Annotated in this window: 53 protein-coding genes (1 of these 53 running past the window's edge); 39 read left to right on the plus strand and 14 right to left on the minus strand. The window is 71.5% G+C overall.

The features are described 5' to 3' along the window. The first annotated feature begins 417 nt into the window (after positions 1-417). The 8 genes from FLL47_RS06665 to FLL47_RS06700 all read left to right on the plus strand — a co-directional run bounded on the left by FLL47_RS06665 (position 418) and on the right by FLL47_RS06700 (position 4,980). A complete protein-coding gene (locus FLL47_RS06665) occupies positions 418-795 on the plus strand; it encodes a hypothetical protein (protein ID WP_144119542.1) in 378 nt (125 codons plus the stop codon). Between the two features lie 8 nt (positions 796-803). Then, positions 804-1,781 carry an ADAM 12 protein gene (locus tag FLL47_RS06670; protein ID WP_144119543.1) on the plus strand — a complete coding sequence of 326 codons (978 nt, stop codon included), beginning with the start codon at positions 804-806 and terminating at the stop codon, positions 1,779-1,781. A gap of 53 nt (positions 1,782-1,834) precedes the next feature. Continuing rightward, positions 1,835-2,215: a roadblock/LC7 domain-containing protein gene (locus FLL47_RS06675; RefSeq protein WP_144119544.1), complete on the plus strand. Its 381-nt coding sequence runs from the start codon at positions 1,835-1,837 to the stop codon at positions 2,213-2,215. Between the two features lie 41 nt (positions 2,216-2,256). Next, positions 2,257-2,628: a hypothetical protein gene (locus tag FLL47_RS06680; protein WP_144119545.1), complete on the plus strand. Its 372-nt coding sequence runs from the start codon at positions 2,257-2,259 to the stop codon at positions 2,626-2,628. 314 nt (positions 2,629-2,942) lie between these two features. Then, positions 2,943-3,368 carry a DUF6232 family protein gene (locus FLL47_RS06685; protein ID WP_144119546.1) on the plus strand — a complete coding sequence of 142 codons (426 nt, stop codon included), beginning with the start codon at positions 2,943-2,945 and terminating at the stop codon, positions 3,366-3,368. Between the two features lie 128 nt (positions 3,369-3,496). After that, positions 3,497-4,393, plus strand: coding sequence for a helix-turn-helix domain-containing protein (locus FLL47_RS06690; protein WP_144119547.1), 897 nt, complete (start codon positions 3,497-3,499; stop codon positions 4,391-4,393). Positions 4,394-4,452: 59 nt separating this feature from the next. Next, positions 4,453-4,653 carry a DUF397 domain-containing protein gene (locus FLL47_RS06695; RefSeq protein ID WP_144119548.1) on the plus strand — a complete coding sequence of 67 codons (201 nt, stop codon included), beginning with the start codon at positions 4,453-4,455 and terminating at the stop codon, positions 4,651-4,653. Between the two features lie 132 nt (positions 4,654-4,785). Then, positions 4,786-4,980: a DUF397 domain-containing protein gene (locus FLL47_RS06700; RefSeq protein ID WP_186315590.1), complete on the plus strand. Its 195-nt coding sequence runs from the start codon at positions 4,786-4,788 to the stop codon at positions 4,978-4,980. A gap of 58 nt (positions 4,981-5,038) precedes the next feature. Here FLL47_RS06700 and FLL47_RS06705 read toward each other — a convergent pair whose 3' ends face one another. Next, entirely contained in the window at positions 5,039-5,968 is a 930-nt protein-coding gene (locus tag FLL47_RS06705; RefSeq protein ID WP_144119550.1) for a site-2 protease family protein, read from the minus strand. 71 nt (positions 5,969-6,039) lie between these two features. Here FLL47_RS06705 and FLL47_RS06710 point away from each other — a divergent pair, with 71 nt between their 5' ends. Continuing rightward, positions 6,040-6,720: a VOC family protein gene (locus FLL47_RS06710; protein ID WP_144119551.1), complete on the plus strand. Its 681-nt coding sequence runs from the start codon at positions 6,040-6,042 to the stop codon at positions 6,718-6,720. Between the two features lie 58 nt (positions 6,721-6,778). On the opposite strand, the gene FLL47_RS06715 is transcribed toward FLL47_RS06710, so the two are convergent. Further along, the gene (locus FLL47_RS06715) at positions 6,779-7,336 is read right to left on the minus strand and encodes a TetR/AcrR family transcriptional regulator (protein ID WP_144119552.1); all 558 of its coding nucleotides are present in this window, start codon (positions 7,334-7,336) and stop codon (positions 6,779-6,781) included. Positions 7,337-7,391: 55 nt separating this feature from the next. Here FLL47_RS06715 and FLL47_RS06720 point away from each other — a divergent pair, with 55 nt between their 5' ends. The 10 genes from FLL47_RS06720 to FLL47_RS06770 all read left to right on the plus strand — a co-directional run bounded on the left by FLL47_RS06720 (position 7,392) and on the right by FLL47_RS06770 (position 22,204). Beyond that, positions 7,392-8,453, plus strand: coding sequence for an FAD-dependent oxidoreductase (locus tag FLL47_RS06720; RefSeq protein WP_144119553.1), 1,062 nt, complete (start codon positions 7,392-7,394; stop codon positions 8,451-8,453). An 89-nt stretch (positions 8,454-8,542) separates the two neighbouring features. Continuing rightward, on the plus strand, positions 8,543-9,553 hold the full coding sequence (locus FLL47_RS06725; RefSeq protein ID WP_246157607.1) for a LacI family DNA-binding transcriptional regulator: 1,011 nt from the start codon (positions 8,543-8,545) through the stop codon (positions 9,551-9,553). Positions 9,554-10,355: 802 nt separating this feature from the next. Then, complete coding sequence (locus FLL47_RS06735) at positions 10,356-11,714, plus strand: ABC transporter substrate-binding protein (protein ID WP_144119554.1); 1,359 nt, start codon at positions 10,356-10,358, stop codon at positions 11,712-11,714. A gap of 140 nt (positions 11,715-11,854) precedes the next feature. Next, a complete protein-coding gene (locus FLL47_RS06740) occupies positions 11,855-12,817 on the plus strand; it encodes a carbohydrate ABC transporter permease (protein WP_144119555.1) in 963 nt (320 codons plus the stop codon). A gap of 12 nt (positions 12,818-12,829) precedes the next feature. Further along, the gene (locus FLL47_RS06745; RefSeq protein WP_144119556.1) at positions 12,830-13,717 is read left to right on the plus strand and encodes a carbohydrate ABC transporter permease; all 888 of its coding nucleotides are present in this window, start codon (positions 12,830-12,832) and stop codon (positions 13,715-13,717) included. A gap of 189 nt (positions 13,718-13,906) precedes the next feature. Beyond that, entirely contained in the window at positions 13,907-16,867 is a 2,961-nt protein-coding gene (locus FLL47_RS06750; protein WP_144119557.1) for a carbohydrate-binding protein, read from the plus strand. A gap of 35 nt (positions 16,868-16,902) precedes the next feature. Next, positions 16,903-18,522, plus strand: a complete 1,620-nt coding sequence (locus tag FLL47_RS06755; protein WP_144119558.1) for a glycoside hydrolase family 13 protein — start codon at positions 16,903-16,905, stop codon at positions 18,520-18,522. A gap of 228 nt (positions 18,523-18,750) precedes the next feature. Further along, positions 18,751-20,520: a glycosyl hydrolase family 28-related protein gene (locus FLL47_RS06760; RefSeq protein ID WP_186315591.1), complete on the plus strand. Its 1,770-nt coding sequence runs from the start codon at positions 18,751-18,753 to the stop codon at positions 20,518-20,520. A 197-nt stretch (positions 20,521-20,717) separates the two neighbouring features. Then, positions 20,718-21,713: a LacI family DNA-binding transcriptional regulator gene (locus FLL47_RS06765; RefSeq protein WP_144119560.1), complete on the plus strand. Its 996-nt coding sequence runs from the start codon at positions 20,718-20,720 to the stop codon at positions 21,711-21,713. Positions 21,714-21,850: 137 nt separating this feature from the next. Next, positions 21,851-22,204 (plus strand): ADP-ribosylation/crystallin J1, encoded by a 354-nt coding sequence (locus FLL47_RS06770; protein ID WP_144119561.1) that lies wholly within the window; start codon positions 21,851-21,853, stop codon positions 22,202-22,204. 27 nt (positions 22,205-22,231) lie between these two features. Here FLL47_RS06770 and FLL47_RS06775 read toward each other — a convergent pair whose 3' ends face one another. Next, on the minus strand, positions 22,232-23,845 hold the full coding sequence (locus tag FLL47_RS06775; protein ID WP_144119562.1) for an MFS transporter: 1,614 nt from the start codon (positions 23,843-23,845) through the stop codon (positions 22,232-22,234). A gap of 186 nt (positions 23,846-24,031) precedes the next feature. Here FLL47_RS06775 and FLL47_RS06780 point away from each other — a divergent pair, with 186 nt between their 5' ends. From FLL47_RS06780 to FLL47_RS06790, 3 genes are all read left to right on the plus strand, one after another. After that, entirely contained in the window at positions 24,032-24,793 is a 762-nt protein-coding gene (locus FLL47_RS06780; protein WP_246157609.1) for a nucleotidyltransferase domain-containing protein, read from the plus strand. A 99-nt stretch (positions 24,794-24,892) separates the two neighbouring features. Then, complete coding sequence (locus FLL47_RS06785; RefSeq protein WP_144119564.1) at positions 24,893-25,417, plus strand: GrpB family protein; 525 nt, start codon at positions 24,893-24,895, stop codon at positions 25,415-25,417. A gap of 64 nt (positions 25,418-25,481) precedes the next feature. Then, complete coding sequence (locus tag FLL47_RS06790) at positions 25,482-26,390, plus strand: ADP-ribosylglycohydrolase family protein (RefSeq protein ID WP_144119565.1); 909 nt, start codon at positions 25,482-25,484, stop codon at positions 26,388-26,390. 131 nt (positions 26,391-26,521) lie between these two features. Here FLL47_RS06790 and FLL47_RS06795 read toward each other — a convergent pair whose 3' ends face one another. From FLL47_RS06795 to FLL47_RS06805, 3 genes are all read right to left on the minus strand, one after another. Next, complete coding sequence (locus tag FLL47_RS06795; protein WP_144119566.1) at positions 26,522-27,454, minus strand: LLM class F420-dependent oxidoreductase; 933 nt, start codon at positions 27,452-27,454, stop codon at positions 26,522-26,524. 101 nt (positions 27,455-27,555) lie between these two features. Continuing rightward, positions 27,556-28,791, minus strand: a complete 1,236-nt coding sequence (locus FLL47_RS06800) for an MFS transporter (protein WP_246157611.1) — start codon at positions 28,789-28,791, stop codon at positions 27,556-27,558. Position 28,792: 1 nt separating this feature from the next. Further along, a complete protein-coding gene (locus tag FLL47_RS06805) occupies positions 28,793-29,155 on the minus strand; it encodes an MBL fold metallo-hydrolase (protein ID WP_144119567.1) in 363 nt (120 codons plus the stop codon). 124 nt (positions 29,156-29,279) lie between these two features. Here FLL47_RS06805 and FLL47_RS06810 point away from each other — a divergent pair, with 124 nt between their 5' ends. The 3 genes from FLL47_RS06810 (at position 29,280) to FLL47_RS06820 (ending at position 31,044) form a co-directional block, all read left to right on the plus strand. Further along, the gene (locus FLL47_RS06810) at positions 29,280-29,600 is read left to right on the plus strand and encodes a hypothetical protein (RefSeq protein WP_144119568.1); all 321 of its coding nucleotides are present in this window, start codon (positions 29,280-29,282) and stop codon (positions 29,598-29,600) included. A 200-nt stretch (positions 29,601-29,800) separates the two neighbouring features. Next, positions 29,801-30,541, plus strand: coding sequence for a hypothetical protein (locus tag FLL47_RS06815; protein ID WP_144119569.1), 741 nt, complete (start codon positions 29,801-29,803; stop codon positions 30,539-30,541). A gap of 17 nt (positions 30,542-30,558) precedes the next feature. After that, positions 30,559-31,044 carry a GNAT family N-acetyltransferase gene (locus FLL47_RS06820; protein WP_144119570.1) on the plus strand — a complete coding sequence of 162 codons (486 nt, stop codon included), beginning with the start codon at positions 30,559-30,561 and terminating at the stop codon, positions 31,042-31,044. 603 nt (positions 31,045-31,647) lie between these two features. On the opposite strand, the gene FLL47_RS06825 is transcribed toward FLL47_RS06820, so the two are convergent. Together FLL47_RS06825 and FLL47_RS06830 are read right to left on the minus strand one after the other, a co-directional pair. Next, positions 31,648-32,187 carry an orotate phosphoribosyltransferase gene (locus FLL47_RS06825; protein WP_144119571.1) on the minus strand — a complete coding sequence of 180 codons (540 nt, stop codon included), beginning with the start codon at positions 32,185-32,187 and terminating at the stop codon, positions 31,648-31,650. Between the two features lie 24 nt (positions 32,188-32,211). After that, entirely contained in the window at positions 32,212-32,907 is a 696-nt protein-coding gene (locus tag FLL47_RS06830) for an alpha/beta fold hydrolase (RefSeq protein ID WP_246157612.1), read from the minus strand. Positions 32,908-33,037: 130 nt separating this feature from the next. On the opposite strand from FLL47_RS06830, the gene FLL47_RS06835 reads away from it, so the two are divergent. Then, positions 33,038-33,784: a hypothetical protein gene (locus FLL47_RS06835; protein WP_144119573.1), complete on the plus strand. Its 747-nt coding sequence runs from the start codon at positions 33,038-33,040 to the stop codon at positions 33,782-33,784. Positions 33,785-34,081: 297 nt separating this feature from the next. Then, a complete protein-coding gene (locus tag FLL47_RS06840; RefSeq protein WP_144119574.1) occupies positions 34,082-34,540 on the plus strand; it encodes a T6SS immunity protein Tdi1 domain-containing protein in 459 nt (152 codons plus the stop codon). Between the two features lie 137 nt (positions 34,541-34,677). On the opposite strand, the gene FLL47_RS06845 is transcribed toward FLL47_RS06840, so the two are convergent. After that, complete coding sequence (locus FLL47_RS06845) at positions 34,678-35,172, minus strand: DUF309 domain-containing protein (RefSeq protein WP_144119575.1); 495 nt, start codon at positions 35,170-35,172, stop codon at positions 34,678-34,680. 147 nt (positions 35,173-35,319) lie between these two features. Between FLL47_RS06845 and FLL47_RS06850 the strand changes: the two genes are divergently transcribed. After that, complete coding sequence (locus tag FLL47_RS06850; RefSeq protein ID WP_144119576.1) at positions 35,320-35,634, plus strand: peptidylprolyl isomerase; 315 nt, start codon at positions 35,320-35,322, stop codon at positions 35,632-35,634. A gap of 83 nt (positions 35,635-35,717) precedes the next feature. Here FLL47_RS06850 and FLL47_RS06855 read toward each other — a convergent pair whose 3' ends face one another. Next, positions 35,718-36,971, minus strand: coding sequence for an aminotransferase class I/II-fold pyridoxal phosphate-dependent enzyme (locus tag FLL47_RS06855; RefSeq protein ID WP_222105987.1), 1,254 nt, complete (start codon positions 36,969-36,971; stop codon positions 35,718-35,720). Positions 36,972-37,068: 97 nt separating this feature from the next. Then, a complete protein-coding gene (locus FLL47_RS06860) occupies positions 37,069-40,116 on the minus strand; it encodes a putative bifunctional diguanylate cyclase/phosphodiesterase (protein ID WP_144119577.1) in 3,048 nt (1,015 codons plus the stop codon). A 258-nt stretch (positions 40,117-40,374) separates the two neighbouring features. Between FLL47_RS06860 and FLL47_RS06865 the strand changes: the two genes are divergently transcribed. Then, positions 40,375-41,124, plus strand: coding sequence for a hypothetical protein (locus FLL47_RS06865; RefSeq protein WP_144119578.1), 750 nt, complete (start codon positions 40,375-40,377; stop codon positions 41,122-41,124). A 224-nt stretch (positions 41,125-41,348) separates the two neighbouring features. On the opposite strand, the gene FLL47_RS06870 is transcribed toward FLL47_RS06865, so the two are convergent. Both FLL47_RS06870 and FLL47_RS06875 read right to left on the minus strand, forming a co-directional pair. After that, entirely contained in the window at positions 41,349-42,989 is a 1,641-nt protein-coding gene (locus tag FLL47_RS06870; RefSeq protein WP_246157614.1) for a sodium:solute symporter family protein, read from the minus strand. Positions 42,990-42,991: 2 nt separating this feature from the next. Next, positions 42,992-43,201, minus strand: a complete 210-nt coding sequence (locus tag FLL47_RS06875; protein WP_144119579.1) for a DUF3311 domain-containing protein — start codon at positions 43,199-43,201, stop codon at positions 42,992-42,994. A 230-nt stretch (positions 43,202-43,431) separates the two neighbouring features. On the opposite strand from FLL47_RS06875, the gene FLL47_RS06880 reads away from it, so the two are divergent. The 7 genes from FLL47_RS06880 (at position 43,432) to FLL47_RS06910 (ending at position 51,130) form a co-directional block, all read left to right on the plus strand. Beyond that, the gene (locus tag FLL47_RS06880; RefSeq protein ID WP_246157617.1) at positions 43,432-44,619 is read left to right on the plus strand and encodes an acyl-CoA dehydrogenase family protein; all 1,188 of its coding nucleotides are present in this window, start codon (positions 43,432-43,434) and stop codon (positions 44,617-44,619) included. Beyond that, the gene (locus FLL47_RS06885; protein WP_144119580.1) at positions 44,616-45,800 is read left to right on the plus strand and encodes an acyl-CoA dehydrogenase family protein; all 1,185 of its coding nucleotides are present in this window, start codon (positions 44,616-44,618) and stop codon (positions 45,798-45,800) included. The genes FLL47_RS06880 and FLL47_RS06885 overlap by 4 nt, the downstream gene beginning before the upstream one ends. A gap of 304 nt (positions 45,801-46,104) precedes the next feature. Then, the gene (locus FLL47_RS06890; RefSeq protein ID WP_144119581.1) at positions 46,105-46,941 is read left to right on the plus strand and encodes an ABC transporter ATP-binding protein; all 837 of its coding nucleotides are present in this window, start codon (positions 46,105-46,107) and stop codon (positions 46,939-46,941) included. Beyond that, positions 46,938-47,663 (plus strand): ABC transporter ATP-binding protein, encoded by a 726-nt coding sequence (locus tag FLL47_RS06895; RefSeq protein WP_144119582.1) that lies wholly within the window; start codon positions 46,938-46,940, stop codon positions 47,661-47,663. Before FLL47_RS06890 ends, FLL47_RS06895 begins: the two co-directional genes overlap by 4 nt. Positions 47,664-47,699: 36 nt before the next feature. After that, complete coding sequence (locus FLL47_RS06900) at positions 47,700-48,578, plus strand: branched-chain amino acid ABC transporter permease (RefSeq protein ID WP_144119583.1); 879 nt, start codon at positions 47,700-47,702, stop codon at positions 48,576-48,578. Positions 48,579-48,645: 67 nt separating this feature from the next. Further along, positions 48,646-49,764: a branched-chain amino acid ABC transporter permease gene (locus tag FLL47_RS06905; RefSeq protein ID WP_144119584.1), complete on the plus strand. Its 1,119-nt coding sequence runs from the start codon at positions 48,646-48,648 to the stop codon at positions 49,762-49,764. Between the two features lie 88 nt (positions 49,765-49,852). Next, on the plus strand, positions 49,853-51,130 hold the full coding sequence (locus FLL47_RS06910; RefSeq protein WP_144119585.1) for an ABC transporter substrate-binding protein: 1,278 nt from the start codon (positions 49,853-49,855) through the stop codon (positions 51,128-51,130). Positions 51,131-51,259: 129 nt separating this feature from the next. Here the strand turns inward: FLL47_RS06910 and FLL47_RS06915 are convergent, their stop codons facing one another. After that, positions 51,260-52,480 carry an acetyl-CoA C-acetyltransferase gene (locus FLL47_RS06915; RefSeq protein WP_144119586.1) on the minus strand — a complete coding sequence of 407 codons (1,221 nt, stop codon included), beginning with the start codon at positions 52,478-52,480 and terminating at the stop codon, positions 51,260-51,262. A gap of 181 nt (positions 52,481-52,661) precedes the next feature. Here FLL47_RS06915 and FLL47_RS06920 point away from each other — a divergent pair, with 181 nt between their 5' ends. The 3 genes from FLL47_RS06920 to FLL47_RS06930 all read left to right on the plus strand — a co-directional run. After that, positions 52,662-53,444 carry an SDR family oxidoreductase gene (locus FLL47_RS06920; protein WP_342780308.1) on the plus strand — a complete coding sequence of 261 codons (783 nt, stop codon included), beginning with the start codon at positions 52,662-52,664 and terminating at the stop codon, positions 53,442-53,444. 259 nt (positions 53,445-53,703) lie between these two features. After that, a complete protein-coding gene (locus tag FLL47_RS06925) occupies positions 53,704-54,324 on the plus strand; it encodes a TetR/AcrR family transcriptional regulator (RefSeq protein WP_144119587.1) in 621 nt (206 codons plus the stop codon). 71 nt (positions 54,325-54,395) lie between these two features. Beyond that, positions 54,396-56,971: the 5' portion of a helix-turn-helix transcriptional regulator gene (locus tag FLL47_RS06930; RefSeq protein ID WP_246157619.1), read on the plus strand. The gene runs 199 nt beyond the window's last position; the window shows 2,576 of its 2,775 coding nt (coding positions 1-2,576); the start codon lies at positions 54,396-54,398; its stop codon lies off the right edge, out of view.

The following is a 56,971-nucleotide window of genomic DNA, read 5'->3' on the forward strand; positions in this document are numbered from 1 at the left end:
CCCCGCCCACCCGCCCCCCCGGGGGGGGGGGGGGGGGGGCCCCCCCCCCCCCCCCCCCCCCCCCCGCCCGGTTTTCTGCGGCCCCAGCGATGGTCGCCATAGGACAGCCGACTGCGTAAAGCAAGCCCGTGATGACGGACAGCTTGTGCGATTCGTCGAGGTGGAACGTGCGTAACCTGCCGAGCGGTCGGGGGTCGGCGGAGCGGCCTTCGGCACGCCCGTTGCCCGACCGTCTATATACGACTTCAATGGCCTTTCGGGCAGAAGTTGCGAACGAATAGTTTTCACCTGAACCATCCTTTATCTCGGTCACCTGTTGTAGTCTTCACCGAGCTACCCGTTACCACCGCAGCGTTTCCGGGCGTCTCGGCGGTGACGCGAATCGTGGGTGGCGCCATGTTCTTCCGGGGAGCGGGTGTGCTTGACATCGACGACTGTCTTCACCGTTTGATGGCCCTACAAGGCGTCCACGGCGCCAGCCTCATCGACTTCCCCAGCGGCTCGGTAATCGGCGCGGCCGGGCGCGGACCGGGCAGCCGCGACGACACCCCCGCCGACGCCGTCGGCATGATCCACGCGACCATGCAGACCGCCGCTTTCGCCACGGTCGGCCAGCCCGCCCACGTCGAGGACATCGTGATCACGGCGGGCAACGGATACCACGTCATGCGCCTGCTCTCGACGGAGGTCGAGGCGCGCATGGTGCTCTACATCTGGCTCGACCGCGCGGTCGGCAACCTCGTCATGGCGCAGCGCCAGCTCAGCGTGATCGCCGCCCAGTTCAGTGCGAACTGATCCGGCGCATGTCGAAGAGCTCACGCCCGCCGCTGCTGCGGGAGTCCCTCGAACCGTGGTGCGCAGCCGGGGTCACCGGTGCCCTGCGCATCCTCGACCCGCCCGGCGGCGTGGTGTACGTCGTCGACGGGCGCATCGCCTACGCCGAGACCCCCGTCGCCTCCGGAGTGGAGCGCCTGCTCACCGCGTCCGGCCGGCTGCCCGCCGAGGCCTGGCGCGCCGCCGTCACCGCCGGGCGGGCCCAGCACCGCATCGGGCCCGAACTCGTCGACGCCGGGCTGGTCACCCAGGTCGAGCTGGAGGCGCTCGGCGTGATCGCCCTCTACGACGCGGCGTTCTTCCTGTTCGACCTCGTGGTGTCGGCGCACTTCGAGCACCGCGCCCGGCACCCCGTCGGCCACCTGCGCACCCTCGACCTGCGTACGGTGTGCCAGGAGGTGGACCGGCGCAAGCGGCTGCTCGCCGACGCCTGGCCGGACGCCGCCATCGACACCGCGGCCGTGCTGCCCCAGCGCCGGCTGCGCTCGCAGTGCGTCGCGCTCACCGCGCTGCAATGGGAGGTGGTGGCCAACGCCGACCGCCGCCGCAGCCCGATCGACCTCGCCCGGCTGCTCGGCCGCGACACGTTCACCGTCATGCTCGAGGTGCGCCGGATGGCGCGTACCGGCCTGGTCGAGCCCGGCCGCCCCGGCGGCTCCGCGGCCGCGGAGTCGGTCGCCACGGTGCGGGCAAGGGCCGCCGCCGGACTGACCACCGCACCCGCGGCGCCCGCCGCGGCGCAGCCGGGACGGCACGCGAAACCCGTGGCCGAACCCGCGCCCGACCCGCCGGCCGAACCGGACGGTGAGCCGCAGCCGCACATCCCGCTGCCGCGCCGCGCCATCCGGCACGAGCCCGTTCGGCGCACCGAACTCGCCGGCACGCCGGAGACCCGCGTGTCGGAGCAGATCCTCACCCGTCTCATCGCCGGGTTGGGGGCGCTGTGAAACGAGACCTTCTGAGATCGGTCCTACGCGGTAGGAAGAGAGGAGTCATCCCTTTGGCCCCAGACAGTCCGGTGCTCGCCGAGATACGCGAGCTGCGCGTTCGGCTGCCACACGTGGTCGGTGTGCTCGTGGCGAGCGTCGACGGGCTGCTCATCGCACAGGACGCCGAAGGCATCGAGCCGGAGGTCTTCGCCGCGATGTCGGCCGCTCAGCTCGGCCTGGGGCAGCAGATCATCGCCGCGGTGCGAAGGGGGGAGTTCCGGGAGACGGTAACGGCCGCGACCAACGGTTACGTGGCGACCTTCGCGGCCGGGGCGTCGGCCCTGCTCACCGTCATCGCCGGCCGGGAACTGAACGTCGCCCGCCTGCACCACGAGGCGCGACCCGTCGCGGCGCGCATCGGAGAACTCGTACAGCACGTCGAGATCCGCTGAACAACCGACCATCCCTTGTCGAACGAAAACGAGGTTCCACCATGGCTGACATGGAAAGCTCGCTCCAGGAAGCGATGCAGATCGAGGGCGCGGTGGGTGTCGCGCTCGTGGACTACACCAGCGGCATGGCCCTGGGCACGCTCGGCAGCGCCAAGGAGCTGGACCTGACCATCGCCGCCGCGGGCAACACCGACGTGGTCCGGGCCAAGCTGCGCACCCTGGAGATGCTCAAGCTCAAGGACTCGATCGAGGACATCCTGATCACGCTGGGTGTGCAGTACCACGTCATCAGGCCGCTGACCAGCCGCAACACCCAGGGGCTCTTCCTCTACCTGGTGCTCGTCCGGTCACGGGCCAACCTGGCGATGGCCCGGCACAAGCTCAAGACCATCGAGGAGGGTCTGCAGATGTGATGCCGCCGATCTCGTCGCCGGTGGCTGAAGGCGTTGTGTACCAGGCCATCGGCGGTGAGGCGGTCGCGATCGGACGTGATTCACTTTAATGTTCGTTCAAATCAGCGGTACCGCAGAGTGCGGTATGGCGATCAACGTCTGTCCAACCCATACTGAGCGGTAAGGAAACGACATGTTTCCTGGAACAGGAACAGCGCCCGGCTGGCACCGGGCGCCGCTCTTGGCCTCATCCCACGCGGGGAAGGAGGACCGTCACATGTCATCTTTACTCATGCAACTCTCTCCCTGCAAGGGCCGTTCAAGGGAGAGAAAGGATGCCCGTCTACTACCGAGGCCCGTGCGCACACATCGACCACCGGTACCTTGAGGTGTACAGCCCTGAGCCCCGCCGGTTCGCCCTGCGCGGACTGCACGGGGTGCACATCGTCTGCGTCCCGGCCGACCGGGCCGGCGGTGGCGGGGCCACCACCCGGCTCTACGCCACAGGCACCGCGGGCGTCGTCGCGGCGACCGCCTGGCCGGTGCTCGGGACCGGTGCGATGTCGGTCGCGGCGACCATCGCCGCGGCGTTCCTGGTCGGGGCCCGTGGCTGCTGGCGGACCAGGACTCACTCGTACGAGTTGCGCGGGTTCTACCGAGGGTCGTACCAGGTGCTGTTCGCGACCACTGACGAGCGGATGTTCGAGCAGGTCAGGCGTGGTCTGGTGCGGGCGATGGAGTACCACGCGGACACGAATTGACATCGCTTTTCGATGGTGGTGTCCAACCGGGATGCCGCGGTGTAACGTCTGTGCGTTGCATCACACAGCGGCATCCCAATCTGCTGTACGGCTAGATCACGGAACGGGTGACGATCGGGAGGGCCGCGATGGTCTCAGGTGATCTGCCTGCCGTGGCCCGCCGTCGACTCCGCCTCGCGCTCCGGGGATGGCGCGAGGCGGCCGAGCTGACGCAGGGGGATGTCGCCACTGCTCTCGACTGGTCGCTGTCCAAGGTGCAGCGCATTGAGAGCGGCGAAGTGACCCTCTCCGGCACGGACCTGCGCGCTCTGCTGGCGAAGCTCGAGGTGGGTGATCCAGCCACCGTCGCGGAACTCGTTCAAGACGCCAGGATTGCCCGTCGTCGCGTTGCCGGTTGGTGGGACACTCCCCGCTATCGCGCTCATCTCACCCCCGCACTGATGCAGTTGATGCAGTTCGAGAGTCAGGCCACGGCGATCCGGACCTTCTCGCCGGCCCTGGTTCCAGGTGTGCTGCAGACGCCACGGCATGCCGAGATGGTCCTGAACTTCTGGAACAGCGAGCTTCGCATGATCACAGATGATCAGCGTGCGGCACGGCTCGAGGTCCGTCTGCGTAGGCACGAACACATCTTCGACCGTGCGGACCGGCCGACCTACATCCTGACGATCGATGAGTCGGTGCTGCTTCGAACCGCAGATGACCGTGAGGTTGCGATCGAGCAGCTCCAGCACCTGATGCGACACCTCGTCGAGGGAAAGATCATTCTGAGGATCGTGCCCCTTCCCCTGGCCGGGCTCGCCGTCACTCTCGGGCAGTTCAGCGTTCTCGAACTCGGCAGCGAAAATGACGCCGTCCTCTACCGCGAAAGCTGGGCGAGAGACGAGATTCTCCATGATCCAGGTGATGTTTCGCTCCATCGCCGGATTTTTGATGCGATCGAGCGCAGGTCGTACAGCGCAGAGCGCTCCAGTCGTCTGCTTGAGGCCCGTATCGCGGCCTTGCGGGCGGAGTCCGATAGCTAGGCGGCTCGGCCGCCTGAAAGACCACTCCCGCCAACAACAGAAAGGATCAGTGTTTCCGCATGTCCACTCTCGAGGCCGCAGTCGGCTGGCGCAGGAGCAGTTACTGCGACAGCGGTGCCTGTGTGGAGGTCGCGCAGCTCGACCACGGCGTCGCAGTGCGTGATTCGAAGGACCCGCAAGGCCCGGTCCTTCGTTTTTCCCGCCAGGAGTTCGCCGCCTTCATCGCGGGGGTGAGGGCGGGGGACTTCGTCACCGACTGACGTCGTCCCCAACAGGTCCGTTCCCCGGGTGGGAACGGACCTGTCGCGTTGTGCCAACTGTTCCGTCGTGGATCGTCACGGCCGTTGTCGACTTGTACGCTGGGTTGCCAGCCACCGATGAAGGGTCGATCCATGACATCGGACAGTCGGAACATCGAGTGGAACGTCGGCTCATACTGCGATACCGCAGCTTGCGTCGAGGTCGGCATGGGCGACGGCAAGGTGCGCATTCGCCGAGCTCGGACGAGCGAACCCGTTGTCGTGTTCACTCACGAGGAATGGACGGCGTTCCTGAGGTCGGCCAAGGACGGCGAGTTCGACATCTGACCGCCCGGGGACCCGGTGGATGACGGCGCGGTCACCCGCCGGATCTCGTTCGGGGTCGTCACCAGCTCTTCCAGAACTGGAAGAGGTGGTTGCCGTAGTCGGCCAGGCTGGTGGGCACGCCGGAGACGTCGAGGAAGAATGCGGTTGCGTCGCGGAACAGACCTCCGGCCAGCGGGAAGTACAGCAGGGCGAAGACGATCAGGATGCCGAACGGCTTGATCTTGTTGCCCGCGTGGCGCGCGCCGGGGGACAGGTAGGGCTCGATCATCCCGTATCCGTCCAGGCCCGGCACCGGCAGCAGGTTGAGGATGGCGGTCGCGACCTGCAGGTAGGCGAGGAAGGCCAGCCCTTCCCAGAAGACCATGTGCTGCTCGGACGGGTCGAAGGCGGACGACGGTCCGGCGACCGAGATGACGAGGAGTAGCCCTGCGGCGGCCACGACGTTGACCGCGGGTCCGGCTGCGGAGACCAGGGCGTCGCGGAAGCGGTTGCGCAGGCGGTGGCTCTCGATCATGACGGCGCCGCCGGGCAGCGGCAGTCCCCCGATGAGCAGCCACAGCATCGGCAGCAGCAGCGTGAGCACCGGGTGGCCGTACTTGCGCGGGTCGAGGCGTAGGTAGCCCTTCTCGGCCACGGTGTGGTCGCCGCCGCGGTGCGCGGTCAGCGCGTGGGAGAACTCGTGCAGGCAGAGCGTGACCAGCCAGCCGGAAAGCACGAAGAAGAACACGACCAGCGACGGATGTCCGATGCCGGTCCACATCGCCACGGCGCTGACCAGCATGACGACGACGAGCGCGACGAAGATGAGGGAGATGCCGCCGCGCGGTTCGCGGTCGCGCCGCGGTCGCGGCGTGCGCCCCGGACGTAGCGAGGGTATCCGCCGCTCGCGTGCCACCTGGTTCTCGACCGCCTTGGCGCGGCGGCTCCAGTCCTCTTCGGCCGCCAGGCGGTCGAGTGGATCGTCGTGTTGCCCTTGCCCACCGCTCATGGCGGGCAAGGCTACCCGAGTCGGCACCATGAGCGCTGTACGCGCGTGCCGTGCCCTGGAAGCATCGGAGTATGAGCGAAACGGTCCTCACCCGGCAGCAGGCGTCCGAAGCGGTCACCGGTCACGGCTGGCGGTTCGTGCTCGGCTCGCTGTGCACCGCTGTCGAGGTGTCGTCGCTGGCGCAGGCGGCGGAGGTGGCCTCGCTGGCCGTGGCGGCCGCGGGTCCTGGCGCCGAGCGCCACCTGCTGCTCGACCTGCGCGGGGACCGGGTACTGCTGACCGTCCAGGTGCCCGGCGAGATGCGGGTGACCGGCCGGGAGACCGAGCTGGCGGTGCGGGTGTCGGCCGCGTTGACGGAGGCCGGGCACACGACCGATGCCGTCGGTGGGCGGCAGCGCGTCGTCCAGCTGCTGGAGATCGCGATCGACGCGCTCGACATCGCCGCGGTGCGTCCGTTCTGGCTGGCGGTGCTCGGTTACGCCGAGGTGGGCGACGATCCGGGGGCGGCCGTCGTCGACCCGTACGGTCAAGGTCCGACGGTGTGGTTCCAGCAGATGGACCGGCCGCGCACCCAGCGCAATCGCATCCACCTGGACATCTCGGTGCCGCACGACGAAGCGGATCGGCGCGTCGCGGCGGCCGTCGCCGCCGGCGGGCGAGTGGTCTACGACAAGGAGGCGCCCGCGTTCCGGGTGCTAGCCGACCCTGAGGGCAACGAGGTATGCGTCACCACCTGGCTCGGCCGCGACTGAGCACCCAGGTTGGCGGTCGAGCGCCGACCGTCGGCCCGGGGGGCATCACCGATGCAGATCAAATGGTGGTCATGCCGCGCAGTGTGGTGAGGATGGACGGCGTCGGGTCGAAGTCGGGCTCGGGGCAGGCTAGCTGGATGGCCACCAGGCCGTCGACCAGGGCGAGCACGGTCAGGTAGTCGGCCTGCGGGGCGGTCGAGCCGAACTGCGCCAGCCACGGCTCGCCCCACGTCGCCAGCCGTTGCCGTGCCGCACGGATCTTCTGCTGTAGCCCTGGCTGGAACGCCGCCTCGTGGAAGATCGCGTGCCGGGCCAGCGTCAGTGCCTTCGCCGGGCCGGTCACCTCGCCGACCATATCTCCTATGAGCTGGGCGAATTCATCCAGCGAGCGGGGCGGGCGCTGCCCGGCAAGGCGCTGCCACACCGCCGTCTCGATCTCGACGAGCCGGTCGAGGACGCCGCCGACCAGGGCATCCCGGGTGCGGAAGCTGTTCGACGTCGAGCCCTCCGGCAGCCCGGCCTGGGCGTCGACCGCGCGGTGCGTCAGCGCGCGCAAGCCTTTCGTGCCGAGCACGGCGATCGCGGCGTCGAGCACCTGCTCCCTGCGGTCGGACATGAGATTCATACTACAGCTGTAGTTGAGGGCACTACAGCTGTAGTACGTTCGGGACATGACGAGGACGGCAGCCGTCGTAGGTGGCGGCATCGGTGGTCTGGCGACCGCCATCGGCCTGCGGGCCGCGGGCTGGCAGGTCTGCGTGTACGAGCGCAGCGACACGTTCCCGACCACCGGCACCGGCCTGGGCATCTGGCCGTCGGCGCTGCGCGCGCTCGACGAACTCGGCATCGGCGGGGCCGTGCGCGCCGCGGGGCTGCCCCAGCGCAGCGGTGCGATCCGCCGGCCCGACGGGTCGCGCATCGTCGCCCTCGACATGGACAAGGTGCGGGAACGCCACGGCGAGCCGGTCCACCTGGTGTCCCGGCCGGCCCTGCTCGGCGTGCTCGGCCAGGCGCTGCCCGCGAACGTGGTCCGCTTCGGCCGCCCCGTCGACGACGTCACCGAGCTGCGCCGCGACCATGACGTCGTGGTCGCGGCCGACGGCATCGGCAGCCGGATCCGCGCCGCGCTGTTCGGTGACCGGCACGGCCTGCGTTACGCGGGCGCGACCGTGTGGCGCGGCACCGCCGACCTGGACACCGAGGCCGGCGGCGAGACCTGGGGAGTCGGCGCCCGCTTCGGGGTCACCCCGCAGGGGCCGGGCCGCGCCAACTGGTATGCCGTGCTGACCGCGCCCGAGGGCTACCGTCCCGCCCTCGACGACGCCGACGAGCTGCGCCGCGTCTTCGGCCACTGGCACGATCCGATCCCGGCCGTGCTCGACCGGTACGCCACCTCGCACGTGATCCGGCACGATCTGCACCACCTGGCTCCGGCGCTGCCGTCGTATACGGCGGGCAACGTGGCGCTGCTCGGCGACGCGGCCCACGCGATGACTCCCGATCTCGGCCAGGGCGCCTGCCAGGCGATCATCGACGGGGTCACGCTGGCCCGGTGCCTGTCCGGCGGCGACGTGGCGGCGGGGCTGCGGGCGTACGACCGGGCACGCCGCCGCCCCACCCAGCGCATGGCCGCCGCGTCCCTTCTCGTCAACCGCATGTCCCAGGCTCGCCGCCTCCTTCCGCTCCGTGACGCCGTCCTGCGCCTCGCACTCTCCTTCGGCCCACCCGCCTGACGAAGGCCGGTGAGCTGGGCGTTCACGAGCGTGCAACAGGTTGCGCGGGCTGGCTTGGTTTTTGCACTGGTTGCTGTAAGATCCCGGGGGTGACGACGAGCAGGCTTTCGGCGGTGGCGAAGTTCGCGGGGGTCTCCGAGGCGACCGTGAGCCGGGTGCTGCGGGGCAAGCCGGGGGTGTCCCAGGCGACCCGTGACGCGGTGCTGACGGCGCTGGACGTGTTCGGCTTCGCCCGGCCGGAGCCGGTGCGCAGTGAGCGCGCACGGCTGATCGGGCTGGTCGTGCCCGATCTCAGCAACCCGATCTTCCCGGCGTTCGCCGAGGTCATCGGAGTGTCGCTGATCCAGCGCGGGCTGGTGCCGGTGCTGTGCACGCGCACCTCCGACGGGGTGTCCGAGGCGCACTACATCGAGATGCTGCTGGCGCAGCAGGTCGGCGGGATCGTGTTCGTCGGCAGCAGCTACGCCGACGCCGGGCCTGCCGCGATCAAGCAGCTCACCGAGCGCAGGCTGCCGATAGTGCTGATCAACGCGGCCGACGAGAACCTCGGCGTGGCCCGGATCTGCGTCGACGACACGGGCGCGGCCGAGCAGGCGCTGGCGCACCTCGCGGGGCTGGGCCACGAGAAGATCGGGCTGATCCTGGGGCCCGTCGGGCACGTGCCGTCGGCCCGCAAGCTGGCCGGGTTCGCGAAGTTCTGGGAGGAACGCGGCGAGACCCGCTGGCGGCGCTGGGTGGACCACACCGTGTTCACCGTCGAAGGCGGCCGTGGTGCGGCGAACCGGCTGCTGGCGGCGGGTGTGACCGGCCTGGTGTGTGCCAGTGACGCGCTGGCGCTGGGCGCGGTGCGGGCGGTGCGCAAGCAGGGCCTGGAGGTCCCGGACGACGTGTCGGTGGTCGGCTTCGACGACTCGACCTTCATGGGCGTGACCGACCCGCCCCTGACCACGGTGCGCCAACCGGTCCGGGCCATGGCCGGCGCGGCGGTGATCTCCCTGCTGTCGCAGCTGGAAGGCCGTCCGGCGGCGGCCGAAGAGGTGCTGTTCGACCCCGAGCTGATCGTCCGCAGCACCACCGGCCCGTGCCCGGTGCGCGCCTAGGCCTACCCGTGCACCCCGGTCCCCGCCCGCAACGAAGCCGGCGGCAAGCCCCGACCACCACGCCCCCCGTCGCCGGGTGCGCCACCGCTCCGTGCCCGGCCTTCGGATCCGCCACCGTCCCACGCCCGGCCTTCGGCCGCACCGCCCGCCCGGCCTTCGACCACGCCCCACGCCCGACCTTCGGCCACGCCCCACGCCCGACCTTCGGCCACGCCGCCCGCCCGGCCGGGGTCCCGAGTCGCGCCGCCGCCTCACCTCCGACCGGGCCCGCCGAGGGTGCGCATCGGGCCTCCCACCTGCCACAACTCCTGAAGAGTCGCGCCTTCACGCCTACCGGGAGACCGCGACTCTTCAAGAGTTGCGCCGCGGGGTGGGCGCGGGGTGGGTGCGTCGGGAGTCGGGGTGGGTGAGTGATCGTTCGAGTTGCCTGGCACGTGGGGGTGTGGGCGTGCAAGATACGCACACTTGCCAGGCAAGTCGAGCGATCTTGGGGGCGGCCGGGCCCGTGGGAGCGGTAGCGATCAAGGGAATGGGCTGGTCGCGCCCTTCTTGACAGATAATATCGATGAGTCACGAACTTGCGGGGCTGTGCAAGTGGATGGCAAACGAGTCATCACGTTTTTGCGTCATCCTCTGGACTTCCGGGCGCGAGCGCGCCTATCCTTCTGCTCACGCCACGGCGCTGTAACCCCCGAGCGACGTGGCCGCAATGCGCGATTAACAACCCGGAGCGCTCGCCGCTGCCGGAGCCGCCGGGCCGGCTGAGGCTCGGAGTGTGCATACAGAAGGGATCGGAGAACCGATGAACCGACGTTTGCTCGGCAAGTCGCTGGCGCTCGCGCTGGTGGCCGGCACGACGATGCTCGGCGCGGCCTGCGCCAGCGAGGAGCCGGCGACCCCGAGCGGTCCGGTGACCATCACCGTCAACGGGATGCCCCCGGCGACGGACGCGGTCAACCGCAAGAACTTCGAGGACGACGTCAAGGCGTTCGAGGCCAAGTACCCGAACATCAAGATCGACGCCAAAGAGGGGTTCATGGACCCCCAGCAGTTCGCCACCAAGCTGGCCGGTGGCCAGCTGGAGGACGTCTTCTACGTCTACCTGACCGACCCGGCGAGCCTGATCGCCAAGCGTCAGGTGCAGGACATCTCGGCGCAGCTGGCGGAGTTCCCGTCGATCAAGGACGTCAAGCCGGACCTGATGAAGGTGTTCACCGGTGGCGACGGCAAGGTCTACGGCGTGCCGGTGGCCAACTACTCGCTGGGCCTGGTCTACAACCGGACGCTGTTCACCAAGGCCGGTCTCGACCCGGCGAGCCCGCCCAAGACCTGGGAAGAGGTCCGTGAGGCGGCCAAGAAGATCGCGGCGCTGGGCAACGGCACCGTCGGCTACGGCGACTACAGCAAGAACAACACCGGCGGCTGGCACTTCACCGCGGAGATGTACTCCATCGGTGGCGACGTCGCCGTCAAGGAGGGCGACGCCTGGAAGGCCGCCTTCAACAACGACAAGGGCAAGCAGGTCCTGCAGCAGTTGAAGGACATGCGCTGGACGGACAACACGATGGGCCAGCGCCAGCTGCTCGAGTGGGCCGACCTGCTGCAGATGATGGCCTCCGGCAAGCTCGGCATGTACATCGGCTCGGCGGACAACTTCCCCGTCATCGTGAACCAGTACAAGGCCAAGTACGAGGACTTCGGTCTCGGCGGCATCCCCGGCGGCCAGGGCACCCTGGGCGGCGGCGACGGCTACATGTTCAAGGCCGGCCTCAGCCCGGAGAAGATCAAGGCTGGCCTGACCTGGCTGTCCTTCAAGGGCGGCGCGCTCGACCCGGACCGCATCGCGGCAGACAACGAGAAGGCTGCCGCCAAGGGCCAGCCGGTGGGCCTGCCCCAGCCGAACATCTGGACCGGTGCCTCGCTGGCCAAGTGGGAGGAGGCGACCAAGAAGCACGCCAACATCCCGTCGGAGAACTTCGGGCCGTTCCTCGCCACCGCCACCACCATCCCGCTGAAGCTCGAGCCGCCGCTGGCGCAGCAGATCTACGCGGTGCTGGACACGGCCATGCAGAAGGTGCTGACCGACCAGAACGCCGACATCGCCAAGCTGCTGGCGGACGCCGAGAAGCAGGTCAACACCATCCTGTCGACCGTCAAGTGACGCGGTAGGGTCCCGGACCGCGGGGGCGCCGGTAGGGCGTCCGGGTGGCAGGCCACCAGGACGAACGACCGGCGCAGGTCCGGGACCCACCTGCCGACCAGGCACACCGGGTTCAGCACAGCAGGAGAGGAAGCACGACGATGACGGTGATCGCGCCGGAGACCACGGCAGCGGTGACACAGGGGACGGGGCGCGACGGCGGGCCCGGGGGGCCGGGCTCGGCCCGCACGGCGAGGCTGCGTCGTAAGATCGGCGACAACCTGCAGGCGTACGTCTTCCTGACGGCAGGCCTGCTCTGCTTCGGCCTGTTCTCCTGGTGGCCGCTGGTCAAGGGCATCATCCTCAGCTTCCAGCAGGACAACTTCGTCACCGACCCGATCTGGGTCGGGTTCGACAACTACCAGGCGGTGCTGGACGACCCGCTGTTCGCCACCGCATGGCTGAACACACTGGAGTTCACCGGCCTGGCGCTGCTGTTCGGGTTCGCGGTGCCGTTCGTGCTGGCCCTGGTCATCAACGAGTTCCGGCACGCCAAGGGCTTCTTCCGGTTCGCGGTCTACCTGCCGGTGATGCTGCCGCCGATTGTCAGCGTGCTGCTGTGGCAGTACTTCTACGACCCCGGCACGGGCCTGTTCAACGCGATCCTGTCCGGCGTGGGCCTGCCCACCTCCGACTGGACGCAGTCGCCGAAGATGGCGATGATCTCGCTGGTACTGGTCTCGACCTGGGCCAACATGGGCGGCGCGACCATCATGTACCTGGCCGGCCTGGCCGGCATCCCGGGTGAGCTCTACGAGGCCGCCGAACTCGACGGCGCCTCGGTCTGGCAGCGCATCAGGCACGTGACCATCCCGCAGATGCGCTTCATCATGCTGGTCCTGCTGCTGCTGCAGATCGTCGCCACGATGCAGGTCTTCATCGAGCCCTATCAGCTCACCGGCGCCACCAACCCCGAGACCATCACGGTGATGATCCTCATCTACCGGTACGCGTTCACCGTCAACAACGACTTCGGCATGGCCGCGGCGATGAGCGTGCTGCTGTTCATCGTGCTCGGTGCGTTCTCGGCCCTCTACCTGCGGCTCACCCGCAAGGCCGACTGAGGAGGATCCCAGATGAGCTCGACGACGCGATCCCTGATCTCGGAGGCCGACCTGCGCCGCGGCCACGGCCGCCTGATCTACCGGCTGGTGCTGGGTGCGATGGCGGTGGCCTTCGTGCTGATGTTCATCGGCCCGCTGTACTGGATGATCATCGGCGCTTTCAAGACGCCGATCGAGCTGGCCCAGACGCCGCCGACCATCCTGCCGACCGAGTGGCACCCGGAGACCTACCTCGACGCGTGGAACCGGCTCGAGGTCGGGCGCTACATGGTCAACACGGCGTTCTACGCGCTCGGCGGCTGGCTCATCCAGCTGATCGTCGACGTGGCGGCGGCGTACGCCCTGTCGAAGCTGCGCCCGGTGCTCGGCAACGTGGTGCTGGGCGGCATGCTGGCCAGCCTGATGCTGCCGGCCGCGGCGCTGCTGGTGCCCGCCTACCTGACCGTGGCCGAGGTGCCGATCTTCGGGGTCAACCTGCTCAACACTCCGTGGGCGCTGTGGCTGCCGGGCGCGGCCAACGCCTTCAACATCTACGTGCTCAAGCGTTTCTTCGACCAGATCCCCAACGACCTGCTCGACTCGGCGGGCATCGACGGCGCGGGGCGGTTCCGGCTGCTGTGGCACATCATCCTGCCGCTGTCGCGGCCGGTGCTGGCGGTGGTCTCCATCTTCGCGATCATCGGGTCCTGGAAGGACTTCATCTGGCCGCTGCTGGTGCTGCAGGACCCGGAGGGCCAGACCATCAGCGTGGCGCTGAGCCGACTGGCCGAGACCGGACGGGTGACCAACAACGAGATGTTCGCGGGCCTCGCCATCGCCAGCATCCCGATGGTTGTCCTGTTCATGATCTTCCAGCGCAGCATCCTCAACGGCCTGTCCGCGGGAGCCCTCAAGGGGTAGGCCACACCCAGGTTTCCGGCCGCCCTGGCGCGCCGGACAGAGATCCGCTCACGCATCGCCGCCCGGCTCCGCCATGCCCGGGGGCCGGTCGGTGCTGCCCGGAACACGGCATTGCCGTCGCCGCCCGGCGACGGCGGCCGGGTTCCACCGCCACGGGGGACACACCGACGCAAGTGAAGGGAGTACGCAATGACGCTGCACCATCGCACCGCTCCACGCATCCCCGCTCGCACCCTGCTGGCCGCTCTCGCCGCGGCCGTGCTCACCCTGGGCGCCGGCCTGCTCACGGCCCTGCCCGCGTCCGCCGCCACCACGACGTACCAGGCCGAGTCGGCCGCGCGGTCCGGCGGGACCGTGGTCGCCACCGACCACACCGGGTACACCGGCTCCGGGTTCGTCGGCGGTTACACCGACGGCAACAAGGGCAACGCCAACCTGACGTTCACCGTGAACGTGTCCGGGACGGCCAACCGCACGCTGACCCTGCGCTACGCCAACGGCACCACGGCGACCAAGACCCTGTCGCTGTACGTCAACGGCACGAAGATCAAGCAGATCGGCCTCAACGCCACCGCCAACTGGGACACCTGGGGCACCCAGGTCGAGACCGTGTCCCTGGGCAACGGCAACAGCACGGTGTCGTACAAGTTCGACAGCGCCGACTCGGGCAACGTCAACCTGGACAGCCTGACGGTGGCCGACATCGCGGCCCCGCCCGCGGGCCAGTACGAGGCCGAGTCGGCTTCGCTGTCCGGCGGCGCGACGGTCGCCACGGACCACCCGGGCTTCACCGGCTCCGGTTTCGTGGGCGGTTACACCGACGGCAACAAAGGCAACGCGAACACGTCGTTCACCGTGAACGTCGCAAGCGCGGGCACCGCCACGGTGACCGTACGCTACGCGAACGGCACCGGCGCGAACATGACGCTGTCGCTGTACGTCAACGGCGGCAAGCTCCGCCAGATCAACCTCGCGGCCACCGCCAACTGGGACACCTGGGGCACGATCGCCGAGTCGGTCACGCTCAACGCCGGGAACAACACGGTCGCGCTGAAGTTCGACAGCACCGACTCGGGCAACATCAACCTGGACCACGTCACCGTGTCCGGGACGACCCCGCCGAGCCCGACGCCGACCCCGAGCACCAGCCCGACCCCGCCGGTGACCGGCGTGGCGTACGAGCTGGAGTCCGGTTTCCTCTCCGGTGGCACGTCGACCGCGACGAGCACCGGCGGCTACACCGGCAGTGGTTACGTGACCGGCCTGACCACGAACGGCGCGCGGGTCATCCGCACCGTCAACGCGGCCTCCGCCGGGGCGACCACGGTGACGCTGCGCTACACGAACACCAATGGCGCGGCCCGCACCGTTTCCGTGCACGTCAACGGGCTCAAGACCGGCCAGTTGTCGCTGCCCGCCGGTTCGGGCTGGCTCAACGCCGCGCAGAGTGTCACGCTGCGCGCCGGGCTGAACATCATCGGCTACCAGTACGACTCGGGCGACTCCGGCAACGTGCTGCTCGACAAGATCACCGTCGGCAGCGGCACGGCCCTGGCCGCCCGCGGCGCGACGCTGCCGTACACCGTCTACGAGGCGGAGTCGGGCAGCACCAACGCCTCGCTGATCGGCCCGAACCGGGCGTACCTGTCCGAGCCGTCGGAGGCGTCCGGCCGCCGGGCCGTGAAGCTGTCGTCGACCGGCCAGTACGTGCAGGTCACGCTGACCAAGCCGGCGAACGCGTTCGTGATCCGCTACTCGATCCCGGACAACGCGGCGGGCACCGGCAACACCAACCCGCTGGCGCTGTACGCGGGTTCGACGAAGATCCAGGACGTCAGCCTCAGCTCCGTCTACAGCTGGGTGTACGGGGCGTACCCGTACAACAACAACCCGGCGGGCGGTGAGCCGCACCGGTTCTTCGACGACGTGCGGGTGCTGCTGCCCACCACGTACCCGGCGGGCACGGTCATCAAGCTGCAGAAGGACGCGTCCTCGTCGGCGGCCTACTACACGGTCGACCTGATCGAGGCCGAGGTCGCCCCGGCGGCCCTGTCCGCGCCGGCCGACTTCCTGTCGGTGACCTCGTACGGTGCGGTCGCCAACGACGCCGGTGACGACACCAACGCGTTCAACAGCGCGATCTCCGCGGCGCAGAGCCAGGGCAAGGGCCTGTGGGTGCCGGCCGGCACGTTCGTCACGAACGCGCGGCTGAACATCCAGAACGTCAGCCTGCGCGGCGCGGGCGTGTGGCACACCGTCATCAAGGGCACGAACGGCAAGGGCGGCTTCTTCGCGACCGGGTCGAACGTGCGGCTGGCCGACTTCACCCTGTCCGGCGACGTGCGCTACCGCGACGACAGCGCGTTCGACGCGGGCATCGAGGGCAACTTCGGCACCGGCTCGCTGGTCAGCAATGTCTGGCTGGAGCACACCAAGGTCGGCATGTGGCCGTCCACCGGCACCAACGGCCTGTACGTCGTCGGCACCCGGATGCGCAACATCTTCGCCGACGGCGTGAACGTCAACGGCGGCGCGACCAACGTGCGCGTCGACCAGAGCACGCTGCGCAACACCGGCGACGACGCGCTGGCCATGTGGTCCAACTCGGCGCCCGTGACGAACAGCGCGTTCACCTTCAACACGGTGGCGCTGCCGATGCTGGCCAACGGCGCTGCGATCTACGGCGGCAACGGCAACCGCATCGAGGACAACCTGATCAGCGACTCGGTGTACGCCGGGTCCGGCATCGCCATCAGCACCTGGCACGGGGCGCTGCCGTTCAGCAACACCACCTCGGTGCAGCGCAACACGCTCACCCGCACGTCGAGCTTCGAGCGCAACTGGAACTCGTCGCTGGGCGGCCTGTGGATCTACGCGGAGGCCACCGACATCACGGCCCCGGTCCTGGTCAAGGACGTCGAGATCATCGACTCCACCTACCAGGGCATCCTGCTCAGCTTCCAGCGCAACATCACCAACCTCACGCTCGACCACGTCACCGTCAACGGCGCCGGGACGTACGGAATCGAGCTCAACGCCGCGGGCAGCGCGTACGTCACGTACGTCACCGTCTCCGGCGCCGCGAGCGGCGGGTTGATCAACCGGCTGGGTTACACGCTCAACCGCGGCCCCGGCAACAGCGGTTTCTGACCGAACCCACTGCTAGACACTGAAGGCAGGTACCCGTGTTCCACAACGACACCCGCGACTGGTGGCACCACGCCGCCATCTACCAGGTCTACCCGCGCTCCTTCGCCGACGCGAACGGCGACGGGGTCGGCGACCTGGCGGGTATCCGCGCCAAGCTCGGGTACCTGCACCAGCTCGGCATCAACGCCATCTGGTTCAGCCCCTGGTACCCGTCGCCGATGGCGGACGCCGGCTACGACGTGGCCGACTACCGCGACATCGACCCGTCCTTCGGCACCCTCGAAGAGGCGGAGCTGCTGATCGCGGAGGCGCACGAGCGCGACATCCGCATCATCATCGACATCGTGCCCAACCACTGCTCCGACGCCCACGCGTGGTTCCAGCGCGCGCTGGCCGAGGGGCCGGGTTCACCGGCCCGGGACCTGTTCTGGTTCCGGGCCGGTCGGGGCGAGCACGGCGAGCTGCCGCCCAACGACTGGAACTCCATCTTCAACGGCCCCGCCTGGACGCGGGTCGCCGACGGCGAGTGGTACCTGCACCTGTTCGCCCCCGAGCAGCCCGACCTGAACTGGGAGAACCCCCTCGTCCGGGCCGAGTTCGAGGACATCCTGCGGTTCTGGTTCGACCGCGGCATCGACGGCATCCGCATCGACTCCGCGGCGCTGTGCGTGAAGGACCCGACGCTGGCCGACTTCGACCCGGCCGCGCCACCGACCCCGCACCCGTTCGAGGACCGCGACGCCATCCACGACATCTACCGGTCGTGGCGCGTCATCGCCGACTCGTACGAGACCCCGCGGGCGCTCATCGGCGAGGTGCTGCTCGCCGACATCGACCGGTTCGCGCTGTACCTGCGGCCCGACGAGATGCACGCCGCGTTCAACTTCCACTTCCTGGGCTGCCCGTGGGACGCGAAGTCGCTGCGCCATTGCGTGGACGCGACGCTGGCCTCGCACGCGCCGGTCGGCGCGCCGAGCAGCTGGGTGCTGGCCAACCACGACGTCACCCGTACGGTGACCCGTTACGGCCGGGCCGACACCGGCTTCGAGCACGCCCTGCGCCAGGCCCGCCACCTCATGCCCACCGACGCGACGCTGGGCCTGCGCCGGGCCCGTGCGGCGGCGCTGCTGACCCTGGCCCTGCCCGGCTCGGTGTACGTGTACCAGGGCGAGGAGTTGGGCCTGCCCGACGTCGAGCGGCTGCCCGACGACACCCGCCAGGACCCGATCTACCACCGCTCCGGCGGCACCGACCCGGGCCGCGACGGCTGCCGGGTGCCGCTGCCCTGGTCGGCCTCCGGTTCCTCGCACGGCTTCAGCCCTTCGGGTGCCGAGCCGGCCTGGCTTCCCCAGCCGGACTGGGCGCACCTGACCGTCGAGGCCCAGCAGGCCGACCCCGGCTCGATGCTGCGGCTCTACCAGGCGGCACTGGCGATCCGGGGCAACGAGGCCGGGCTCGGCGACGGGCCGATGACCTGGCTGGACACCCCGGAAGAGGTGGTGGCGTTCACCCGGCCCGGCGGCTTCACCTGCGTGGTGAACCTGTCCGCCGAGCCGGTCGACCTGCCCGCGCACACCGCGGTGCTGCTGACCAGCATCGAGCTGACCGGCGGGCGACTGCCCTCGGACGCGGCTGCCTGGCTGCGCACCGTTTGAAAGCCGCCTGCGGCGGTGGTTGAGCGGACCACCGCCGCGGGTTCCTTCCCCACACCCGCCCATCCCGTTCCACCGCGGCCCCGCCTTCCCCCGCGGGCCGCGGCGCTCGTCATGATCGCCGGACTTGCCTGGCAACCGGGCGAAAGCGCCTTCAAGATACGCACAGGTGCCAGGCAAGTCCGGCGATCTCCGGCGGTGGGGCGGCAGACCTACTTCCAGGAGTCGCCGATGTCCCGCAAGGTGTTGATCCCGCTGGCCGTGGTCGTGGTCGTGGTGGCCGGGGCCGCCGTAGCGGTCGCCTGGCCGCGGGAGGACAAGCCCGCGACCGCGCCGACGCGCCTGGCCACCGTCGGCGACATCGCCGGTCGTGGGGCGTCGCTGCCGTGGCGGGCGTACGAGGCGGAGCACGTGAGCACCGACGGCACCGTCATCGGGCCGGACCGCCGCCACGGGACGCTTGCGGGGGAGGCGTCCGGACGGATGGCGGTCACACTCCAGCCCGGACAGCGGCTGACGGTCACCCTGACTGCCCCGGCGAACGCGGTCAACGTGCGCTTCTCGATTCCCGACAGCGCCGACGGGCGAGGCCAGGACTCGTCGCTTCGGCTGGAGGCGGCCGAGGCGACGTTGCCGCCGCTGGCGCTGACCTCGCGCTACAGCTGGTTCTACGGCGGCTTCCCGTTCACGAACACGCCCGCCCAGGGCGGGGAGCGGCACCTGTACGACAGCGCCCGTACCCTGCTCGGCACCGACCTGCCCGCCGGCGCGACGGTCACGCTGCGCGCGGGCGAGCTGCCGACCACCCTCGACCTGGTCGAGTTCGAGCAGGTTGCGGCCCCGCTGCCGCAGCCCGCCGGGGCGCTGTCGGTGGCCGACTTCGGGGCCGACCCGAGCGGTGCGAAGCCCGCGGGCGAGGCGTTCACCAAGGCGATCGCGGCGGCCCGTGCCCAGCGGAAGGTGCTCTACGTGCCCGCGGGCCGGTACGCGGTCGGGCAGCACCTGCCGGTCGACGGCGTCACCGTGCAGGGCGCGGGCATGTGGCACACCGAGCTGCGAGGCAAGGGCGTCGGCGTCTACGGCAACCCCGCTCCGAAGCCCTCCCAACAGGTGCACGTCGCCGACCTGGCGATCCTCGGCGAGGTGGACGAGCGCGACGACCACGCGGCACTGGCCGGGATCGGCGGTGCGCTCGGCGGCGGCTCCGTGCTGGAACGCCTGTGGATCCAGCATGTCAAGGTCGGCATGTGGCTGGACGGGCCGTTCGACGGCCTGCGCATCACCGGCTGCCGGATCATGGACGTCACCGCCGACGGCATCAACCTGCACCAGGGCGTCAGCAACACCGTCGTCAGCGACAACCTGGTGCGCAACACCGGTGACGACGGCATCGCCCTGTGGTCGGAGGCCGGAGCCGACGGCTTCGACGGCGAGTACGGCGCGGACCGGCAGGTCACCATCGAACGCAACACCGTGCAACTGCCGATGCTCGCCAACGGGATCGCGATGTACGGCGGCCACGACAACACGGTCCGCGAGAACGTCGTCGCCGACGTCCAGGTCGAGGGCGGCGGCATCCACGTCGGCAACCGCTTCTCCGCGACCCTGCTGCGCGGCACCACCCGCATCGAGCGCAACACCACCCTGCGTGCCGGAGCCGATCACCCGTTCCTGGCCACCCCGGTCGCCGCGCTGTGGTTCTACGCCAAGGACGCCCCGCTCACCGGCGAGGTGCTCGTCATCGACAACGACCTCCTCGACAGCACGCACGCCGCACTCCAGGTCCTCGGTTCCTCCGTCACCAACGTGACCATCACCGACCTGCGCATCCACGGCACCGGCACCCATGTCCTCCAGGTCCAGGCCGCCGGCTCCCTCACCCTCTCCGGCCTCACCGCCGACGCCCTCGGCGCGCAACCCCTCTTCCACTGCCCCGACGCCGTCACCTTCACCCTCACCGGCACCCCCCTCACCCCCACCTACTGCGGCCCCTTCCTGTGAAAGGAAGGGCACCTTCACATCGCTATGCGTTGTAGAAGGTGCCCTTCCCATCCTGATCACGGCAGTGAGCTCGGTCGCCGCCCGCGTCGCGACGATGCGTGCCGCGCACGGACGGAGCGCCCGGCGGCGGCGTAACTGACGCGAAATCGGTTCGCTTTCCGCAAGTGGCTTGCACTCGGGTGTTCTACACTTGCGCGATGGCGCGCAGGCTGGCCGAAGTGGCCCAACATGTCGGAGTCAGCGAAGCCACCGTGTCGCGGGTGCTGAACAACAAGCCCGGCATCTCCGAAGCCACCCGGGCGGCCGTGCTGTCGGCCCTCGACGTGCTCGGCTACGAGCGCCCCACCAAGCTGCGCGGCGAGCGCGCCCGGCTGGTCGGCATCGTGCTGCCGGAGATGCAGAACCCGATCTTCCCCGGATTCGCCGAGGTCATGGCGGGTGCGCTGGCCAAGAAGGGGTTCACCCCGGTGCTGTGCGCGCGCACCGTCGACGGGGTCGCCGAGTCGGAGTACATCACCATCCTGCTGGAGCAGAACGTCTCCGGCGTGATCTTCGCCAGCGGCCTCTACCAGCAGACCCGGGCCGCGCACGAGCACTACGCGCGGTTGAGCGAGCGCGGCCTGCCCACAGTGCTGATCAACGCGAGCGCGGACGGGCTGGCGTTCCCGCGGGTGTGCACGGATGAGGAGCACGCGGTCGAGCAGGCGTACGCCCACCTGACGGCGCTCGGCCACGAACGGATCGGGCTGGTGCTCGGGCCGTCCGACCACGTGCCCTCGGCCCGCAAGCTGGCCGCCTACCGGGCCGCCCGCAAGGGCGCGCCCGAGCTGGTCGCACACGGCGCGCTCACCATGGAGGAGGGCCACGCCGCCGCCGCGCGCCTGGTCGCCGAGGGCGCGACGGGTCTGATCTGCGCCAGCGACGTGCTGGCCATCGGTGCGATGCGGGCGGTACGCCGAGCCGGCAAGCAGGTGCCCGCCGACGTGTCCGTGGTCGGCTTCGACGACTCCGGGCTGATGGCCTTCACCGACCCGCCGCTGACCACGGTGCGCCAGCCGATCGTCGCCATGGGGCAGGCCGCGGTCGCGCTGCTGCTCAGCCAGATCGACGCCGAGCAGGTGCCCGACGACGAGCTGCTGTTCGAGCCGGAGCTGGTGGTGCGCGCCTCGACCGGCCCGGCCCCGACCGCCTGACGTCCCCCGCCGTGGGCACGGCGCAGCAGGTGTCGACGAAGTTGTGCCTCGCGCCGCGGGCGTTCGGATGGCGGCAAACCCGCTGGCCGGACCGCCCCGCTGGCCGGTAACGTGCGCCGCTGCGAGAGGAGCGCGCGATGACCGAGACGTTGACCCTGTGGCGGCCCACCGGCCCGAAGGAATTGGACCTGGTGCGGGAGTCGGGCTGGCGGGCCTGGCCGCCGCGCCTGCCCGACCAGCCGATCTTCTACCCGGTGCTCAACGAGCAGTACGCCATCATGATCGCTCGTGACTGGAACGTGCCCGCGAGCGGCTCCGGCTACGTGACCCGGTTCGCGGTGGACCGGGCGTTCGCCGAGCGCTACCCGGTGCAGCAGGTCGGCGGGCGGGACATCCTCGAGCTGTGGGTGCCCGCCGAGGAGCTGGACGAGTTCAACCGGCACATCGTCGGCCTGATCGAGGTCGTGCACGAGTTCCACGCGACCGCCTGAACCCGGCAGCAGCGCGCCGCGCCTTCGTCAGCCCGCTTCCCGGGCGGGCGAAGGCGCGCTTGCCGCTGGTGCCATGTCTTCGGCCTGGTAGGAGGCGAGCAGGCGGGTCTCCTCGGGGTGGCGCGGGTAGTACCTGGCGACCAGGGCCATGCCGAGCAGGATGGCGAGGATCGCGGCGGAGTACGCCCAGCGGTCGCCCGCGAGGAAGGCGTTGCGGGCGCCCTCGATGATCTCGGCCGCGTGGTGCGGATAACGCTGGGCGGTGTCGGCGGCGCTCGAAAAGGACTTCTGCAGCTCGGCCACGACCGACTGGGCGATCTCCTGCGGCTGTGGCGTCTCCTGCACCTGCTTGGCGATGGACCTGGTGTAACCGAAGGTGAGCAGCGCGCCGAGCAGCGACTGCATGATCGCGCCGCCGAGATCGCGCTGCAGGTCGGCGGTGCCCGAGGCCATGCCGACCCGCCGCACCGGCACCGAGCCGGTCAGCGAGCGCGACGCCGGGGTGCCTGCGAGCCCGATCCCGACGCCGATCAGCGCGTACGCCAGCCCGACCCGCCAGTAGGCGACGTCCTCGTGCCACAGCAGCAGCATGGTGAGGAACGCCAGCAGGCAGAACAGGTAGCCGAGCAGCAGGGTGAACCGCGAGCCGCGGCGCTCCACCAGCTTCGCCGAGTACGGCGCGAACAGCGTCATCATCAGCGGCGAGGGCAGGATCGCCGCCCCGCCCTGCAGCGCGGTGTAGCCCAGCACGTTCTGCATGAACTGCTGCCCGATGAAGATCGCCCCCATCAGTGAGCCGAACACGATGGTGCCGGCCACGGCCGCCACCCAGAACGTGCGCCGTGCCGCGATCCTCAGGTCGTACAGCGGGTTGGCGGCTCTGCGCTGGCGCAGCACGAACGCGATCGTCGCGGCGACGGCTATCACCGCCAGCCCGGCCGCGGCCGCTCCCGCGCCGGGGGAGGGCGCGAAGTTCACGGCGAGCACCAGGGAGCCCACCAGCACCACGGACAGCACGCCGCCGAGGTGGTCGACCGGTTCGGTGGACTCGTTGACGTGCGCCGGGACGCACCGGATCGCCAGGACCAGCGCGACGACCGCGAGCGGCAGCGTGATCAGGAAGACCGCGCCCCACCAGAAGCGCTGCAGCGCGGCTCCGGCGAGCAGCGGGCCCATCGCGGAGATCGCGCCGCCGATGCCCGACCACAGCGCGATCGCGCGGATGCGCGGACCGCCGCGCCACAGGGCGGCGATCAAAGCCAGGGTGGTCGGGTAGGCCATGCCCGCGGCGAGTCCGCCGAGTACGCGGGCGCACACCAGCATCACGTCCGAGGTGGAGTGCGAGGCCAGCAGGCAGGCGGGTACGGACAGGCTGATGCCGAGGATCAGCAGCAGCTTGCGGCCGTACCGGTCGCCGAATGCGCCGAGGTAGAGCACCGAGGCGGCCAGGCCCAGCGAGTAGCCGACCGCGACCAGGTTGAGCATGGTCTGCGACGAGTCGAAGGCGCGCCCGATCGCGGGCAGCGCCACGTTGGCCACGCTCAGGTTGAGGTTGGCCACCGCGGCCACCAGGATCAGCGTGCCCAGCACGAGGGCCGGGCGCGGGGGAGCCACGTCGGCGGCCGCCCTGCTCGGCGTCATCGCTCGCCTCTCGCGCCGTTTCGCCCGGCGGATGACCAGGGCGTAGCTCCACGTTATGCGGCACCGGGCGCGGGCAGGCGCGGATTCTCCGGACCGGACGCGGGCGCTCCCGCCCGCCTGGGTTTCGCGCGAGCGATCGAGGGCGGGAGCCGTGGCCGGTCGGGAATGCCGGTAACGTGGCCTGCCGTGGAAACGGATCTCGCGGAGCGGCTGCTGGCCGTGTCGGGCGTGGTGGCCGTGGTGCTGGGCGGCAGCCGGGCCCGCGGTGAGCACCGGCCGGACAGCGACACCGACCTCGGCCTGTACTACCGGGGGCCGCTCGACGTGGATGCGCTGCGTGCGCTGGCCGTGCAGGTGGCGACCGCGCATGATGTGTACCGGCCCGGCGACTGGGGGCCGTGGGTCGACGGCGGCGCCTGGCTCACCGTGGACGGCCGGGCCGTCGACTGGATCTACCGGGACCTCGACCGGGTGCGGAGCGTGTGGGCCGACTGCCGGCAGGGCCGGTACACCGTGGAGCGGCAGGTCGGGCATCCGCTCGGGTTCTACAGCCACGCGTATGCGGGGGAGCTGGCGCTCTGCCGGGTGCTCGCCGACCCGACCGGTGAGGTCGCCGCGCTGCGTGAGCAGGCGCTGGACTATCCGGTGGCGCTCGGGGACGCGCTGGTCGCCGCCCTGTGGGAGGCGGAGTTCTGCATCACCGGGGCGCGCAAGGTGCCGCAGGACCGGGTGTACGTCGCGGGCTGCCTGTTCCGCGCCGTCGGGGTGATGGCGCAGGCGCTGCACGGCCGCGCGGGCCGCTGGACGATCAACGAGAAGGGCATCGTCGCCTCGGCGGCCCGCCTGCCGGTCGCCCCGCCGGACTTCGCCGCGCTGGCCGAGGCGGCGGTCACCGATGTGGACGCCGCGGCGGCGTTGCTGGCGCAGGTCCGGTCCGCGACCGCCTGACCCGGCAGGACCGTCCCCGCTGGCCACGGTTCGGCTGGGTTCGAGCCGGATCGGGGGACCTGTCTTCTCTTTCGCGGCCCGGTGGGGCACGGTGGGCAGGTGCACACACCCGGGGCCCGGCTGGACGAGATCGTGATCGTGCCGTACGACCCGCGCTGGCCGAAGCTGTTCGAAGCGCAGCGGGCGCGGGTGGCGGAAGTGCTGGCACCGGTGCTGGTGGGAGCCGTGGAGCACATCGGCAGCACGGCGGTGCCGGGGCTGCCCGCCAAGCCGATCATCGACATGCTCGCCCGGGTCACCGACCATGCGGCGGCGGGCGCGGTGGTGACCGGGTTGGCGGCGCTCGGCTGGGTGGCCGCGCCCGAGCCGTCGGACGGCGCGCTGCGGCGGTGGTCGTACTGCTTTCCCGACGTCGCCCGGCGCAGCCACCACCTGCACGTGGTCGAGCACGTCTCGGACGGCTGGCCGACCTGGCTGGCGTTCCGGGACCGGCTGCGCGCCGACCCCGCCGCCGCGTCGGGCTACGCCGCGCTGAAGGCGGAGCTCGCCGCCCGCGACCGGCACGACCGGGTCGCCTACCGGGCGGGCAAGGCTCCCTTCATCGAGGGGGTGCTGGACTCCTGACCCGGCCTCGCAGCCGGTTACCCGATTGCCGGGGTTGACGCGGTGGGCCATGATCGACGGCACGATGAGGTTCGTCCTACACGAGAACACGCGGCGCGGATACGCCGCCGAGAGCCTGGCGGGTCTGTCCGTCGGCGACGCGCTGGGAGCGCAGTACTTCATGGTCGGGCGCAGAGTCGCCGACCTCGTGGCGGGCATCGTCCCGCCGCCGGTCTGGGAGTGGACCGACGACACCGAGATGGCCTGCTCCATCACCTGGATGCTGAACGAGGCGGGCCGGATCGACCCGGACCGGCTCGCCGAGGCGTTCGCGGAACGCTGCGAACCGAACCGGGGGTACGGCGTCGGCGCGTTCATCATCCTGCGGCGGGTGCGCGGCGGCGCGCCCTGGCAGCAGGCCGCCACCGAGGCGTTCGAGGGGCAGGGCTCCTGCGGCAACGGCGCCGCGATGCGGGTCGCGCCACTGGGCGCGTACTTCCCCGACGATCCGGCACGGGCCGCCGAGGAGGCCGTCGCGTCGGCGATGGTCACCCACGCCCACCCGGAGGGGGTGGCCGGTGCGGTCGCCGTCGCCGTCGCGGCCAGCCACGCCTGCGCGGGACGGCTGTCGGGCACCCGGCCCAAACCGGGGCCGTTCGTGGACGCGGTGCGGGCGCTGACCCCGCCGGGCCGGGTGCACCGCGGGCTCGGCCGGGCGCGGCGGATGCTGCACCTGCCGGCCGCCGAGGCGGCGTACGAGCTGGGCAACGGTGCCGCGGTCACCGCGCAGGACACGGTGCCGTTCACGGTCTGGGTCGCGGCGCGGATGCTGCACGATTACCCGGCGGCGATCCGCACCTGCGTCGAGGCGGGCGGGGACGTCGACACTACGGCGGCGATCGTCGGCGGCATCGTGGCCGCGTACACCGGGCTCGCGGGCATCCCGCCGGAGTGGCTGGCGTCCCGCGAGGCGCTGCCCGACTGGGCGGGCTGACCCACCGGCAGACCGGGGCCGCGGCGCAGGACCCGGCCCCGGTCTGCCGGATCGGCTGTGCGGCAAAGGCGCAGTCCCCGGTCTGCCGGATCGCCCGTGCGGCGGGCCGCGGGAGGCAGGGCGGCGCAGTGTCAGCGGACCTGCGGGGCGACCTCGGCGGCGACCAGCTCCAGGTGGTCCAGGTCGGTCAGGTCGAGGACCTGGAGGTAGACGCGCTGCGCGCCGACCTCGGCGTACCGGCCGATCTTCTCGACTATCTCCGCAGGCGAACCGGCCAGGCCGTTGGCCCGCAGCTCGTCGACCTGCCGCCCGATCGCCGCGGCGCGTCGGGCCACCTCGGCATCGGTACGCCCGCAGCACAGCACGAGGGCGTTCGACAGGCGTAGCGCGCCCGGGTCGCGGCCGGTGCGCACGCAGGCGTCGCGCACCCGGCCGAACTGCGCCGCCGTGTCCTCGACACTCGCGAACGGCAGGTTGAACTCGTCGGCGAACCGCGCCGCGAGCACCGGCGTGCGCCGTTTGCCGCCGCCACCGATCAGGATCGGCGGGTACGGCTGCTGCGCCGGCTTGGGCAGCGCGGGCGACCGGGTCAGCGTGTAGTGCTTGCCGTGGAAGTCGAACGCGCCACCGACCGGGGTGGACCACAGGCCGGTGATGATGTGCAGCTGCTCGCCGAGCCGGTCGAAACGCTCGCCGACGGACGGGAACGGCAGGCCGTACGCCTCGTGCTCCTCGGCGTACCAGCCGGTGCCGATGCCCAGCTCGACCCGGCCGCCGCTCATCGCGTCCACCTGCGCCACGCTGATCGCCAGCGGCCCCGGGTAGCGGAACGTCGCCGCGGTCATCAGCGTGCCCAGCCGGATCCGGTTCGTGTCGCGGGCCAGCCCGGCCAGGGTCGTCCAGGCGTCGGTCGGCCCCGGCAGCCCGGTCACGTCGCCCATCTTCAGGTAGTGGTCCGATCGGAAGAACGCGCCGTATCCGGCGTCCTCCGCGGCTCGCGCCACCGCGAGCAGCTGCTCGTACGTGGCGCCCTGCTGGGGCTCGGTGAACACGCGCAGTTCCACAGCCCGAGCCTAGAAGCGCAGCTCAGCGCGGCGAGGGCGTTTCCCGATGCCGGTGCGACCCCGGCCTGCGGCCGCTCCGGCCCGGCGCGCGGGGGCCGGGGTCAGCCGGCGGCCGGTTCCGCGCCTGCCGGGGCCGGTCGTGCCGGGCCGACCCGGGCCCAGCGGGTGAGCGGCGGCACGGCGAGCCCGCACACGGTCAGCAGGGTGATCGGCACCAGCCAGCCGGCCGGCGATCCGGAGTCGACGATCACGACGGTGAGCAGGGCGGGGCCGGCGGCGAGGGCCAGCCCGTTGAGCAGCACCGTGACGCCCTGGTACTGCCCGATGGCGTGTTCGGGCGCGAGCCCGTAGGACAGCCCGGTCGCGCCGTTGACGTGCCACAGCTCGCCCACCGAGTAGACCACGGTCGACGCGATCAGGAGGGCGACCGTGGCGGTCGTGGACAGCGCGGTCGCGGCGGCGAACCCGAGCATCGCGACGGCCAGCACCAGTGAGCCGCGGCGGACCATACGCGCGGCGGGTTCGGGCTGCTCCGCGCGGCGCCCGACGCGGGTCGACAGCACCACGGTCAGCACCGTGTACGTCACCAGCAGGGCCGAGACGACGACTGCGGGCACGTCGGCGCGGGTGGCGATCCACAGCGGGAGCACCAGCGTCAGCACGACCCGGCGGACGTACATCGCCGAGGTGGTCGCGGTGACCGCGAGGAAGCGGCGGTCCCGCCACACCTGCGACGTGCGCGGCCGTTCGGCGGCGTCGGCCGCGGGGTAGCGGGGCAGGCGCATCAGCAGGGCCGCCGAGACGAGGTAGGTGGCCGCGTCGGCGACGACGAGCAGACGGTACGCGGACGGGCTGTCGACGGCCAGGGCCAGCGCGGCCAGACCGGCGCCGATACCCGTGCCCGCGTTCGCGGCGGTGCGCAGCGTCGCGAAGACGTGCACCCGCCCGGCGGCGCGGCCGAGCGCGCCGACCAGCGCGGCCCGCACCGTCAGGTTGCCGGTGACCAGCAGCGCGTCGATGGCCGCGACCGCCAGGAAGCTCGCCGCCGAGTCGACGAGCAGGAACGCCAGCGCCGTGCCCGCCTGCAGCACCTGCGGCACGGCGCGCACCGAGCGCGGATCACGACGGTCCGCGAACCGGCCCGCGGGCACGCTCGCGGCCAGGCCGACCAGCGCGGCGGCGGACAGGCCCGCGCCGACCACGGTGGCGGGCAGTCCCGCGACCCGGGTCAGGTACAGCGCGCCGCCTGCCGACCACAGCCCGCCGCCGATGGTGTTGACGAACGTGGCGTAGGCGGCACTGCGCAACCCGCCCGGTGGTGGGAACCAGCCCGCCACGTCAGGCGAAGCAGGTCGGGATGCGGCCCTCGTTGAACGCGGCCACGTCGGCGAGGATCGCGTAGTCGTCGAGTTCGGCGCCGCGCTCGGCGCCCTGCAACTCGGAGTGGTGGTCGCCGTGCCGGTGGGTGACCACCAGGGTGCGCACCGGTGCCCAGGTCAGCGCCGCGATGTGTTCGGCCAGCAGGCGGGCGCGGCGTTCGGTGGCGGTCGCGTCGACCAGGGTCACCGCGTCCTCGCCGAGCAGCACGCCCGCGTTGCTGACGCACCAGCCGCCGTCGGGCTGCAGGTACGCGTACACGTCAGGGGCGAGGCGGGTCAGTGACGGCGTGGGTTCCACGACGGGCCAGGTCGTGCTGCTCATGTGATCCCCCGGGGTTCGTCGGGCAGCGACGGTCGCCAGTCTGACAGAGAAGCGGCGCGGCCGTGTCCTGTGGTCTCGATCACTCCGGATGCGACGTTCGCCCGAACGGGGTAGTTTTCGTTTCGTGACATTCAGCGCGTTCACCGGTCCAATCCGGTGGGTCGCGCGCCTTTCGGCGCGGATGCTGACCGCGCTGGCCCTGATGAGCCTGCTGCTCGCCCCCTCGGCGGGGCACACCGCGCAGCCGGTCGCGCGGCCGCAGGCCGAACAGGTCGCGGCGAGCACGGCCGCCGCCAGGCACGAGGCGCAGCCCGCCCCGGCGGCCGCACCCGTCCGGATCGGAATCATCGAGCCGGCCGTCGCAGTCCGGGTGGCCGTGAGCACGGTCCGCCCGCCGACGTCGGCTCATCCGCGGGCGCAGGGCAGTCGCGCCCCGCCCGCCTGACGCTCCGTCGCGTCGCGTCCCCCTTCGCGACGTCGAATCCGGTTTCGTGGCCGCTTGACGCTTCGGCGCGTCCACGTCCGCCGGAACGGACCACGGGCCTCCGGCCCCGCCGCGTGAAACGTCTCCCACCGCACGACCCCCCCACCTCGCGACGAACCCTGCTGTCGCGTCCACCCCTCCACCACCCCGAGGTGTCGATCATGAACGTCGTCCTGGACCTGTTCCTCCGTGACCTGCCGAACGCCGCGCTCGTCTGGTTGCTGCTCGCCGTGCTCGCCGTCGTGGCCATCGGCGCGCTGACCCTGTACACCCGCCAGCCCGAGCCCCAGCCCCTGACGCCCGCACCGGAGGTGCTGGAGCAGCAGGCGCTGCTGGCCGCGCACGCGCAGGCGCTGGTCCGCAAGGCCCGCGAGGCGACCGTCGCGGCCGAGCGCGCCGCGTCGACCGCCCGCCGACGCCGCGAGGAGTGGCTGGCCGCGCAGGACGTGGCGGAGACCGCCTGGCAGCGGTACGACGAGGCCGACTCCGACGCGCGCCGCAAGCTGACCGCCGCCGCGCTGCCGCTGCCGCGCACCCCGCAGACCCCCGCCGAGTACGCCTTCCGCGAGCGCCACCTGCACCGCTCGGCCATGTCGGCCTGCTCACACCAGCAGCTGTCCGCGCTGGAGCTCAGCGACGCGCTGGCGCACCGCGCCGGTTGGGACCCGCGCCGGCACCCGATCGAGCAGGAGACGATGCTGTCCCAGTTCGCCCGCGCGTCGCTGCGCACGGCGTACCGCCGGGCGGCCGACACCGAGAAGCAGGCCTGGCTGGCCACGGAGGCCGCGACCGCCGCGGCGGCGTCCCTGCGCGCGGCCGCCCACGCAGCCCACGTCCGCGCCCGCCGCGTCACCCGCCGCATCACCCCACCTGCGGACCTCACCCTCGCGGACCTGATCTGAGCCGGTAGGGTCCGGCCGTGATCATTCGAGACGCGACCGGCCAGGACTGGCCGAAGATCTACCCGTTCTTCACCGAGATCGTCGCGGCTGGGGAGACCTACGCCTTCCCCGAGGGCATGGACTCCGAGCAGGCCCGGCCGTGGTGGATGGAGCAGGCCCCGGGCCGGACCGTGGTGGCCGTGGACGGGGACACGGTGCTCGGGTCGGCCAAGATGGGCCCGAATCGGCCAGGACGGGGCGCGCACATCGCGACCGCCAGCTTCATGGTCGACCCGGCACACCAGGGCCGCGGCGTGGGCCGGACGCTGGGCGGGCACGTCCTGGACTGGGCGCGGGCGCAGGGGTATCACGGCATGCAGTTCAACGCCGTGGTGGAGACCAACACCGCGGCCGTAGGCCTGTGGCAGGCGATCGGGTTCGAGATCCTCGCCACGGTGCCGGAGGCGTTCGAGCACCCCGCGCACGGCCGGGTCGGTCTGCACATGATGTACCAGCGGCTTTAGCGAAAAGGCCCATCCGGGACCGATCCGGTAGCGCACGACTCACAAAACGGTGGAAATCGAGCGTGCCGGAGCGGTGGTCCGCTGCGAAATCCGCATCTCGCGGCGAATGCGGAGAGTGGAGAGTCGACTACTTTCAGTGAAAAAATCTTGAGTTTGCCCTGGACGACCCCAGGTCAGGCGACGTAGCGTGATCCCCAGTGGCGCGACGCTCGATGAAGGCCCCAGGGGTCCCAGCGGGCCGGCCCGGCCGGAGAACACGTTTTCCGGTTGGTGGCGCCGAGCGAAGTGCACAGGGGGATGGGTGGACAGATGCCGTTGGGGGACGGCGTTCACCCGGACAGTGAAAGGCCGGCGGTCGCTAACGGGGGTGAGCGACCGCCGGCCGCACTGTCGACCAGGGCCGGATCCAGGTCTGCCTCCCCGAACCGCCAGGCCCGACGTTCCATCGAACTTTCCGTGATCGCGGCGCCCGACGGGTGCCGCGATCACGTTTTGCGGGTCCGCGGGCACCTCGGCGACCGAGCCGGTGATCCGGTCGGTCAGGGCGTCCACCACCGGACCGACGCGGCGAGATCGAACCACGCCGCGCGAATGTCGTCCCGGCTACCGGCCCGCGTCGGCTCGTGCGCGGTCGAGGTCGGAGCGGGTCAGCAGCGCGGTCAGCGTGATGCCGTCGGCGGCCAGCGCGGCCGCGCCGCCCTCCTCCCGGTCGATGACGCACAGCGCGCTGTCGACGGTCGCGCCCAGCTCGCGCAACTGCCGCGTGGAGATCGAGATCTGACCGCCGGACGTCACCACGTCCTCGACGACCAGCACCCGCCGGCCGGAGATGTCCGCGCCCTCGGCGAGCCGCGCGGTGCCGTACGCCTTGGCGGTCTTGCGTACGAACGCGCACGGCAGCCCGGTGTGCCGGCCCAGTGCGGTGACCACGGCGATGCCGCCCATCTCCAGCCCGGCCAGCACCTGCGTGCCCGCCGGGACGAGCGCGGCCAGCTGCCCGGCCAGCGCGTCGAGCAGCACGGGATCGGCCTCGAAGCGGTACTTGTCGAAGTACTCCGTGGCGCTGCGGCCGGAGCGGAGCAGGAATTCGCCGCGCAGACGGCAGGCGGTGTCGACCTCAGCGGCCAGCTCGGCAAGGTTCACAGGAGATGATCCTGCCACCCGGCGTCAGAGGGTCGGCGGGTGCAGAAAGGTCCGCAACGCGTCGAGGAACTCCTCGGGCCGCTGCCGGTGCACCTGGTGCCCCGCCTCGACGGTGACCGTGCGAGCGTCGGGCATGCGGGCCACGGCCTCCGCGGCCTTGTCCGCCGGAATCGGGCTGGCCGTGCCGCCGTGGATCAGCAGAGTGGGCACGGCGATCCGGTCCAGGCGCTCCCACCATGCCGGATCCGGGTCGTTGACCTGCGTCATCAGGCTCGCGAACACGGCCCAGTCATAGTCGAGCCCGCCGTCGGGCCGCTCCGGGATCTCGAAGCGGGGGCCGCCCGGCCACGGCGGCGGGGAGTCCTCGAGCACCAGCCGCGCCAGCCAGTCCGGCCGCTCCTGGGCGACGAGGCAGGCCACGGTGGCTCCGGCCGAGTGCCCGACGAGCGTCACGTCGCGCAGTCCCAGCGCCGCCACGAAGCCGAGCACGTCATCGCGCATCAGCTCGAACGAGTACACCCCGGGATGGTCGCTGCGACCTTGTCCGCGCTGGTCCGGCGCGTAGAGATGGTGCGTCGCGGCCAGCCCGGCCATGGTGTGCGCCCACGTCCCCGCCTCGTTCGGCAGCCCGTGCAGCAACACCACCACCGGCGAGCCGGCCACCCCCTCCTCCAGGAAGGACAGCCGAATCCCGTTCGCCTTGATCTCACCCCGTGTCACGGGCGCGAGGGTACTGCAGCTTCCGGGAAACTGCCGACTTGCGTTGTGGGTACCGGTCTCCACAGTGACGCCCGGCGATGGTAGAACCGCATTCTGCGGGCTGCTGCGCCGATCCGAGGAGTGGATAGTGATGGCCATAGCGGAAACCGCCACGGCTGTGACCGAGATCGAGCCGCCCGGGACGGTCGGCCGGTCCCTGCGCCGGGTGTCGGTTGCCGGAACGCTGCTCGGCGCGCTGGCCTTCCTCGGCGACGAGCTGCCCGGGGTCGGCGGGCGGATCGTGCTGACACTGACCAGCAACGGCTTCGCTTGGGGTGCGGCCGCGCTCGTCGCGGGTTACCTGGTCCGCCAGGCTCGCCGCGCGCCGTTCGTCGCGACCGGGCTGCTGCTCGTCGCCACCGCGATCTACTACCTGCTCATCCTGGTGGTGTCGCGGCGGTGGAGCGGCGGCTATACGGAGGACGGCTCGTCCTACGACGTGTACGGGTTGCTCGATCTGGCCCGCGCGGCGGGCTTCTGGCTCGTGCTCGCCGTGGGCGCTGGGCTGGTCCTGGGACTGCTGGGCCACATCGTGCGCAACGGCTCACCGCGGCTCGCCGCGGCCGCTGCGGGGTCGGCGTTCGGCCTGCTAACCGCAGAGGGCCTGCACGGCGTGATCACCGCGCCCTGGACGGTGATCACCGAACCCTTCCACCTGGCGTACGCCGTCTCGCACGGCGTCCAGGTGCTGCTTGCCGTGGTCCTCGTGATCATCCTGACCGCCCGCCGCGGCGGGCCTGTCTCCTGGCGGATCTGCGCGGCGTCGGCCGTTTTCGTCGCAGCGCTCGGCGTCACCGCGTGGTCGGTCATCGAGTCGATCCGGGTATCCGGGTTCTGATCCCGGCCAACAGCCCATGATCACCTGACTTGCCGGGCAGTCGTGCGTATCTTGGCGACGCTTTCGCCCACTTGCCAGGCAAGTTGGGCGATCTTGAGCCGGCGGGGCGGGCGTGGCGGGTACCGCGTCAGAATCAGCGCGCGCCGACTCGGATTGGCATCTATATAAGCGGCCGGCCCCGGCGGTCACCTCGACATCGTCGCCAGGATCGGCAACATCCGCCTCAACATCGCTTGACGCGTCGCTTTGGCCGCTGTCTCGGGGCTCTTCTGCCGCCGACTCGTGCATACTGCCCGGATGCGGTTCACCAAGACGTTCTCCGAGCAGCAGTACGCCCAGGCCCTCGACTCCTGGTCGTGGCTCGGCCTCGAGGGCAGGAAGCCGCTGTTCACCTCGCTGTTCGGCGACGTGTTCCTGGCCGGCAAGGACGGGTGCTGGTATCTCGACACCATCGAGGGCACCCTCACCCGGGTCTGGGCCTCGGCCGACGAACTGGAAGCCGACCTGTCCACCGAGCAGGGGCAGGACCGCTACCTGCTGGGCGGACTGGCGGCGCAGGCCGCCGACCGCGGGCTGGAACTCGGGCCCGATCAGGTGTACACGTTCATGCCGCCGCCGGTCATCGGCGGGGGCGTCACCATCGAGTCCGTCGTCGTGGAGAGTTTCGTCGTCGCGGTGAACATCGCCGGCCAGATCCACGACCAGATCCGCGACCTGCCTCCGGGCAGCTCGGTCACCGGCATCACGCTCGGCTGACCCGCGTCCGGGGCCGCCTGCCGCCGGGTTCGGGCGTGCGGCCTGTGCGTGCGGGTGCTACTCCGTTTCCGTGGACGCTTGACGTTGCCGCGTCCGCGCAAATGGATCATGGGTGGGTCGAAGTCGGCCGCACCTGGTCAGGGCTGGTTGCGCAGGCGGGGCACGAGAGCGTCCGGGCCGAGCTCGGCCAGGCCGCCCTGCTCGATGCGGGTGGCCAGCGCCCGGGACCAGGCCACCAGGCCGGTGACTGCGACGCCGTGCGGCGGCGTCGTGGCGTACTCCTCGATGCGGTCGGCGGCGCGGGTCAGCAGCCTGGCCGCGCCGGTCGCGTTGCCGCGGCGGGCATGGGTGAGGCCCACGGCCAGCTGGGCGAGCCCGCGCCACAGCTCACGCTCCGGTTCGGGCGCGGCCTTCCACGCGCCTTCCAGCACCTCGTGCGCGTGGAACGCGCGCCCCTCGGCGAGCAGTTCCTGGGCCTGCGCGAGTGCCTCGTCCGGCGGCAGTCGCAGTTCGTCCGGAGTGGTGGGCACGCCCGCCGCGCCGCGGGGCAGGGGTCGGCCCAGCTCGTCACGGGGGCGGGCGTTGCGGGCCCGGCCCGAGCCGTCACGGTCACGATCGGCAGCTGCGCTCATCCGTCCATCCTGCTCCGTGCCGCCTGCCACCGGTTCACGGGGCGACGCGTCTTGCGGTGAATCAAAATCGATCCGGGTCGCATCATCGTCAACCCGAGCGGCATCAAGATCAATCCGAGCGGTATCACGATCCTGCCGAGCGGCCAGGTGAAGATCGGTGAATGGAAGATCAGTGAATGGAACATGTGCGGGCTGGGCGCGCCGCCCGAGTTCCCTGTCATGACCTACCCGCGGGGTGCGGTGGCCATGGCGAACCAGGGCCCGGCCGGCACCAGCGCCGCCCAGTTCTTCTTCGTCTTCGGCGACAGCAGCATGGCCGCCTCGTACACGCCTTTCGGGCGGGTCCTCACCGGCATGGAGATCATCGACAAGGTGGCTGCCGGAGGCGTGTCCGGCACCGGCGCAGACGGCAAACCGCGTACCGGCCTGTCCATCCGCACGGTCACCTTCCGTCCGGCCTGACCCGCCGAACCACCGCGCCGCGTCGGCCCGGCGACCTGTCCGACGCATCGTGGCATCCGGCGGCGGTGAAGGCGCGAGGCCGCTCAGGCGAGGGCGCGGCGGAGCGCGCCGCGCTCGTCCAGCTCGGTCAGCACGGTGTTGAGGTGGTCGACCTGCTCGTCGGTATGCGCCGAGGTCAGCTGCACCCGGAAGCCGACCTGCCCCCGGGGCACCAGCGGGTACGCGGCCAGCGTCACGTACACGCCGCGCCGCCAGAGCAGGTCGGCGGCGTCGGCCAGGTCGTAGCCGGGCGACAGCGGCAGCTCGATCACCGGCGTCTGGTGCCGGTTGGGGGTGTGCACGCCCAGCGACCGGATGTGCGCCAGCACCCGGGCCGCCAGCCGGTGCAGCGTGGTGCGCAACTGCTCGCCGCGGGCCTCGTTGACGTCGAACCCGGCCAGCACCGCGGCCAGCGAGTGCACCGGCGACGGTCCGGAGTAGAGGTAGGGCGGGGCGGCCAGCTTCAGGTGCTCCTTCACCGCGGTCGGCACCGCGACGAACGCCAGCAGCGCCGAGTACGCCTTGGAGAACCCGCCGACCAGCACCACGTCGTCGTACGTCTGCCCGCAGTGCCGCACCACCGCGTTGCCGCGCGACCCGTACGGCGTGGGCGCCCCGTTGCCGCGTTCGCCGATCACGCCGAAGCCGTGCGCGTCGTCGACGTAGAGCAGCGCACCCCACTCGCGGCAGATCGCGGCGAGCGCGGCCAGATCCGGAACGTTGCCGGTCATGCTGTTCACACCGTCGAGGCAGACCACCCGGGGATGGCCGGCGTCGGCCGAGCGCAGCAGCCGCACCAGCTCGTCCGGGTCGTCGGCGCGCCAGCGGTAGAGCTGCGCGCCGAGCCCTCGGGCGTACACGCCGCCGTCGTAGACGGTTTTGTGGGCGCTGGCCTCGACGAACACCGCGCCGCTGCCGACCAGCGCGGGCAGCACCGACATGTGGATGTGGGTGATGGTCGGCAGCACCAGCGTGTCGGGCGCGCCGAGCAGTTCGGTCAGACGCTCCTCGATCTCGGGGTAGAGCCGCGGGTTGCCCAGCAGCCGCGACCAGCCCGGATGGGTGCCCCAGCGGCGCACCGCCGCCTCACCCGCCGCAATGATGTCCGGGTCGAGGTCGAAGCCGAGATAGTTGCAGGAGGCGAAGTCGATCAGCCACCGGTCGCCGACCCGGATGCGCCGGCCGTCCACCTCCTCGATGACGGCGTCGTACATCGGGGTCTGCGCCCGCAGCCGGTCGAGCTGGTCGGTCGAGGGGATCTTGTGTGCGTCCGGCATGTGCGGCGATGCCTGCGTCATGCCTGCGCCTGGCCGCGCTCGGCGCCGGCCTGGATACCGGTGCCTCCGGTTCGGCCGCCGAGCTCGCTCGCGGCCTTGTCCGGTCGGCCGGGCCCGATCATGCCGCGACCTTCTGCTCGGTGATGAAGCTGATGGCCTGCTCACTGGTGAGCGGGCGGGCGAACAGGAAACCCTGACCGTAGCGGCAGCCGATGCGGGAGAGCAGGTCGCGTTCGACGGTGCGCTCGATGCCTTCGGCGATCACCTGCAGGCCGAGCGTGTGGGCCAGCCGGACGATGCCGTCGACGAGTGCCGCCTGCTGCGCCGACGAGGCGATGGTGCTGGTGAACAGCCGGTCGATCTTCACCACGTCCAGCGGTACGTGGCGCAGGTAGCTCAGCGACGAATACCCGGTGCCGAAGTCGTCGATGGCCACCCGGATGCCGGTGGTGCGCAGCTCGGTGAGGTCCTCCCAGACCCCGTCGTCGTCGCGCAGCAGCAGGCTCTCGGTGATCTCCAGCATGAGCTGGTGCGGCGGCAGGCCCTGCTCGGCCAGGGTCTCGTGCAGGCTGGCCACGAAACCCGGGGTGCGGAACTGGCGCGCGGAGACGTTGATGCTGACGTACGGCACCGCGGTCGGCCCGGCCTCCCGCTGCCACTGCGCCGCAGCGGCCACGGCACCGCGCAGCACCTGGTCGCCGATCGCCACGATCTGCCCGGACTCCTCGGCGACCTCGATGAACTCGCCCGGCAGCAGTCGGCCGCGGGTGGGGTGGTTCCACCGGACCAGCGCCTCGTACCCGGCGGTGACGCCGGTACGCAACTCGACGATGGGCTGGAACTCGACGGTGAACTCCTTCGCGGCGATGGCCTGGTCGAGTTCGGTACGCAACTCGAGCCGCTCCACGATGGCGGTGTGCAGGTCAGGCAGGTAGCGGCGCCACTGGCCCTTGCCCTCGCCCTTGGCGACGTACAGGGCCAGGTCGGCCTGCCGCAGCAGCTCCGGGGCGCTGCGGGCGTCGGCGCTGGTGGCGATGCCGATGCTGGCGATGCCGGAGACCAGCCGGTCGTCGATGGTGAACGGCTCGGCCAGCGCGGCCACGATCCGGTCGGCGACGTCGTCGATGGTGGCGGCGTCCGGTGCGCCCTCGATCAGCGCGGCGAACTCGTCGCCGCCGAGCCGCGCCGCCACGTCGTCGGCCCGCAGCACGCCGGCCAGCCGCTCGCCGACCGCGCGCAGCAGCCGGTCCCCGTGCTCGTGACCGAGCGTGTCGTTGACCACCTTGAAGTCGTCGAGGTCGATGAACAGCACGCCGACGATGGAGCCGTCCACGTCGGCGCGGGCGATGGCCTGGCCGATGCGCTCGGCGAAGCGCACCCGGTTGGCCAGGCCGGTGAGCGAGTCGTGGTACGCCAGGTGGGTCAGCTCGGATTCCATCCGGCGCTGGTCGGTGACGTCGCGCAGGGTCACCACCAGGCCGTTGACGGTCGGCTCATCCCGCAGGTCACGGCAGGAGACCTCGGTCTCGACGGTCGTGCCGTCGGGGCGCAGCACGGTCCAGTCCGCGGTGTCAACGGCGTCGTCCTCGGCCGCGGCGAGCCGGAACAGGTCGGTGACCAGGGTGTGGTGTGGGCTGTCGACCAGCTGCGAGAGATTCTTGCCGGGCAGTTCCGCGGTGCCGAAGACGGTCGGCGCGGAGGGGCTGGCATACCGGATGCGCCCGCCGTCCGGTTCGAGGATCAGGATCACGTCCGAGGTGTTGTGCACCAGGGTGCGGAAGTAGCGCTCGCTGTTGTGCCGGGTGATCTCGTTGCTCAGCATGATCCGCTCGATGGCCAGTGCGGCCTGTGCGGCGACCAGCTCCATCGGCAGCTGCAGGTAGCTGAGCGAGTTCTCGTCGGAGGAGATCAAGAGCATGCCGATGTGCGGGTCGCCGGTGGGCCGGTCCTCCAGCGCCAGCGGGCAGATCATGGTGATCTCGAAATCGCCCATCTGGGCCGCGACGTCCGGCGGCAGCGACTTGGTGAAGCGCAGCCGCGAGCCCATGGTGGTGGGCGCGGGATGGAACAGCTCGGGCGCGCTTCCGTCGTTCATCACCATGGCGACCCGGTAGTCGGAGCCGGGCGGCAGCAGCCGCTCTGCGGTGCGCTTGAGCGCCCAGGTGACGCCTTCCACCGTGGTCGCCGACATGAGCGCCGCGTTGCTGGCCCGGATGCCGCTGGTGCGGATGGTGTTGCCGCGATAGCTGTTGATCACGCCGAACAGGCGGACCAGTACCAGCAGCACCGTGGTCACCACGAACGCGACGATCACCATCGGATACTTCAGCCGCCCCTGGCCCACGCCGACCACCAGCACGCCGAGCGGGATGAGCACGAACAGCAGGAGCAGCGCCTGATGCAGCGCGCGCATCTCGCGCGGTCTGACCACGCGCGGGGTGGTGAGGTCGGCCATCGACGGGTGCAGCGCGGCCGCGCCCCAGCAGGCGTAGAAGACTATCCAGCCCAGGTCGACAGGGCCGCCGACCGCCCAGTAGCCGTGCAGTTGGACCAGGCCGTACAGGACGTCGGCGGCCAGCAGCCCGACCGCGCCCACGGTCAGCAGCGCCACCGTGGGGCTGAACGGCACCACGGAGATCAGTCGGCCCACCGTGGCCAGGATGAGGATGTCGCCCAGCGGGTAGGCGACGGAGACCAGGCGCTGGCTCATGGTCAGGTCCTGGTTGAGGATCTGCGGGCTGATCAGGAAGATCCACGAGAGCAGGCCCAGCCCGGCCGTGACGATCAGCGCGTCCAGAGGAACGGTGCGATCCCGGCTGGCCGCGCCCGCCTTCGACAGGCCGAGCAGGCCGATCGTGACCGCGGGATACATCGCCAGGTAGAGCATGTCGGCCGGGGACGGGAACGGGTTCACCCGGCCCAGCACGTCGGTCATGACGTTGTAGAGCGTGTCGCCTGAGGAGAGCAGGAGCAGTCCGGCGATGATCCAGAACCAGGGGGACCAGCGGCGCGGGCGGTAGCGGTACAGGCCGTAGACGATCGCGCCGGCGCTGCTCAGGCCGATCGCGCTCCACAGCGGGATGTGCCAGCTCGGCAGGGCGTAGAACAGCCCTGCCAGGACGGCCATCCAGGCGCCGTACCAGGCCATCACTTTGCGGGCTGACACGCTCCTCCTTCCGGCGGGGCGGCACGCGGCCCGAATTAGGTAATTATGACAGCTTTTCGTATACCTTATCGCCTCCCGGCGCTCTGCCGGCCGGAGATATAGCCAGGTCAGGGGCTACCTGCGTGGTTCGTCCCGGCTGCCGGAGGGCCGACGGCCGGGAACGCGAGACCTGGACCACAAAGGGTACAAGTCCGGAACACCGGAAATGCTCCCTCGGTTGAATCCCTTCGTACGCAATCCCAACGAAGGGACCTACTCGTGGTCAACGTCGACCTGATGGCACGGCACCTGCCCGCACTCAAGCGCGTGTCCTTCCGGGCAGTACTCGCCGCGACCGGCATGGCTGTGATTACCGGTTTCGCCGGAGCACCGGCCAGCGCCAGCCCCGCCACCGCCACCGCCCCTGAGGCGAAGGCTGTAGCGGCGGCCGCCGCGGCACCCGCCACCAAGACCGAGTCGGCCGCGGCAGTGGACGCCGAGCCGGTCGCCAAGCCGGCGACCAAGGCGCCCGCCGCAGCCAAGAAGGCCGAGCAGGCCGCCAAGGCTCCGAGCCGCCAACAGCTGATGCCGGCTCCCGTAGCGGAATACCAGGAGACTTTCAAGCCCACCGCCGAGCAGAAGCGCAACGCGGAGGTCATCATCGAGACCGGCCAGAAGATGGGCCTGCCCCCGCGCGCGTGGGTGATCGCGGTCGCGACCGCCGCGCAGGAGTCGACCCTGAACAACCTGGGTCACCTCGGTGACATGAACGACCACGACTCGCTGGGCCTGTTCCAGCAGCGTCCGTCGGCCGGCTGGGGCACCCCGGCCGAGATCACGGACCCGGTCTACTCCTCGAAGGCCTTCTACAACGGCCTGAAGAACGTCGAGGGGTACGACACGATGGCGCTGACCGACGCGGCGCAGACCGTGCAGGTCTCGGCCTTCCCGAACCACTACGCCAAGTGGGAGAAGCTGGCCGCGGACCTGGTCCTGGCCAAGTACGGCCAGGGCCCGTACGCCGCCTGACACAACGCAGTAACCGCAGTACGCAAGGCCGCGCCGTCTCCGACGGCGCGGCCTTGCTGCAGTTTCGGGGAAACTGCAGCAATCCAGCGCTCCGATGCTGCAGTTTCCCCGAAACTGCAGCAAACGCTTCCCGGCTCCGGTCGGGCCGTCGGCCGTGTGCGGTCGGGCCCGTTTGGAAGGGCACCTTCCTCTACGTATGGCGATGTGAAGGTGCCCTTCCTTCGTCAGCGGGCGGCGTGGGCGCCGACGCGGGGACGGGTCGGGCCGTCGAGGAGGGCGTCGGAGTGGCGGGGGGCGGCGGTGGTCGCGTCGGCGAAGTAGTCGGCGGGGCGGGTGGCGTCGATGCCGGCGGGGACGCGCAGGGCGCGGAGGAGGAGGGTGGCGGCGACGACGATGATCAGGTTCACGGCGAGGGCGATCAGGCCGGTGTAGACGGCGGACCGGGTGTCGAAGCCGAGTTGGGACAGCGGGAGGTTGGATCCGCCGAAGTGGGCCTTGAGGATGCGGCCGTCGGGGGCGCGCTGGGGAATCAGGTAGAGCAGGAGCAGGCCGGTGCCGAGGCCGCCGAGCAGGCCCGCGGCCAGCGCCCAGCGGTGGAACCAGTTGGTCCACAGGCCGAGCACGACGGCGGGCACCGTCTGCAGCACGATGACGCCGCCGATCAGCTGGAACTCGATGGAGAACTGCGGGTCCAGCAGCAGGATGAAGATCAGTGCCCCGAACTTCGCCAGCAGCGACACCCACCGGCTGACCCGTGCCTCCTCCCGAGGCGACGCGCCGGGGCGCAGGTATTCGCGGTAGATGGACCGGGTGAACAGGTTGGCGGCGGCGATGGACATGACCGCGGCCGGGATGAGGGCCGCGACGCCGACGGCGGCGTACGCGATGCCGGCGCACCAGGCCGGGAACACCTCATGGAACAGCTGCGGCACGACCGTGTTCAGGTCCCCGCCGACCGGGCGCACGCCCTGGCCGATCGCGAAGAAGCCGAGCATCGCGACCAGCCCCAGCGCCAGGCAGTAGACCGGCAGTGCGGCGGCGTTGCGCTGCACCGTGGCCCGGTCTCGGGCGGCCAGGATGCCGGTCAGCGCGTGCGGGTACGCGAAGATCGCCAGGGCGGAGCCGAGCACCAGGGTGAGGTAGCCGACCCAGCCGCCCTCGGGCAGCAGCAGCCCGCTGGCGGGGGAGACGTCGTTGGTGAAGCGCTCGCCGGCCCCGCGGAACGCCGCGGACCAGCCGCCGGACATGGCGACCAGCAGGACGATGGCCAGCACCAGCCACAGCAGCAGCACGTCCTTGGCGATGGACAGCAGCGCGGGCGCGCGCAGGCCGGACCGGAAGGTGCAGGCCGACGCCACGATGACGGCCACGGTCAGCGGCCACTCCCCGGTGATGCCGAGCGTCTTCATGATCGCCTGCAGCGCGACCAGCTGCACCGCGATGTACGGCATGGTGGCCACGATCCCGGTGACCGCGACCAGCGCGGCCAGCCCGCGCGAGCCGAACCGGGCCCGGGTGAACTCGGCCGAGGTGACGAAGCCGTGCGCGTGCGACACCGACCAGGTGCGGGTGCTGATCAGGTAGGCCAGCGGAGCGGTGATGATGGCGAACGGCACCGCGAAGAAGCCGGCCGCGCCGACGCCGTAGACCAGGGCGGGCACGGCGATGTAGGTGTACGCGGTGTACATGCTGCCGCCGAGCAGGAACCAGGTGACCCAGTTGCCGAACGCGCGCCCGCCGACGCCCCACTCCTCCAGCGAGTGCAGGCTGTGCGGCCGGCGCCAGCGGGCGGCGGAGAAGCCGAGCAGCAGCATGGCGCCCAGCAGCGCGGCGAAGACGCCGATCTCGACCTGACGTGCCGTCACGGTCACCGCCCCGCCCGGGTCATCCGGTGCACGAACGTGGTGACCGCCATCGCCAGCACCGCGCAGCCCACCTGATACCAGTAGAAGAACGGGATGCCCCACAGCTGCGGTTCCAGCCGGTTGTACAGGCCGACCGGCAGCGGGGCGAGGATCGGGATCAGCAGCAGCCACCGCCATCCCCGCCGTGCCGGACGTGCGCCGAGTTCGGGCACCTGACGTCTCCTCTCGTCCTGTCCCGGCGACGATCGGACGCGCCGGGGAGCACGCTGGGTAATCAGGACACTGTCCGGTCGTAACGCGCCGGAGACATCGGCGAAATCACCGGTCTTGCGGTACGCGATCTTCGCCGGTGGCCGCCCCCTTCCGTCCCGGCCGTCTCCCGCTTATATTGCACTCGCAGTGCATCTAGTTTGGGCGAGGGGGACCGAGAGTGGGAGCGAGCGTGGCGGAGCCGGTGACGGCCGAGACCGTGCGGGAGCGGGTCGACGGCTTCCTGGCCGGGCACGATCCGGCGGGCGACCGGATGGAGTTCCTGCGCGCCCGGTTCGACGCCGGGCTGGCGTGGGTGCACTATCCGGTCGGCCTGGGCGGGCTCGGTGCACCGAGGGTGCTGCAACCGCTGGTGGACCAGCGCTTCGCCGCGGCGGGCGCGCCGGACAACAGCCCACGCCGCATCGGTATCGGCCTGGGCATGGCCGCCCCGACCATCCTGCGCCACGGCACGGCCGAGCAGCGGGCGCGTTTCCTGCGTCCGCTGTGGACCGCCGAGGAGGTCTGGTGCCAGCTGTTCAGCGAGCCGGGTGCCGGGTCCGACCTGGCCGGCGTCGCCACCCGGGCGGTACGCGACGGCGACGGCTGGCTGGTCGACGGGCAGAAGGTGTGGACCTCGATGGCGCACCAGGCGCGCTGGGGCATCCTGCTCGCCCGCACCGACCCGGCCGCCGCCAAGCACGCCGGGCTGACCTACTTCCTGTGCGACATGCACACCTCCGGCGTCGAGGTGCGGCCGCTGCGGCAGGCCACCGGCGAGGCCGAGTTCAACGAGGTCTTCCTGTCCGGCGTACGGCTGGGCGACGAGCTGCGGCTCGGCGCGGTCGGCGAGGGCTGGGCGGTGGCGCGTACCACGCTGATGAACGAGCGGGTCGCCATCGGCGGGGCCGCGCTGCCCCGCGAGGGCGGGATGATCGGCGTGCTGGCCCGCACCTGGCGGCAGCGGCCCGAGCTGCGCACCCCCGCCCTGCACGACGAGGTGCTGCGGCTGTGGGTGCGCGCCGAGGCGCTGCGGCTGACCGGCATCCGGCTGCGCCAGCAGCTGGCCGCGGGCGAGCCCGGCCCGGAAGGTTCGGCGATGAAGCTCGCGTTCGCCGCGCTCACCCAGCAGATCTCCGGCACCGAGGTGGAGCTGCTGGGCGCGGAGGGCCTGCGCCACGACCACTGGCGGGCCGACCGCCCGGAGGAGCTGGACCTGCTCGGCCGCGGCCCCACGTACCGCTGGCTGCGCGCCAAGGGCAACTCCATCGAGGGCGGCACGTCCGAGGTGCTGCGCAACATCGTCGCCGAGCGGGTGCTCGGCCTGCCCGCCGAGCCGCGTCAGGACACCGGCGTCGCCTGGAAGGACCTGCCCCGATGACCCTCGACCTGCGCTACACCGAAGAGCAGGAGCAGTTGCGCGACTCGGTGCGGGCCATGCTCACCGACCACGCCCCCTGGGCGCGCGTGCTCAAGGTCGCCGAGAGCCCCGAACCGGACGACGCCGACCTGTGGCGGCTGCTGTCCGTGGAGACAGGGCTGGCCGGTCTCGCCGTGCCCGAGCACCTGGGCGGCGCGGGCGCGACGCTCGCCGAGACCGCGGTGGTGCTGGAGGAACTCGGCCGGGCCGTCGCACCGGTGCCCTATCTCGGCACGACCGTTGCCGCGCAACTCCTGCTGCACCTCGGCGAGAGCGGCCTGCTGCGTGAGCTGGCCGGCGGCGAGCCGATGGCGCTGGCCCTCCCGTTCGACGTGGGGCCGGCCGCGCCGGTGCCGTCAGCGGATGCCGGAGCCCGGTCGGCGGTGTCCCGGTCGCGTGCCGGGTCATCGCCGGTGTCCGGGCTGCGGCTGCCGGGCGTCGAGGTGTCGACGGCCCCGGACGGCAATCCGCTGCTCAACGGCACGGTGAGCAGCGTCGCCGACGCGCTGCGGGCGCGGATGCTGCTGGTGCCGGCGGGCGGGGCGCTGTTCGCGGTCGAGGCGGACGCGGCCGGGCTGACCCGGACCCCGGTGGTCTCGCTGGACGAGACCCGGCCGCTGTGCGACCTCTCCATGTGGAACGCACCGGGGCGGCTGCTGGCAGCGGGTGACCGGGCCGCGTCGGCGCTCGACGCGGCGCTGGTCGCGGGCGCGGCGCTGCTGGCCTCGGAGCAGCTCGGGCTGGCCCAGTGGTGTCTGGACACGACGGTGGAGTATCTGCGCACCCGGTACCAGTTCGGGCGGCCGGTGGGCTCCTTCCAGGCGCTCAAGCACCGGCTGGCCGACCTGTGGGTGGAGCTGGTCCAGGCGCGGGCGGTGGCCCGCCATGCCGCGTCCGCCGCGGCGCAGGGCGATCCCGACGCGCGGCTGGCTGCGGCGCTGGCGCAGGCGCACTGCGGCCCGGTCGCGGTGCGCGCGGCCGAGGAGTGCGTGCAGATGCACGGCGGTATCGGCTTCACCTGGGAACATCCGGCTCACCTGTACCTGAAACGGGCCAAGAGCGCCGCCGTCGCCTACGGCACCGCGGCCCACCACCGCGCCACCCTTGCCACCCTCGCCGATCTCGCCCCCGCGTCACCCTGACGGCCTGCAGTTTCCGGGAAAGTGCACGAAAGCGCGCCGTGATGGCTGCACTTTCCCCGAAACTGCAGCCCACGACGCGCTAGTTGGTTCACCGAGCGTGCAAATAAAGATCGACTCGGTGGCGTCCGGAGTGGATGGCGGGTGCGCGGGCGACCGCGGACACACCTGATTTGAACGACTTCGTGCGGTGAGGTCACGGGGTCGTAACAAGGGTATTGACGAGCGGTTTCCCAAACCTACACTCCTAGTGTAATAACTTAAGCCTTCCTCATATCGACCCCGATCCCGACCTGTAGAGGTGACGATGAAACCGCCGTCCGGCGAGACAGACGCGGCAGGCCACAGCCTGTTCCTGCGGGGCATCGGGGTGCGGTTCGGCGGGCTGACCGCACTGGACGACGTGTCCCTCGAGGTCGCTCCCGGCCAGGTGGTCGGTGTCATCGGCCCCAACGGTGCCGGCAAGACCACGCTGTTCAACGTGGTCTGCGGGCTGGTCCGGCCGACCTCGGGCACGCTGGAGCTGAACGGCGTACGCCTGACGCCGGCACCGCACCGGCTGGCCGGCCTCGGCATCGCCCGCACCCTGCAGGGCGTCGGCCTGTTCCGCGGGCTGACCGTGCTGGAGAACGTGATGGCGGGCGCGACCTGCACCGCCCGCGCCGGGTTCTTCACCGGACTGCTCGGCCTGCCCCGCAGCGACCGCGACGAGCGACGGCTGCGGGACGAGGCGATGACGCTGCTGGACCGCTTCGACGTCGCGTCGTACGCGACGGCGCTGCCCGGCACGCTGCCCTACGCCGTCGGCAAGCGCGTCGCACTGGCCCGCGCGCTGGCCGCCCGCCCGCGCCTGCTGCTGCTCGACGAGCCCGCGGGCGGCCTGGGCGCGCAGGACATCGAGGAGCTGGGCGAGCTGATCACGACCCTGCCGGCCGAGGCCGGCTGCTCGGTGATGCTGGTCGAGCACCACATGGACCTGGTGATGCAGGTCTGCGACCGGATCGCGGTGCTCGACTTCGGACGCCTCATCGCCACCGGCACCCCGCAGGAGGTGCGCGACGACCCCGCCGTGGCCGAGGCCTACCTCGGCGCCGAGGTCGACGCGGCCACCCCGTCCATCAGCCGCCAGGAGGCTTCGGCATGACCGCTGACGACGTGATCCTGCAGGTGAAGGGCCTGACCGCCGGTTACGGCGCAGCTCCGGTGCTGCAGGACGTGGACCTCACCGTGCGGGCCGGCACCATCGCCGCGGTGCTCGGGGCCAACGGCGCGGGCAAGACCACGCTGCTGCGCACCCTGTCCGGGTTGGTCCGGCCGAGTGATGGCGAGATCGTCTACGGCGGTCAGCCGCTGCGCGACGTACCGGTGGAGCAGCTGGTACGCCGCGGCATGGCGCACGTACCCGAGGGCCGCGGTGTGGTCGCCGAGCTGACCGTCGACGAGAACCTGCGGCTGGGCGGCCTGTGGCGGCGCGACCGCGAGGACGCGGCGAAGGCGCTGACCGAGGTGTACGAGCTGTTCGAGCCGCTGGCGCAGCGCCGTCGCAGCGCCGGGCACCAGCTGTCCGGCGGTGAGCGGCAGATGCTGGCCCTGGGCCGCGCCCTGGTGGCCCGCCCGAAACTGCTGCTGCTGGACGAGCCGTCACTCGGTCTCGCGCCCCGCGTGATCGCGCAGATCATGGCGCTGCTGCGGCAGCTGCGCGACAGCACCGGGCTGACCGTGCTGCTGGTCGAGCAGAACGTGCGCAGCGCGCTGTCGGTCGCCGACGAGGCCGTGGTCATGTCGCTGGGCCGCATCGTCACGGCGACCAGCGCCGACCGGCTGCGCGACGACGAGGAACTGCGCCACGCCTATCTGGGCTTCTGAGCCCCCGCCCTGCTACTGCGAGTAAGGAGGTATCCGTTGGACCGCTTCGTCTTCCTCACCTTCGACGGCCTGTCCAAGGGGGCGGTGCTGGCCGCGTTCGCGCTGGCCCTGGTGCTGATCTGGCGGGCCGCGCGCATCGTCAACTTCGCCCAGGGGGCGATGGCGGTGGCCGCGGCGTATGCCGGTTACAGCGTCACCACGGCGACCGGCTCGTACTGGCTCGGCTTCGCCGCGGCACTGGTCGGCGGGCTGCTGATCGGCATGGTCGTCGAGCGGGCGGTGATGCGGTTCGTGGACCACAGCTCGCCGCTGTCCGAGGTGATCGTGGCGCTGGGCCTGGTGCTGGTCATGCAGGCGGTGCTGGGCATGGTGTACGGCAACGAGTTCCTGCCCGCGGGCACCCCGTTCAGCCGCAACGCGCTGAGCGTCGGGGACGTGCCGCTGCTGTCGCGCTACGACCTGTTCGTCTTCGGTGCGGTCCTGCTGGTGCTGGTCGCCCTCGCGGCGCTGTTCACCCGTACCGCGATCGGCCTGCGCATGCGCGCCTCGGCCTTCGCCCCCGAGGTGTCGCGGCTGCTCGGCGTCAACGTCGGCGGCATGCTGACGCTGGGCTGGGCGCTGGCGTCGGCGGTGGGCGCGCTCGCCGCGATGCTGGTCATCCCCACCGAGCTGGGCCTGCACCCGCACGCCATGGACCTGGTGTTCGTGTCCGCGTTCACCGCGGCCGTGGTCGGCGGGCTGGACAGCCCGCCCGGCGCGGTGGTCGGCGGCCTGACCGTCGGACTGATCCTCTCGTACGTCAGCGGCTACCTGGGCAGCGACGTCACCCCGATGGCAGTGCTCGTGCTGCTGCTCGCGGTGCTGCTGGTCCGTCCGGGCGGCCTCTTCTCCAGCACCGTGGCGAGGCAGGCATGAGCGAGCAGAGCGAGCGAATCATGTCGACAGGAACTCAGGCCGCCGACGAGCGTAGCGAGGAGAAGGCATGAGCGAGCAGACCGTTACTCCGTCCGCGCCGGCGGCGGCGCCCGCTCCGGCTCCGCGGCGGGCCTTGGCCCTGCCGGGCTTCCTGAGCCGGTCGACGCTGCTGCGTCACCTCGTGCTCGCCGTGTTCGCCGGGGTGCTGCTGTACCTGCTCACCCAGCAGCTCGACCCGTTCCGCAACTTCCAGCTGGCCACGGTCGCCGCCTACCTGTGCGCGACCGCCGGGCTCACGCTGCTGGTCGGGATGAACGGGCAGCTGTCGCTGGGGCACGGCGCGCTGATGGCCGTCGGGGCGTACACCGTGGCGCTGGCGCAGAACAGGTTCGCCGACAGCGGGATCACCGGCAACCAGGTGCTACCGCTGTCGCTGGCCCTGGGCGTGCTGGTCACCATGGCCGCGGGCGCGGTCATCGGGCTGGCCGCCGCCCGGCTGCGCGGGCCGTACCTGGCCGGCGTCACCCTCGCCGTGGCGGTCGCGGTGCCCGCGGCGACGGTCACCTTCGACGAGACCTTCAACAGCGAGCAGGGCCTGTCGGTGGCCGTCGAGCCGCCGCCGCTGTCGCTCGGCCTGTACTTCCCGAACGAGCGCTGGCAGGCCTGGGTCGCGCTGACCGGGGCGCTGCTGACCATGCTGCTGCTGGCCAACCTGGTGCGCAGCCGGGTCGGGCGCAACCTGCGCGCGGTGCGCGACGACGAGGTGGCCGCCCGGCTGGCGGGCATCCACGTCGGGCGTACCCAGGTGCTGGCCTTCGTGGTGAGCGCGGCCAGCGCCGGACTCGGCGGCGGCCTGATGGCGCTGCTGGCGCAGAGCGTGTCGCCGGGTGCGTTCTCGCTGACCCTGTCGCTGTTCCTGCTGATGGCCGTGGTCATCGGCGGCCTGGGCAGCCTGTCGGGCGCGGTGTGGGGAGCGGTCCTGCTCGTGGCGCTGCCCGACCTCACCCACGACAGCGCGCAGTGGGTGTCCCTGTCGCCCGCGGTGGCGCAGCGGCTGGAGGGCAACCTCCCGCTGGCCGTCTTCGGGCTGACCCTGATCGTCGTGATGATCGCCGCTCCGGGCGGCGTGCAGGGCCTGCTGCGCCGGATCGGCGCGAGGGTCCGGCGGCGGGCGCCTGCCCGCTGATCTCACGGCCGCACCACCGTACCAACCGCTCCACCCTTGTTATATAGATAATCATCAATGTAATCGTGACGGAAGGACCGGTGTTTCCATGAATGCCCTGACCCGACGCGGGCTCTCGCTCGCCACGGCCGCCGTGCTGCTCGCGGCTGTCGCGGCCTGCAGCGAGGACGCGAACACCCCGCCCGCCGACGTGCCCGGCGTGACGGCCGGCGAGATCGTGGTCGGCACGCACATGCCGCTGACCGGTCCCGCCGCGGCCGGCTACTCCGAGATCGCCCCGGCCAGCAAGGCGTACTTCGACTACGTCAACGCCAACGGCGGGGTGCACGGCCGCAAGATCACGTACAAGTTCATGGACGACGGCTACAACCCGGCCAACACCCAGACCGTGGTGCGCAAGCTGGTGCTGGAGGACAAGGTCTTCGCCATCCTCAACGGCCTGGGCACCCCGACCCACACCGGCGTGCTCGACTTCCTGAAGACCAACCGGGTGCCGGACCTGTTCGTCGCCTCGGGCAGCCGCAGCTGGAACCAGCCGGACAAGTTCCCGGGCACGTTCGGGTTCAACACCGACTACACGGTCGAGGGCAAGATCCTCGCGACGCACATCAAGGCAACCTACGCGGGCAAGAAGGTCTGCTTCATGGGCCAGGACGACGACTTCGGCCGGGACAGCCTGGTCGGCGTCGAGCAGGTGCTCGGCGCGGGCGCCGTGGTCGCCAAGGAGAAGTACGTCACCAGCAACCAGAACGTCGCCCCGCAGATCGGCGCCCTGAAGGCGGCCGGCTGCGAGGTCGTCGTGCTGGCCACCGTGCCGGGCTTCACCGCGCTGTCCATGGGCACCGCGGCCCGCCTGGGCTTCAAGCCGCAGTGGGTCGTGTCCAACGTCGGCTCGGACTACCTGACCCTGTCCAAGGTGCTGGGTGAGGGCAAGCCACTGCTCGAAGGCATGGTCGGCATCTCCAACCTGCCGTCGCCGGTGGACATGAGCGACCCGTGGACCGCGGCGTTCAAGAAGATCCACGACCAGTACAACGGCAGCGCCCCGTTCAACGGCAACACCGTGTACGGCATGTCGGTGGCGTACCTGTTCGTGCAGTCGCTGCAGGCGGCCGGCAAGGACCTCACCCGTGAAGGCCTGATCGCGGCCGTGGAGAAGGGCGGCTTCAAGGGCCCCGGCCTCGCCCCGTTCCGCTACAGCAAGGACAACCACTCCGGTATGGGCGGCGGCAAGCTGACCAAGGTCACCGCCGGCAACCAGGAGTTCTTCGGCCCCGTCTACGAGACCGACTCCGCCGCCGGCCCCGTCAACGAGTTCAAGGAGGAGCGCCCCGCCCCTCCCGCCAACTCCATCCCGGCAGCCTGACCCTTTCCCGCGTCGATCATGAACTTATGGCACGGCTCGACGGCGTGTCCCTGCCATAACCTCATGATCAACGCCCGGTGAGCCCGGCCCGGCACGCGAACTGCGTGCCGGGCCGGTGGGGTGGGCGGGTCAGGAGAGGCGTTCGAGGACCATGGCCATGCCCTGGCCGCCGCCGACGCACATGGTCTCCAGGCCGATGTGCTTGTCGTGCCAGCGCAGGGAGTTGAGCAGGGTGGTGGTGATGCGGGCGCCGGTCATGCCGAAGGGGTGACCCACGGCGATCGCGCCGCCGTTGACGTTGAGCTTGTCCCAGTCGACGCCCAGTTCGGCGGCGCTGGGGACCACCTGTGCGGCGAACGCCTCGTTGATCTCGACGAGGTCGACGTCGCGGATGGACATGCCGGCGCGGGCGAGGGCCTGCTTCGACGCCTCCACCGGGCCGAGGCCCATGATCTCGGGGGACAGCGCGGACAGGCCGGTCGAGACGATCCGGGCCAGCGGGGTGACGCCCAGCTCGGCGGCGCGGGTGTCGGACATGATGACCAGCGCGGCCGCGCCGTCGTTGAGCGGGCAGCAGTTGCCCGCGGTGACGGTGCCGTCGGGCCGGAACACCGGGGCGAGCCCGGCCAGCGCGGACATGGTGACCCCCGCGCGCGGGCCGTCGTCGGCGCTGACCACGGTGCCGTCGGGCAGGGTGACCGGGGTGATCTCGCGGGCCCAGAAGCCGTCCTTGATCGCCTGCTCGGCCAGGTTCTGCGAGCGGCAGGCGAACTCGTCCTGCAGCTCCCGGGAGACGCCCTTGAGCTGCGAGACGTTCTCGGCGGTCTGGCCCATCGCGATGTACACGTCGGGCAGCACCCCGTCCTCGCGCGGGTCGTGCCAGGTCGGCGCGCCGACGGCGGCCCGCCGCTCGGTGCGCGCGAGCGCGTCGTCGTACACCGGGTTGCGGGTGCCGGGCAAACCGTCGCTGCGGCCGTTGCCGTAGTGCGACACCGACTCGACGCCGACGGACAGGAACACGTCGCCTTCACCGGCCCGGATCGCGTGCAGCGCCATCCGGGTGGTCTGCAGCGACGACGAGCAGTAGCGGTTGACGGTGGTACCGGGCAGGTGATCGAAGCCCAGCATGGTGGCGACCACCCGGCCGAGGTTGTGGCCCTGCTCGCCGGCGGGCTGGCCGCAGCCGAGCACCAGGTCGCCGATCTCGCGCGGGTCCAGGGCGGGCACCTGGCCCAGTGCCGCGCGCACGATGTCGGCGGCCAGGTCGTCGGGGCGTTTCGTGGCCAGCGAACCCTTGTTGGCGCGGCCGATGGGGGAGCGGGCCGCGGCGACCACCACAGCTTCAGGCACGGTCGGATCCTTTCGCGAGTACGGGCAATCTTTGTGCACTCAAGCTGCATCTTTCGGTACGGCCCTGTCAATGCCACGCCAGGTGGGGCATGTCACCATGACCGTGCTCCGTTGACCGCCCGCCCCGTGCTCCCTAATATCGGCACTGCTAGTGCAACTAAACTCTCCTGGAGGAGCCCACGTGACCGCCCTCAACCTCGACGGCGCCGCGGTCGTCGTCACCGGCGCCGGTTCCGGCATCGGCGCCGCCATGGCCCGCCGCTTCGCCTCGGCCGGCGCCCGGGTGGTCGTCAACGACCGCGACCCCGTCGCGGCCCAGCAGGTCGCGCAGGAGACGGGCGGGCGTGCCTTCCCCGCCGACGTGGCCGACGAGGCGCAGGTGGCCGCACTGGTGGACTACGCGTGGGAGTCCTTCGGGGCGCTGGACCTGTTCTGCGCCAACGCCGGCGTCGCGCCGCCCGCGGACGGTGCCGGGGCGTGGGAGCTGGCGTGGCGGGTCAACGTGCAGTCGCATGTGCTCGCCGCGCAGGCACTGCTGCCGCGCTGGCTGGCCGCCGGGCAGGGCCGGCTGCTGGTGACCGCGTCGGCGGCGGGACTGCTCACCATGCTCGGCAACGCGCCGTACGCCGTCACCAAGCACGCGGCCGTGGCCCACGCGGAGTGGCTGCGGGCCACCTACGCCCACCGCGGCGTCGTCGTGCAGGCGCTGTGCCCGCAGGGCGTGCGCACCCCGATGCTGGAGTCGTCCGGCCCCGGCGGCAGCGTGCTGCTGGACCCGGGTGCGATCAGCGCCGAAGAGTGTGCCGAAGCAGTGGTCACCGCGCTCGGCGGGGACAGCTTCCTGGTGCTGCCGCACGCCGAGGTGGCCGCCTTCTACGCGCGCCGGGCCGACGATCCCGATCGCTGGCTGCGCGGCATGAACCGCTTGCAGCAGGACCTGGAGCAGCGGCTGGCGGGCTCGTGAAGCCGCGTCCCGGCGTCACCGTCCCGGCCGCGGGGCGCGTCGCCGTTCCGGCAGTGGCGGGTGTCGCCGTTCCGGCAGTGGCGGGTGTCGCCGTTCCGGCAGTGGCGGGTGTCGCCGTTCCGGCAGTGGCGGGCCTCGCCGTCCCGGTCGTGGGACGACGTCGAGCGGCCGGATCGCGCCGCATCCGGCGCGTCTACACTCTGCGTGCACGTTCGGTCAGCGCGGTCGGTGGGGCCGTGGAGGGGTTGGCGGTAGCGGTATGAGCAGGGCCGGGACCGAGGGCAGGGTCGATGGGCGCACCGCCCGTGCCGAGCGCACCCGGGCCGCGATCGTGGACGCGCACCTTGCGCTGATCACGGAGGGTGACCTGCGGCCGACCGGCGAGCGCATCGCCGAGCGGGCCGGGGTGTCGCTGCGCGCGCTGTGGACCAACTTCTCCGACATGGAGACCCTGTTCGAGGCCAGCGGCGTGCGCGTGCTCGCCCGCCAGGACGCGGCCTACCAGCCGGTGGATCCCTCGCTGCCGCTGCACCGGCGGGTGGAGGAGTACTGCCGCCAGCGGGCCGAACTGCTGCAGCTGATCGCGCCGATGGCGCGCGCCGCGGCGATGCGCGAGCCGGTCTCGGCGCAGCTGCGCCGCAACCGGCTCAAGCACATCGAGCGGGTACGCGCCGAGGTGTCCACGCTGTTCGCAGCCGAGCTGGAGATGGCCGGTGCGGGCCGGGACCAGCTGCTGGCCGCGCTGATCGCCTCCACCATGTGGCCGGCCTGGTCGATGCTGCTCGACGGGCTGGATCTGGACGTCGACGCCGCCCGCGGCGTCATGGTGCGCACCGTGACCGCGCTGCTGCTGACAGCGATGGCTTCGGGAATGGCATAAGCGGCACGGTCCGCGTCTTTCCAAAGCCGTTACTTATAGGTAACACTGTCGGCATGGTAAATGCATCGACAGTGCACATACCAGTGCTGCGCGGGCGTGCCCGTGAGCAGCAGACGATCGCCGACCTTCAGGCGGCCGCCACCGACGGGGTCGGCGGGGCGCTGCTCCTGCACGGCGACCTGGGCGGCGGCAAGACCGCCCTGCTGCGCCACGCGGCGGCCACCGCCCCGACCGGGACCGTGCACCTGTGGGCCACCGGCCTGGAGGAGGAGTCCGACCTGCCGTACGCCGGGCTGCAGAGCCTGCTCCAGCCGGTCTTCGAACGGATCGCGGAGCTGCCCGCACACCAGGCGCGGGCGCTCACCCGGGCACTGTCCGGCGAAGGCTGCCCCGCCGACGACCGGCTCGCCCTGTCCATGGCCGTGCTCACCCTGCTGGCCACACTGGGCCGGGAACATCCCGTGCTGTGCTGCGTCGACGACGCCGACGCGCTGGACCGGCCGTCGCTGGACGCCATCGCGTTCACCGCCCGCCGGGTGCGCGCCCACCGGGTGACACTGCTGCTCACCTCCACCGCCGAACTCCCGCTCAACGGCGTGCCCCCGCTGCCGCTCCGACCGCTGGACCCCCAGTCCGGCCGTGCCATGCTGGCCGACCTGCTGGACAACCCCGGGGTCGACGAGGAACCGCGGATGTGGAGCGTCCGTGCCGTGGACAGCGGCGACGACGTGCTGGCCGCGCTGGCTGCGCTGGGCGGGGGCAATCCGCGCGCGCTCACCGACCTCGCCGCGTCGCTCAGCGACAGCCAGCTCGCAGGGGAGGCTCCGCTGCCGACCCGGTTGCCCGCCGACAGCGCGCTGCTGCGGACATACCGCGCCCGGCTCGACCGGCTGCCGCCGGACACCCGCTGGCTGCTGCTGCTCGCCGCGGCCGACGAGGAGACCGACGCCGCGGGCCTGATGCGGGCCGCACACAGCTCCGGAGTGGACATCGCCGCGCTCGCGCCCGCCGAACGCGGCGGACTGGTCCGGGTCAGCCGGGGCGGCATCGTGTTCCCGCAGCCCATCGCCCGCGCCCTGGCGTACGAGGAAGCGCCCCTGGCGCAGCGCCGGGCCGCGCACCTGCACCTGGCGCAGGTCCTCGACGCCGACACCGAACGGCTGCGCCGCGCCGTGCACCTGGCGGCAGCCGCGCACGGCCCCGACGCCGAGCTGGCCGAGGAGCTGGAGGAGGCAGCCACGGGCGGCGGCTACTCGCGCGCCTCCGCAGCCCTGGAGCACGCCGCGCAGCTCACCACCGAGCCCGGGGGCGCGGCCGGCCGGCTCGTCACCGCCGCGCGGTACGCCTGGCAGTCCGGCAGCGCGGGTCGGGCCCGCAGCCTGCTGCGCCGCGCCCGGCCGGCGGCCCGCGACCGGGTCGTGGCGGCCGAGAGCGAGGTGCTGTCCGGCGAGATCGAGTTGCGTGCCGGGGCCACCGCGAACGCCGCCGAGTCGCTGCTCACCATCGCCGACCGCCTCGCCGGCAGCCAGCGGGAGCTGGCCGTGCTGGCGCTGATGCGGGCCGGTGAGGCCGTCTGCTTCTCCGGCGACTATCCCCGCTACGCCGACGTGGCGAGCCGGGCCGCGGCGCTGCGCCGCCCCGACGACCCGCCGGACCTGGAGGTGGTGTTCGAACACATCGCCGGGTTCGCGTACACCTTCGGCGGCCGACACCACCGCGCGATCCGCCCGCTGCAGCGCGTCGTCGAACTCGGCGCCGCACTGGACACCGCGGCCCCGCTGACCTGCGCCAGCGCCGCCGCGCTGCTGCTGGCCGACGATGTCGGCGCCCATCGGCTGGCGGCCCGCGCGGTCGAGGTCGCCCGGGAGTCCGGCGACGTGTCGGCGCTGCCGCTGGCCCTGGAGATGACGGCATACGCCGAGTACTGGCTCGGCCGGTACGACGCCGCCGCGGCCACCAGCCTGCACGGGCTGCGCGCCGCACGGGCCTGCGGGCAGGGCAACTACGCCGGTGACCACCAGGCGATGCTGGCCGTGCTGGCCGCCATCCGCGGCGACCGCGAGCAGGCCCTGCGCCACATCCGCGACATCGAGGTCGCGCCCGGCACCGGGCAGACCAACCGTCCCAAGGCGCTGAGCCAGTGGGCACTGGCGGTGCTCGACCTGATCGCCGGCCGCCCCGCCGACACGGTGGCCCGCATCGCCGCCATCGCCTGCCCGGTCACCGGCCGCGGCCACATCGTGGTGCAGGCCATGGCCACGCCGTGGCTGGTCGAGGCGGCGGTCCGGGCCGACGATCGGGAGCAGGCGGTCGCCGCGCTGGCCGGGTTCGATCTGTGGGCGTCGTCCACCGGCGACCCGGTGCGCCGGGCGCTGTCGGCTCGCTGCCACGCCCTGCTCGCCCCGCGCGGCAGCGCCGAAGCCGAGGAGCACTTCCAGCAGGCGCTCGCGCTGCACCTGGCCGGGGAGGCCGACTTCGAGCAGGCCCGCACCGAGCTGCTCTACGGCCAGGAGCTGCGCCGCGCCCGCCGCCCCCGCGACGCCCGCGAGCACCTGCACCGCGCCCTGGAGACCTTCACCCAGCTCGACGCCCCCGCCTGGGCCGACCAGGCCCGCGCCGAACTGCGGGCGGCCGGCGAGGCGGTGGA

Source organism: Catellatospora sichuanensis (genome assembly GCF_007483665.1).
In the GTDB taxonomy this organism is placed as follows: domain Bacteria; phylum Actinomycetota; class Actinomycetes; order Mycobacteriales; family Micromonosporaceae; genus Catellatospora; species Catellatospora sichuanensis.

What these genes read in the sequence shown, in the direction of transcription:
- FLL47_RS06670 (WP_144119543.1), top strand. Translation starts at nt 804, where the DNA reads ATGTCGAAGAGCTCACGCCCGCCGCTGCTGCGGGAGTCCCTCGAACCG.
- FLL47_RS06680 (WP_144119545.1), top strand. Translation starts at nt 2,257, where the DNA reads ATGGCTGACATGGAAAGCTCGCTCCAGGAAGCGATGCAGATCGAGGGC.
- FLL47_RS06685 (WP_144119546.1), top strand. Translation starts at nt 2,943, where the DNA reads ATGCCCGTCTACTACCGAGGCCCGTGCGCACACATCGACCACCGGTAC.
- FLL47_RS06690 (WP_144119547.1), top strand. Translation starts at nt 3,497, where the DNA reads ATGGTCTCAGGTGATCTGCCTGCCGTGGCCCGCCGTCGACTCCGCCTC.
- FLL47_RS06695 (WP_144119548.1), top strand. Translation starts at nt 4,453, where the DNA reads ATGTCCACTCTCGAGGCCGCAGTCGGCTGGCGCAGGAGCAGTTACTGC.
- FLL47_RS06700 (WP_186315590.1), top strand. Translation starts at nt 4,786, where the DNA reads ATGACATCGGACAGTCGGAACATCGAGTGGAACGTCGGCTCATACTGC.
- FLL47_RS06705 (WP_144119550.1), bottom strand. Translation starts at nt 5,968, where the DNA reads ATGAGCGGTGGGCAAGGGCAACACGACGATCCACTCGACCGCCTGGCG.
- FLL47_RS06710 (WP_144119551.1), top strand. Translation starts at nt 6,040, where the DNA reads ATGAGCGAAACGGTCCTCACCCGGCAGCAGGCGTCCGAAGCGGTCACC.
- FLL47_RS06715 (WP_144119552.1), bottom strand. Translation starts at nt 7,336, where the DNA reads ATGTCCGACCGCAGGGAGCAGGTGCTCGACGCCGCGATCGCCGTGCTC.
- FLL47_RS06720 (WP_144119553.1), top strand. Translation starts at nt 7,392, where the DNA reads ATGACGAGGACGGCAGCCGTCGTAGGTGGCGGCATCGGTGGTCTGGCG.
- FLL47_RS06735 (WP_144119554.1), top strand. Translation starts at nt 10,356, where the DNA reads ATGAACCGACGTTTGCTCGGCAAGTCGCTGGCGCTCGCGCTGGTGGCC.
- FLL47_RS06740 (WP_144119555.1), top strand. Translation starts at nt 11,855, where the DNA reads ATGACGGTGATCGCGCCGGAGACCACGGCAGCGGTGACACAGGGGACG.
- FLL47_RS06745 (WP_144119556.1), top strand. Translation starts at nt 12,830, where the DNA reads ATGAGCTCGACGACGCGATCCCTGATCTCGGAGGCCGACCTGCGCCGC.
- FLL47_RS06750 (WP_144119557.1), top strand. Translation starts at nt 13,907, where the DNA reads ATGACGCTGCACCATCGCACCGCTCCACGCATCCCCGCTCGCACCCTG.
- FLL47_RS06760 (WP_186315591.1), top strand. Translation starts at nt 18,751, where the DNA reads ATGTCCCGCAAGGTGTTGATCCCGCTGGCCGTGGTCGTGGTCGTGGTG.
- FLL47_RS06765 (WP_144119560.1), top strand. Translation starts at nt 20,718, where the DNA reads ATGGCGCGCAGGCTGGCCGAAGTGGCCCAACATGTCGGAGTCAGCGAA.
- FLL47_RS06770 (WP_144119561.1), top strand. Translation starts at nt 21,851, where the DNA reads ATGACCGAGACGTTGACCCTGTGGCGGCCCACCGGCCCGAAGGAATTG.
- FLL47_RS06775 (WP_144119562.1), bottom strand. Translation starts at nt 23,845, where the DNA reads ATGACGCCGAGCAGGGCGGCCGCCGACGTGGCTCCCCCGCGCCCGGCC.
- FLL47_RS06790 (WP_144119565.1), top strand. Translation starts at nt 25,482, where the DNA reads ATGAGGTTCGTCCTACACGAGAACACGCGGCGCGGATACGCCGCCGAG.
- FLL47_RS06805 (WP_144119567.1), bottom strand. Translation starts at nt 29,155, where the DNA reads ATGAGCAGCACGACCTGGCCCGTCGTGGAACCCACGCCGTCACTGACC.
- FLL47_RS06815 (WP_144119569.1), top strand. Translation starts at nt 29,801, where the DNA reads ATGAACGTCGTCCTGGACCTGTTCCTCCGTGACCTGCCGAACGCCGCG.
- FLL47_RS06835 (WP_144119573.1), top strand. Translation starts at nt 33,038, where the DNA reads ATGGCCATAGCGGAAACCGCCACGGCTGTGACCGAGATCGAGCCGCCC.
- FLL47_RS06840 (WP_144119574.1), top strand. Translation starts at nt 34,082, where the DNA reads ATGCGGTTCACCAAGACGTTCTCCGAGCAGCAGTACGCCCAGGCCCTC.
- FLL47_RS06845 (WP_144119575.1), bottom strand. Translation starts at nt 35,172, where the DNA reads ATGAGCGCAGCTGCCGATCGTGACCGTGACGGCTCGGGCCGGGCCCGC.
- FLL47_RS06855 (WP_222105987.1), bottom strand. Translation starts at nt 36,971, where the DNA reads ATGACGCAGGCATCGCCGCACATGCCGGACGCACACAAGATCCCCTCG.
- FLL47_RS06885 (WP_144119580.1), top strand. Translation starts at nt 44,616, where the DNA reads ATGACCCTCGACCTGCGCTACACCGAAGAGCAGGAGCAGTTGCGCGAC.
- FLL47_RS06890 (WP_144119581.1), top strand. Translation starts at nt 46,105, where the DNA reads ATGAAACCGCCGTCCGGCGAGACAGACGCGGCAGGCCACAGCCTGTTC.
- FLL47_RS06895 (WP_144119582.1), top strand. Translation starts at nt 46,938, where the DNA reads ATGACCGCTGACGACGTGATCCTGCAGGTGAAGGGCCTGACCGCCGGT.
- FLL47_RS06905 (WP_144119584.1), top strand. Translation starts at nt 48,646, where the DNA reads ATGAGCGAGCAGACCGTTACTCCGTCCGCGCCGGCGGCGGCGCCCGCT.
- FLL47_RS06910 (WP_144119585.1), top strand. Translation starts at nt 49,853, where the DNA reads ATGAATGCCCTGACCCGACGCGGGCTCTCGCTCGCCACGGCCGCCGTG.
- FLL47_RS06925 (WP_144119587.1), top strand. Translation starts at nt 53,704, where the DNA reads ATGAGCAGGGCCGGGACCGAGGGCAGGGTCGATGGGCGCACCGCCCGT.